Here is a 57,671-nt window from a genome sequence, read left to right as displayed (position 1 = left end):
CACTCCGCACCGCCACGCGAAGAAAAGCGGTAGGAGGTCGAGACAACGGCGATCAGGCGTTTCGCCGCTCGCAGGTCTCGGTCACGGGCCAGGACACTGTTGTCTCCGGGGGTCTCGTGGTCCCAGGCACCCAGCCGGACCGTGTACCCCTCGTTCTCGAGCTGCCAGCCGATCCATTCGGCCCATGTGAGGTCCTCGTCGGCGTAGGAGATGAAGAAGTCGACGGTCATCCGGCACCCGGGAAGGGAGCGGGGGGACGGGGACGGGAGCGGGCGGGCCGCAGGCCGTCAAGGAGCCTGCCGCGGGCGGTGTGCTCATCCAGGCCGACCAGCGAGATCCTCGTCCGGGGGCCGAGGAGTCCCTCGACTTCCGTGGGCTTCACCATCACGGGGACGATCAGGCGGCGGGCGCCGTCTGGGTCCTTGCGGAACACGGTGGTCCATTCGGCTTTCGTCATCCCGGACTCGAAGAAGGCGGGAGTGAGGATCAGGATGATCCGCCCGGCGCTGCGCAAGGCGTCGTCCATGTCCGTGACGAAGTTCCCGCCGGCGGTGAAGTCCAGCATCTGGACGACCGTGCGGTAGCCGGCTTCTTCGAGGACATCGTTCGTCCACGCGGCCCAGCTCGCGTCGGCAGCGGTGTAGCTGATGAAGTAGTCGGCTGTCTCAGAGGTCATGGGGTCGCAATCCTGTACCGGTACGTATCGGTGGTGTCCTGCTGGTCGTCGTCGGTGTACATCAGCACGCCGGGAAGGACCTCCGGGCAATCGGTGTCCTGGGCGTCGAAGCGCACCTGCCGCTTCGTCCTCGCGTCGAGAACGGCCGATTGGTCGTTGACCCGGAGGTAGACACGACCATCCGCGATCCCGCAGAAGTCGTCCGACCCGTCGATCTTCCACCGCAGCTTTCCGGACACCACGTCGACAGCCGCGAGTGCGCCGAGCGATCCTCCGCCGTTGTCGTAGACGATGGCGGTCCCCGTAGGCGCGTCCAGGTCCATGGTGACCCAGTCATCATGTCCGGTGGCCGAATGCCGCAGGGACCAGACGGGCTTCCCCGAGGGGAGGGAGTACCCCCTCATGGCGTTCTCCCCCTGGGCGTCCTCGCTGTCGAGTGCGATCAGGATCCCCCGGTGGGCCGTGGTCCTCCCGAGTTCCTCACTGCCCGCCGTGACCGGCTCGGGGACGCTCCCGAGCTTCCTGCCGGTGGCGGGCGCCTGGATGTCCACGGAGACCGCACCGATACGGGAGGAGTTCCCGCGGGGCAGGCCCAGCCAGCGGTCCAGGACGACCGTCGCCTCCGGCACCTGCCGCGTAGTGCCGTCGTCGAGCCGGACGAGGTAGGTCCGCAGACCCGGAGCGAGAAGGGCATAGGTCCCGTCGGAGGTGGCGGACAGGGCGAGCTCCGTGGTGGTCGCGCCCTCGCAGCTGCTCCCCCACTGGGTACTGTCCTTCTCCACGTCCTTCTTCCACATGAGGGATCCGGTCACCGCGTCGTGGGCGCGCAGGGACAGGGTGCCCCGTGCGGGATGAATTCCCTCGGCCGGCCGTGCCACGACACTCGTGGAGACGATAACCGAATGTCCTCCGTGTTCCTGCGGGACGAGCGCGAGCGCACACGCGTTCTTCCACTGGTCGGACGTCTCAAGATCGAGCGTGTTCGTCTTCCGTCCGCTGCGCAGGTCGAACAGGTCCAGCTGATGTCCCCCTCCCGCCGGGGAGTCGAAGACCGCCAGCGTCCGGCCGTCCGACACGAGGTGGGGTCGGGAGCCGGAGGGGTACGTCGCCAGTTCCTGGCCGGAGGTGGCCGTGGGCTCCGGTGACGCGGGCGCCGTCGATGCCGGGGCGGTGCCACCGGACCGGGGCACCGTTCGGGTCGTGCCTCCGGCCGGGAGATCCCTGCTTCCCCGGTCGTCACCGGCCGGGGCGCCGCACGCCGTCATCGCGCAAGCCGTGCCGATGACACCCGCGAACAGACGCAAACGTAATGGCAAACGACTCACACGCTCTCCCCGGGACGGCGCACGTGCAGTGCAGTCTGCACTCTCCCGGCCTGCCTGTCAGGCGATAGGGCGAGACGGGTACGCGGAGCGGTTCCGCCGGACCGTTGCCGCCGCTCGACGCGGGTGCCGTTCTCACACTGGGACCGCTTGCACCGTACGCCGTGGAAGGCGCGCCCTCGGGAAACGGCGTCCGGCACCGAAGGACTGACGTGAAAGGTGAGGAGCCGTCAGAATCTCAATGTGACGACGACGCAGGAGAATGCGAGCATACGGAAGGTCTGGGACCAGCAGAGCGTCTGGTCCCAGAGCGCGAACCGGCTCAAGACATCGGTGGAGACCGCACGTTCGAGGGCTCTGGTCCTGGCGGTTGCGGCGGCCGGGCTGGGAACGGCGTCCGCGCACGTGATGGACTGGAACGCCCGGCTGGGTGCGGTACTGGCCTTCATAGCCGCCCTCGCGGCCGGCCTGTCCCCTTTGCTGGCCCAACGGGGCGGTCCCGGCCTCATGAGCGACTGGATTCGCACGCGGGCCGTGTCCGAGGCGCTCAAGGGCGAGGTCTACACCTGCCTCGCCGGCGTGGGTCCCTACGCGGAAAGGGCGAGCAGCACGGTACTGCTGGCGGAACGCGCCCGCGGCTTCCACGTGGACGCCACCGACCTCGTGCGGCACACCACCGGGATCTCCGCCGAGGTGCGCCCTCTGCCGCCCGTGGTCGACCTGGACACCTACGTCGATCGACGCCTGCGTCGTCAGATCGACTTGTACTACCGCCCCAGAGCTGCGTGGATGCAGAACAGGGTGGAACTCTTCGCGAAGACGGAACTCGCTTTCGGCGCCGCAGGCGTCCTGGTGGCCGCCGCGGCCGGGGCCTTCACGATCGGCGGTCTCGCGGCCTGGACCGGTGTGATCGCTTCCGTCTCTATCGCGGTGACCGCGCATGCGACAGCGCGGCGGTACGCCTACCAGCACCTGGAGTTCCTGCGCACCGCCGAGGAACTGGAGCGGCTCCTCGACCGCTGGACTGCGGACCCCTCGCCCACCGGCGAAAGCGCAGACGCCTTCGTCTCGAAGTGCGAACACATCATCTCCATCCAGAACGAAGCCTGGATGATCCGCTGGACCGTGGGCTGAACGAAGCACGGCCCGCAGAGGACGGAGCGGCCCCGAAACGCGGGATGCCCTCGTCTCTTGCGCACAGCCAGTTCTTTGGAATTCGATCGATCTCGCATGACGCGCGCGATGACACCGGCGGGGGTCGTCCTCGTGCTGTTCGAGGTCGAACTTTCCGCAACCCTCTCGTCGATCGACCCGATGTCTTGCTGCAAGGGCCGGTCCGAAACTCTGTGAGCTCAGAGCCCTTTGGCAATGCCAGTGGCAGGTGCCGCCATCCCGAACATGAGCAGAGACGACAGCGACGGAGCGTACGTGGTCGGCCTGTGCAACAAGGTCCTTGATGAACCAGCACTCAGGCAGCACAAGTTCGACTGGCTGCTTGGTGACCGGCACGAGTGCCAGGCAGGCCAAACTGCCAGCGATCAGCCGGTTCCGCACTTTGGCAAGCGGACAAACTCACCGTCAGCGGCGTACACCGGAATCTCGGTTCCGGGACAGTCGTCCTCGGCGATCGGCGTCGAGGTCCGCAGGTCGGATCACCACGAGTCGCAGTCCGCGCCCTGGAATCTGAATGTCACGGCGGGCGTCGGACATAGCTTGCTGTTCTCCGCGGCCTGCGCGGTGAAGACATCTGATCTGTGAGGCGAAGGGCCGCACGAGTGAAAAGGGCGTCGACGCCGACATTGCTTATGGCCAGTTCCTGAGGCGAATGAGGGCCGAGCCCACGACGCGCCGGTTCGCCCTCGTCGTGCCGGCGTCCTCCGTGAAGGTAGCCGAGCCCCTGGCAGCGCGGCTCGAACGAGAACACGAACGGTCTGCTGCGGCAGTACTTCCCGAAGGGCACCGGTCTCTCGGTCCGGATCCGCGCGCATGGACATCCTCGGCTTGGTTGTTTAACTACCCTTGGGGATCGATCATCTGAAAGGAATCAGAACCAAGTTGAACGCCGTGATTACGGGCGAGTGGCCAGAGACCGCCGCTACGGACCCGCCAATGGTGACAGTGGGCATCGACCTGGCCGGCTACTCCAGAGTGACCGGAGTCTGCCGCGTCACCTGGGCGGAGCAACCGGTCGTCGAGCTGCTCAGTGCCAGGAACGACGAAGACCTGCTGGAGGCCATGCGGACCGCCGACAAAACCGGCCTGGACTCGCCTGTCGGCTGGCCGGTGGCGTTCACGTCGCTGCTCGCCGCCCACCAGGCCGGGACAAAACTGCCCGTACGGTCCCGTTACATGCCGCACCCGGGCGGTCCTGACGGGCTGGGCACGTTCACCCATCGTCTGACTGACGACCTGGCATGGAAGCGCACGGGGGCCGGGAAACAGCGCCCCTTGTCTGTCGCTGCCGACAAGCTGGGCATCGTCGCCATGCGAGCGGTGGACCTCTTGGAACGTCTGGCGGAGGCGGGCCCCGCTATTCCCCGAGATGGCTCCGGCCCGGTCGTCGAGGTCTACCCGGCGTTCGCGCTGATCCAGTGGGGGCTTGCGAGCAAGGTCAGCTACAAGGGCTCCACGCCTGGCGCTCCTGCTGCGAGGGCCGAGATCGTTGCCGGCCTCGCCGACGGCTTGGGCCTTGACCTCAGCGAATGTGTGCGCGACCGGTGCACGCGCAGCGACCACGACCTAGACGCCCTGATATCGGCGGTCGTCGCCCGTGCCGCAGCATGTGGCATGACCCATTGGCCGACCACGGAGGAGGAGCATGCGATGGCCGCGGTCGAGGGCTGGATACACCTCCCACGCCGAAGCCTTCCGCTCGCTGTTGTGCGGGACGGGGTAGCTCCCTGACCCTGCTCGCCAATCGGGCGGGGGTCTGTCAGCCGCAGACGCATCAGCGGCCGGTGGAGATCGGCACCTCGCAGACTGGCGCGGTTGCAGAGCAGGGAGGTGGCCGCGGTCTTCTCTGTGGACGCGACGCGTCCCGTGAGGCGCCTGCCGGTCGACGTACTACCATGAGATTGAGTTCGCATACCCCGGAACCCAGGCGAAGGCGGAGGGACGGGGCATGAGTAGCGACGTGCGACATCCCGCAAAGACGCGCAAAGTCTTGAGCATTGGCCTATCTCTGGACGAGCCCGACGGCGGCAGCGAGCCGATCCTGTCCGACCTTGATCCCTTGATCGAAGCTCCAGTGCATGCAGCGACGGTATCCAAGAGCCTATCGACGTTCGGCTATCTGCAGGCATGGAAGCCCGGAGATGGGGATCCGGGGGAGGCCATTCGGCTCGCCGTCAAGAGTGCAGAGACAGATCTGTTGGTGGTGCACGTCGTCGCACACGGCAGGCTGGCTCAGACCGGCGGGCAGGGGCTGCACGTGGTGGGTAGCGACGGGCAGGATTTCGATGACCCGTCTCGGCCTGGATCAGTTTGATCGAGTCGCATCCGGACAAGGATCGGCCGCTGACGCTCTTCATTCTCGACCTGTGTCATTCGGGGGCGGCAGCCACTCTGCCGTGGCATCAGGAGATGCGGGTGGACGACCGGCGTGCGTGGGTGATTGCAGCTTGCGGGCGAGGCGACCTGGCCTTCGACTACCGACTGAGCCGGGCGGTAGCTACGGTCCTTCAGGGATACACCGATGGGACCCTGAGCGTAGACGCATCCCTCTCCCACATACCGCTGCCAGCCGTGGCCCGGGAGATCGACCGCGCCGTCGCGGAGCTCAACGCCGCTGCCGACGACTTCTCGCAGCAGATCGAAGGAAGCAGGATCCCGTTCTTCACGGACCTGGACCACCTAGGCTTCTTCCCTAACCCTGATCACCGACGCCAGCCAGGCAGCGTGCTGGAGCACGTCGATCCCGGCATCGCCTCACTACTGGACGAAGCCTTCGACCCACGGCACTTCATGCTGCGTGGGGCCGGCACCGAACCCCTCGGCCGTAAGGCCGCACAGGGGTATTTCCACGGCAGGGACGCGGAGGTGCGATCCCTGACAGCGTGGTTCAACGGTCAAGGGCCGGGCTTCCGCGTCGTGACGGGGAAACCTGGCGTGGGGAAATCCGCGCTACTAGGCGTCCTCGTCTGCGCGGCGCATCCCGCTCTGCGCATCGACACACAGAACCTGTGGTGGCGGTTGCCGGTCAAGCCGGCCCTCAATGACAAGCTCGTCGTGGTCCACGCCCGGCACCGGACCATGGAGCACATCGCCGATTCCCTGGGCCGTCAGCTCGGCGCCGTCGAGCGCGACCGACCTAACGGAGGCTGGGATGCTCAAAGCCTGATCCGGCTCGCGCACGCGACCGTCGGCAGTTCTCCCACATTGGTGATCGACGCTCTGGACGAGGCGGAGCGGCCCCAGGACACCGCCCAGGCCCTCCTCATGCCACTGGCGCGCCATGCGCTCTCCAGCGCCGCGTCTCTACGGCTGCTCCTCGGTACGCGATCCGCCTCGGGACTGGTCGCCCCGATCGAACTCGCTCGGAGCACAGGGGGTCTGCTTGATCTGGATCACGCCGAGCCCCGCGACGTGGAGAGGGCGCTGCGGGATTACGTGAGCGATCTGCTTGCCGTGGACACACCCTATGCGGCGCTCGAAGCGACCGACGCCGCAGCCGCACTTGCCGACGGCATCGCAGCCCGGCTGACCGGCAACGACCCCGGCCGGCCTCCGGCCGATCCCCTGGGCTGGGGGGAATTCCTTGTTGCCGGACTCTATCTGCGGCACGTTCTGACCAAACCCGTCCAGGCTGACCCCGAAACTGCCCGAAGGATCGGGTTGGCTGTCCCTCTGGACCTGCACGAACTCCTCGAACTCGACCTCGCAGCACGCGCCGATCACCGGAATCTGCGCGCAGTCCTGGCTACCTTGGCCCACTCCGAGGGTAAGGGCATGCCCGAGCGGATTGTCGCCCACACCATGCCGACGTTCATGCCGCCCTCCGAGGGGCCGCTCCCGATCGACGAGGTACGAGACGCACTCGACCAGGCCCGCTTCTATCTGCGCCGTGACATCGACGTAGACGGCACCACCCTGTACCGCCTGTTTCACGAAGGGCTCGCTGAGCGCCTGAGAACAGCCGGCTGCGCGCCATCCACGCCGGAGAAGTCATGATCCCGCAGCCCACCCCGTCACCCTATGCCGTGTCCCTGTACGAACGGCTTCTGAGGTCCGTGCCGTCAGCGGTCGACGGCAGACCCACCTGGCGGGTTGCCGCTCCCTACCTGCTGCGGCATGCAGCCCAGCATGCGGCGAATGCCGGCCGCGCGGGCGAACTCCTCGAAGATTCCGAGTTCCTCGTCCACGGCGAACCCTCCGCGGTCAACTCCATCCTCGGCCGAGCGGCGAGCGACAGCGCCCGGCTTGCGGCTGCGGTTTACCGGACCTCCTACGGCATTCACCGTGGGCTGGAGCCCTTTGACCGCCGACAGGTGCTGGCCTTGGACGCCGCTCGCTTCCACGCCGCGCAACTGGCCGAGGTCTTCGCCCGCGAGGGGGACTGGAAACCTCTGTGGGCGACCGGATCGCAGGTCTCGGCGGGAAGCACCGCCATCCTCACCGGCCATATCCGTCCGGTGTTCGCTGCGGCAACCGCCCTGGTCGACGACCGCCCCGTTGCCGTGACAGGCGGCGACGACCACACGGTGCGTATGTGGGACCTGGTCACAGGACGCAACACGGCCGTACTCGCCGGTCATGAAAGCTCGGTCTACGCCGTCGCCACCGCACTGGTCGACAACCGGCCCGTCGCTGTGACAAGCGGTCATGACTACACCGTCCAGGTCTGGGACCTGAACACCGCCAGCAGATACGGAAAGCCCATGACGGGCCACAGCGCCCCGGTGAAGGCGGTGGCGACCACTACCTTCGACGGCCGCCCCGTCGCCGTCACGGCAAGTGAGGACGGCACGGCCAGGGTCTGGGACGTGGCCGAGGGTGAGACGATCGCTGTCATCGCGGGCCACTCCGGCTCCGTGACCGCGGTCGCAGCGATCGAGGTCGACGGCCATCCCATCGTCGTCACCGGCGGAGATGACCACACGCTGCTGGTGTGGAACCTGTCGGCCGGAGGCCGCGGCATCGCACTCAGAGGACGTCGCGGTCCGGTGCTCTCCCTGGCGACGACAACGATCGAGGGCCGTCCTGTGGTGCTCTCGAGCACCCGTGATCCCTTGGCCGAAGTGTGGACGTGGGACCTGACTTCCAACCGCCCCTACAACTACCCCCTGCTGGGCCACGACGCTCCCGTACGCGCGATCGCGACGACGGTCCTGGACGAACGTCCCATCGCTGTAACAGGCGGCGAAGACGACACGGTGCGAGTCTGGGATCTGGTCGCCGGGCAGCAGATCGGCCGTCCCCTCACCGGCCACATCGCTCCCGTCGACGCGATAGCGACCACCGTTGTCGACGGCCACGCTGTAGCCATCACCGCTAGCGATGACAGCACCGTTCGTATGTGGGATCTGACTGTCCGCAGCGGGATCGGGGCGCCAAGACAGGGCCACATCGCACCGGTATTCACGGTGGCGACCACGGTCGTGTCCGACCGCCCCGTCGCCATCTCCGGCGGCGGCGACGCGACCGTGCGGATGTGGGACCTAGACGACGGAGACGAGATCGGTGTCGGTCTCGTCGATCCGACGTTCAACCACACCCTTCTCACCATGTACGGCCCCGTACGCGCGCTGGCAGCGGTGACCCTGGCCGACCGCCCTCTCGCCGTCATCGCTGGTCCCAAGGCCGGCGCGCAGCTCTGGGACCTGGCCGTTGGGGAACAGATCGGCAGCCCTATCGGCAGTGCTCCGGTCACCGCACTGGCCGCCCTGGTCGTGGACAGCCACCTCCTCGTCGTCATCTCCACCATCGAGCGCGCGACCCAGGTGTGGGACCTGAGCGAGGGGCGCCTGCTCGGCAGCCTCGATACCGAGCACACCGTCTACGGGATCGCCGCCACCGTTGTGGAAGGCCGTCCGGTCGCCGCCATAGCTGGCGGCGGCACGGTATCCGTCTGGGACCTGACCGCCGGCCGGTCAGCCCTGACAATCGAGCACGGCAGCGGTGTGCGGGCAATCGCGACGGTCCTGCTCAGGGACCGTGTAGCCGCAGTGACGGCCGGCGAGACAGGCGCAGTACACCTGTGGGACCTTGCAACAGGCAGTCCTATCGGTGCACCACCCACCCAGCACAACGGACCTGTGACCGCACTCGCGGCGGCCGACGTCGATGGCTTCCCTGCCGCAGTGACCACCGGCATCGACTGGACGGCGCGGGTATGGGACCTCGCCACCATGTCGTGTCTGAGCACCATGCGCCTTTTCGACATGCCACGGTCAGCCGCCCTCACAACGGCGGGCACCGTCGTACTCGGCGTAGGGAACGAAGTTGCCGCGCTCAACCCGGCAGCACTCACCAGGAGACGCATATGACCATCTCCGGCTCCTCGCCCCTCAGAATCGTCGGCGTCCACGGTGTGGGCTACTTCAACCCCGGCGCCACTGCCGAAGGTAACTCCGAAGCCCAGAGCGCCCTGTGGACGCTGCATCTTGCAGCCGGGCTGGCCATGCCCAGCGACAGCATCGACCTCGACTTCGCCTACTACGCACACCTGCTCGCGACGGGAGCCGTAACCCAGGGAGCCTCCGAAGATCAGCTGGGAGACCCACTGGCCCGAGAACTGCTGGCCCAGTGGCTGCAGGCCCTCGAAGCCCCCCGGCCCGTCACCCAGGGCTCCTTGACACTTCCCCTGCGTCACGCCGCCTCCTGGGTCGCGAAGAGATACAGCCTGGACGGCCGACTGACCCGGCTGTTCATCCGAGTGTTCTTCCGAGAGGTAGCCGCCTACCTACGAGCAGGCGATGACGAGGCGCGTGCAGCAGCCCGCGACCTCGTCGCCAGCCGCATCGCGGAGCACCGCCCCCGGGTCGTGGTCGCCCATTCGCTCGGCACCGTAGTGGCATACGAGGCGTTGCATTCCCGCCCTGACCTGGACGTCGAGCTGCTGCTCACCATGGGCTCTCCTCTCGCCCTGCCACACGCGGTGTTTGACCGACTCGCCCCCCGCCCCGACGGCACCCCGACGCCGCTCGGTTCACGCCCGTCCAGCGTCGCCCGCTGGGTCAACATCGCTGATCCAGGAGACCCGGTAGCCATCCCTCCCGGCCTCGCCAACGCGTTCAACGGCATCGCGTTAGACCTCACCACCCCCGTCAGTGAGGCGTTCGGTTTCCACCGCGCGGGCAACTACCTGGCGGCCGCGGCGACCTCAGCCACGCTGGGCCCCTACATCGGCGCCTGACAGACCACAAGCCCAGGCCACCTCGGCGATAAGTTCAGCAGTCACATGGGCCGACAGGCCCGTGATCCGGCGGTTGCTGATGTCACTGCACGAGACACGTTCCCCACCTCCCGACCATGATCAACCATTCCGACGTCTCGCTACCTACCGTGCACGAGCTCGTAACCGCTGTGCCCCGCGCCCCAAGGCCGGCCGGTCCCGGCCTGTCGTTCGGCGGCGTACACCCGCTCAGAAGCCCACTTCCTGATCGATGGGTTCAGCATGGCGGAGCCGCCCGGGAAAGGTTCCCTTCCCGGGCGGTCTGTGCTCCGGGTGTCAGGCGCAGTGCACCGTGGCGTCGGCCCAGTCCGCGTGGTCTGCGCTGTTGCTGCCGTCGGCGTTCTCGACGACAAGTTCGAGCAGGTCCGCGCCGGTGGTGTCGGCGTCGATGGTGGCCGCTCCGCCGCTTCCGAGGAGCGTCACCGTCTCGGCCTTCTTGAAGCCGTCGGCGTAGACCTTGAACTTCACCGAGCCGTTGTTGCCGACCTCGTCGTCGACGCCGACGGTCGCGGTGAAGCGGGTGCACCGGCCCCCGAGGTAGACCAGCACGCTTCCGTGGGCATGAGCGCCCAGTCCGGTGGTGTAGGTCATGCCCGCGATTTTGAGGGGCCTGCCGTCACCAGCGGGCTTGCCGCCGTTGCTGCTGTTGCGTTCGAGCGGTCCGTAGCCGTTCTCCTCTTTGAGGAACGCGAGGGTGCTGACGTCGGTGTCCGACGTGGGGCCCTGTAGGACGATCGAGGGGTTCCGGACGATCCTGGAGTCGATGATCTGCTGGTCGGCCTGCTGCTGACGGTAGGTGGCGGTGGTGGAGATCGTGGCGAACGGCGGGAGTGTGCCGCCGGGTGCGGTGACGTTCCAGGTGGCAGTGAGCGAGGCACCCGCGGCGAGGTTCGCCGCGGCGGCGGCGCTGGTGGGCTGCGCGGTCCAGCCGGTCGGCAGGTTCAGGCCGAGGCTGATCCCGGATGCGGCCTGCTGCCCGGTCGGCACGGAGAAGGCGGCCGAGACGGGGAAGGTGCTGGAGGCCTTAGCGGTGTCGGGGGTGTTCAGGGTCAGGGCGGCGTTGCGGGCCGGGGGCATGGCGTAGGTGGCGGCGTTGTGACCGGGGCCGGTGACCGGGGCGGGGTTCAGACTGGAGGCGGTGGTGCCGAGATTCTCCAGGGTCACGGTGCCCAGTCCGCCGGTGGTCTTGTCCTCGTTCCACAGGGCGATGGCGATGGTGTTGTCGCCGTGGGGGTCGAGGATGCCGTTGGGGAGCGGGAAGACTTTCTGCGGTCCCTTGTGGTTGATGTAGTTGCCGAGGAGCCAGCCGTTGACGTAGATCAGGGCCCGGTACTTACGGCTCGGATCGTCAGCGATCTTCAGGCCGATGGAGGTGTCCTGGCCGGCGGGCAGGGCGAGTGTGGCCTGGGTGCGGTACCAGGAAACGCCGGGGGTGGTGTCGCGGGTGGCGAGGCCGGTGGTGCTCCAGCCGCTGTCCGGGAAGCCGGGCAGGGTCCAGCCGGCCCGCTCGCCGTAGAGGCCGCCGGTGTTCATCGGGCCGCGGGCGACGTCGACGAGGTCTTGTCCGCCCCGGGCACCCTGGATGCGCCAGGTGATGGTGCTCGGTGAGCCGCTGATGACGGCTCCGGTCAGTCCGCGCGCTTCCTTGTTGTTGTCGTTCATGCCCGGGTTCTGGTTGTGGCCGTTGTTGGACACCAGCACGGACACCACGTTGTCACCGGTCGGCTTCAGGGCGCCGGCGGGGAAGGCGAACGTGCGGAATTTGCTGTCGCTGCTGCCCAGGAAGGTGCCGTTGAGCCAGACCGAGTACACGCCGCCGCTGCCGGGCTGCGCGAAGAGGGTGATCCCGTCGGTGCCGGCGCCGGCCTTGAAGCGGCCGCGGTACCAGGTGTCGCCGTAGTGGTAGCCGTAGTCGTCGGTGAACAGCACCGGCAGGGTGACGGGCTTGGTGATGCTGTGGGAGGTGGTCTTGTCGGCCACCTCCCAGGAGGAGTCGTCGAAACCGGGCTGCGCCTCGGGTGATTCCGCGGTGTGCTTCCACTGGGAGAGCGCGGGCAGGGTGACCGGGGCCGGGCCCGGCAGGTTGCCGACCGCGGAGCCGCCGAGGCCGGGCTGGACGGCCAGCGGCGCGCCGTTGAAGGTGATCGGGGCCGACCCGTTCGCGAAGACCTCGATGGGCTGGGCCCTGGCGCTGTCGCCGGTCAGGTCGAGGCGCCCGGACTGCGGGGTGGCGGTGCGCAGCAGGTCGCTGCCGTACGCGAGGACCGGACCGTTCGACGCCTGGACCTGCCAGAACTTCTTGGCGTTCTGGTCGTCGCCCAGGAGCAGCAGGAGGGGCTGGGGGCCGCCGGTGATCAGGACGCGGGCGAGGCCGTTGTGGGTGTAGTTGAGGCGCAGGTCGCCGGTGGCGGGGTCCCAGGTGTGCTCGACATTCCCGGCGAGGACCTGGACGGTGGGCCGCTGGGGGTAGTTGAGTACGGTCTCGCCGGCTTGGCCGTTGTGGCCGTGGAGGACGGCGATGTCGCGGCCGCCGATCTCGGCGTGCGTCATGATCTCCGAGGTGGAGTACTGGAGCTGGGCGCCGCCGAGCCGGTAGTCGGCGACGAGGGTCCTGGAGTCACGGCCGGCGAGGGTGATCGCGGTGTCGGCCTTCTGCGGGACGGCGGTGTAGACCCGGCCGTTGGTGACGTCGACGGCGTCGACGGAGACGAAGGTGCCGATCGCGGCGGGGTTCTTCGCTCCGGTGACCACGATCTTCAGTTCGTGCTCACCGGCCTGGAGGCCGTCCCTGCTGAAGAGGACCTTGTCCTTGACCTCCGGCGTGCCGTAGCCGTCGATCGAGGCGACCTTGGCGCCGTCGAGGTAGACGTCGGCGATGCCGTGGTTGGCCGCCAGGGAGCCGATCCAGCGCACGGAGGTGCCGGTGAAGGGCACGGTTATGCTGTCGCCGGTCGTGTGGGAGAAGGACTCGGTACGCAGGTACTCGCCTTGCGTGTACGGGACCTCGGCGCCGACGTGCTTCCAGGCGCCCGTGTACTGGATCCGGTCGTCGGTGTCGTCGTGGGTGTAGCCGACGTGGTTGCCGCTGACGTTCAGCGACATGCGGGTGGACGCGGTGGCGGCGGAGGTGGAGTCGGTGTGGCGCAGGATGTGGAACTGGGTGGCGGTGTCGGGGTTGACGCGGGCGGTGCCGGTGATCGCCGGGTTGGTCAGCTTGGTCGCGGGCGCGGCGTCGGTCTTGTTGATGGGGCTGACGCTCTGCAGGAAGTAGCCGATCAGCTTGTTCTGCTGGTAGCGGTCGGTGAGCTGGCGGGGCTCGGTGATGGCCGCGCCGTAGTCGTACGAGGTGTAGGTGCCCGAGACGGCCTGGCGGCCCCAGTTGGTGCCGCCGTACAGCATGTAGAGGCTCTGCAGGGTGGCGCCGGCGGCGATGTTGTTCTTGTAGAACACCGAGGCGAAGTCGGCGCCCATCTTCTGGCGGCACTGGTCGCCGTCCGCCCCGCCCCAGTAGTTGATCGAGCCGCCCTGGAACTCGGGGATGTACAGCGGCTTGCCCGGTCGGCGGTAGCCGGCCATGTCGCTCTGGACCGGCTTCCAGGCCGGGTCCATGCAGTTGAAGCCAAGGGGGTACTTGTCGACGCCGTCGATGTCGAGGGCTCCGGGCCCCTCGTTGTACGACTTGAAGTTCGTCGGGTCGGCGTTGAAGTGGATGTGGTTTCCCGTGAGAGGCACGGTGATGCCGTCGGCACGGGCCTTGTCGCGGATGTGTGCCACGTAGGAGCGATCGGCCTCCGTGTACTGGTAGAACTCGTTCTCGACCTGGTAGGCGATGACCGATCCGGTGCCGTTCTCCAGCTGGTGGCGGGCGATGATCGGGTTGATGTGGTCGAACCACTGGTCGATGGCAGCCAGGTGGTCGGGGTCGGTGGTCTTCTCCCGTCCCGGTTCGACGTTCAGCCAGGCGGGGTAGCCGCCGCCGTCGACCTCGGCCTGGATGTAGGGGCCGGGCCGGGCGATGACGTAGATGCCGACCTCCTGCGCGATGTCGAGCAGCTTGTCGACGTCGCGCACTCCGGTGAAGTCGTAGACGCCCTTTTTGGGCGAGTGGTATGCCCAGTCGAAGTAGAGGGAGACGGCGTTGAACCCGCCGGCCTTCATCTTCTGCAGGACGTCACGCCACAGGTCGGGGCTGGGGAGGCGGAAGTAGTGGAACTCACCCGCCCAGACGTAGGTGCGCTTGCCGTCGATCTTGAGCGAGTAACCGTCGTAGTCGACATCTTGGGCGGAGGCGGGGCTCGTCGGGATGACGGCCGGAGCGGCCTGGGCGGGCATGGTGCCCGCGAGGCCGCCGAGGGCCATGGCTACGCTGACCAGCAGGGCAGGTATGACCCTGGGACCGGTTCTGGGCATCGGGTTCTCCATGTGTCAGGGGGTGCCGGCCCAATGGGGCCGGGGCTGCTCCGCTGGGACACGACTGTGCCCGGGGTGCGGAGTCCCGGAGGGCATGGTGGGTGAAGCGACGGAGGGTGCGGTTCGTCTCGCTGGCTTTCTGCGCGGGGCCGATTAAGCGGGGTCACCGGGGTGGGGCTGACCCTTTTCAGGGCGCCGACAGAGCAACATAAACCGCCATCCCCGCTCACTATCGAACGGATTGGGCATAGGAAACATCCTGTGCGTGATTCCGTCAAGACGGTGCGTCAAAAAACCACTGAAAGAAAATAGGTGCTGCGCGCCGGGCTGTTCGCGGGCAGGCCAAAGTTCCGCTGATCCGGGATCAGCGGAACTCCAATATGGTTGATTTGTTGATTTTCGCGCGATCTATTTGATCAGCTTGTCGTCCGGTGTTCCGTGGGCGGGTTCATTCCTTGACCGCACCCGCAGTAAGGCCTCGGACGATGTGTCTGCCAGCAAAGGCGAAGAGCGCCATTGTAGGCAGGATCGTCAGGACGGCGGCCGCGGACATAAGACTCCAGTCGATGTCGAAGCTGGAGATAAATCCGCTCAACGCTGTGGGCACCGTCTTGTTCTCGTCGCTGTTCATCAGGGTGACGGAAAGGAAGAGTTCGTTCCAGCAGGTGACGAAGTTGAAGATGAAAGCCGCCGTTATCCCAGGTCTCATCACCGGCAGCAGAACGCGGAACAATGCTCCAGTCCTGGAGCAGCCGTCGATCATTGCCGCTTCCTCGAGGCTGTCCGGTACGTTCTCGAAGAAGCCGCGGAGCATGACCGTGCTGAACGGGACGCACACGGCGATGTAGACCAGCATGAGGCCGAAGCGGTTGTCGACGAGACGCAGGTCGGTCATCAGGACATAGAGGGGCCCAAGGGCGATGAAGGCGGGGATCATCTGGGTCACCAGGGCCGCCATGAGCAGGGCGCCTCTGCCTCTGAACCGGAATCGGGCCAGTACGTATGCCGACAGTGTCGCAACGGCGGTGGCTACGGCGCCCGCGACGGTCGCGACCAGAAGGCTGTTGCCGAGATAGATGCCGAACCGCGACCTGTCGAACAGTTCGGTGTAACTGTCCAGCGAGAAGTGGCGCGGCCAGTAGTCCAGCGGGAAGGTGAGCACCTCGCCCGGGCGCTTGAATGAGGTGATGGTGATCCAGTACAGCGGGAAGATGGTGACGAGGAGCCAGAGGGTGAGGAAGACGGCTTTGAAAGCCCTGCTCAGCGGGGACTCGTAGCCGAGCGGGGACTCGTGCCCGGTCATGTCTTGGCCTCCTTGCCGCGGGTAGCGGTCAGGAAGAAGACGGAGAACACCATGAGCGCCGCGAAGACGAGCAGGGCGAGGGCGGATGCTCTGCCGTAGTCGCCTTGCTGAGTGATGGCGATCATCCAGCTCGACACGATGTGGGTTTCGTTGTTCGGACCGCCGCCTGTCGTTCCGAAGATGATGTCCGGAAAGTTGAAGATCCAGATCACCCGCAGGAGCACGGTCAGCACCAGCGCCGTGCGGATGTAGGGGATGGTGATGTGGAACAGGGTGCGTGTCCTGCCGGCGCCGTCGAGCGCCGCAGCCTCGTAGATCTCTTCGGGGATCGACTGCAGGGCGGCGAGGAGCATGATGGCGAAGAATGTGACGCCGTACCAGACGTTGGCGATGATCACGGCCACCATGGCGGTCTTCGGGTCAGCGAGCCACGGTACCGGTTCGTCAATGACGTGAGCTTTCATCAGCAGGTCGTTGATGACGCCGAACTCGCTGTTGAACATCCAGCGGAACAGGATGCCGATCAGGAAGCCGGAGATGGCCCAGGGGAAGAAAACTAGGGCCTGGTAGAGGCCACGGAATCGGAATTTGCTGCGCATGTACAGCGCCAGGAGGAAGCCGATCACGAGCTGCGGCAGGAGCGAGGCGATCACCCACAGGGCCGTGTTGGCAAGGATGGTCCCCCAGACAGGGTCGCTGAACAGCGCGGCAAAGTTGTCGAAGCCTACGAAGGAGGTATCCGTCAGGTCGTTGAGGTTCCAGCGCCGGAATGCCATGTGCGTGCCGGCCAGGACCGGATAGTAGGTGAAGGCCGCGACGAAGATCACCGCCGGCGCCAGATACAGAGTGATCAGCGTTCCGTGCCGAGCCGTGAACTCGCGCTTGCGCCGTCTCCCGCCTGCGGGCTGTGCGAGGGTCGTGCCGCTCTTGTCTCTGGGAAGTTGCCGATCGTCGTCCGGAGAAGTCTGGCGCCTGCGCATGTCAGCTCTGCTCGCTCTTCCATTTGGCGGTCCAGTACGCGTCCCAGTCAGCGAGCAACAGCTTCGGCGTCGTCTTGCCGAGGAGCAGTTTCTGGACGTCGGCGTCGCCCTTCTGCGTCCACTCGGTGAACCAGGGAACGTCGCGGGGCTGCGCCACGGTGAGGTACGTGCGCGGGTTCTTGTTCATCGTCACGTAGCTCGCCCAGGGGCCGGTCTTGTAGAAGGGGTCGTCTGCCGCCTGCTTCAGGATCGGGATGAGACTGTTCTTCCGCGTGAAGGTGGCCGAGGCCTCTCCTTCCGAAAGGAACTTGACCAGCGCCACGGCCTCCGCCTTGTGCTTGCTTCCTTCGGCGACCCCCCATCCTGCCGTGGCGAGGGGCTGCACCGCTTTCCCGGTCGGGCCGGTGAGGAGCGGGGCGGTCGTCCACTGCTTCGGCGTGATCGAACTGGACTCCCGAAGGGTCGCGATCACTTCCGGGTCCTGGAGCAGGAAGGCCGTGGAGCCGTTGGAGAAGCCTTCGACCATTTCGGGATATCCCCAGGCCACAGAGGACGGCGGTGAGCCCTCCTTGAAGAGCCGGAGGTAAGTCGCGAGGGCGTCTTCGGCCTCGGGAGCGGAGAAGATCGTGCTGCCGTCGGACAGTTTGTATCCGTTGGCCGGGTCGATGCGGTCGGCGACGTACGCCTCGATGATCGCCGCGGCGTTGCTGACGGCACCGGCGCCGCCGCGGAAGGCGTAACCGTAACGGCGTTTGCCGGTGTCCTGGATAGCACTTGCCTGCTCGCGCAGTTCCTCCCACGTCCTTGGCGGCTGGTCGTAGCCGGCCTCGGCAATGAGATCGGTGCGGTAGAAGAGGCTCAGCCCGTAGAAGCCGTACGGTACGAAGTAGGTTTTGCCGCGGGAGTCGGTGGCGGCCTCGGTTGCGGCCGCGGTGAGGTTCCCCCGGCCGGGCCAGCTCTTCAGGTCACCGCTCATGTCGTACAGCCAGCCGTTGTTCGACCACGACCCGACCGTGATGTCCCGGACCTCCAGCGTGTCGACGCTGCTGCCGGACTGCAGCATCTGCTGGATCTTCTGGTCCGCCTGTGCCGTCGGGGGCGACACCAGGTTGACCTTGATCTTGGGGTTCTTCCTCTCGAAGTCCTCAAGGAGGTCCTTCAGCACCTCGGTGCGTGCCGGGTTGGTCAGGCTCTCGACCATCTGCAGGGTGACAGTTCCGTCGGCCTGACCACCGCCTCCGGAGCAGGCGGTGGCCGCCGTGGTGAGTGCGAGAGCCAGGGCGGTTGCCGTGATCTTGTATTTCATGACCGGTCTCCATGGGATGCGGCACGGGCCCACGCCTTCAGGACGGGGACGCAGCGTTCGGCGAAGTAATCGAAGTCGGCTGCCGTGTTGTAGACGTGGGTGGAAAGTCGCAGGTAGCCCTGCCCGTCGAAGCTGGTGAACGCCGCCGCCACGTTCAGCTCGCGTGCCACCCGGTCGCGCAGGGCATCGGCTTCGGCGTGTGTGGCGGCCAGTGGGGCGGGCACCCGCACGAGCCGCAGAGCGCTGACCGGCATGCCGACATCCGTGCGGCAGTCCTCGCCTGTCGCCTCCGACATCGCGGTGGCGACGGTCTGCTCGGCGTAGTCGGCCAGCTGCCGCATGTAGGTGCGGGCCGTCGTCCATCCCCACGTGTCCTCGATGAAGTCGAGAGCGGCCGGCGCCGCCAGGTAGCTGGTGGCGTCGCACGTCCCTTGCGAGTCGAAGCGTTCGGGGAAGGGAAGCTTCGCCCCCCAGGAGTCGATGAGGGGGAACAGCTCATCGCGCAGCCGGGAGCCGGCCACCAGTACTGCCGCGCCGCGGGGCGCGCAGGCGAACTTGTGCAGGTTGCCGAGCCAGAAGTCGCAGTCGACGCCCTTGACCGGTTCTTCGGCCAGGCCGGGCACGTGAGCCCCGTCCACCAGGACCGGGATGCCTCGTCGGCGGCCCTCTGCGGCGATCCGCTCCACCGGCATCCACCGGGCGGTCGCAGAGGTTATGTGGTCGATGACGATGAGACCGGTGGCCTCGTTCACTTCCGAGATCACGGCTTCGTAGGCACTGTCGGCGTCGGCGTCGAGTGGTACGTGGGCCGTGCGCAGCGAGCCCCGCCAGCGGTGGGCGAGGCGCTCGGCCCCCATGGTCACCGCGCCGTACCCGTGATCCGTGACCAGCACCTCACCGCCGGCGCGGACGGGCAGGCTGGTGTAGACCACGCTGGCGCCACCGCTGGCGTTCGGGACGAACGCGAGATCAGTACTGCACACCCGCAGGAACCTGGCCACTTCCTCTCGCGCGGCCGCGATCTTCTCGGGCAGCGCGGGGAACCACTCCCCGGGGGACGCCTCCATCTGACGACGGAGGATGCTCTGCTGCGCCTGGGCCCTGAGAGGAACCGCACCGTACGAGCCGTGGTTCAGGTGCGTGATCTTCGAGGACAGCGACCAGGCCGCCGCGGCCGGCCGGCCATCGGCCATCGCCAACGGGATCGGCGCAGGCACGTGATTCGACGGGCTCACCGGACTCCTCACTTGCCTCGACATCAGATGTGTACCGGAAGACATGTGATGCTATCTGGACAGTGTGGGACAAGATTACTCAGGTCGACAACAATTCAGTCACACTCATCAGATGAATCATGAATGCGTATGATGAATGACGGAGCACGTCAGGAATGCGCCGGTTGGAGGAGACAGAGATGTCCGCAGTCGACAGGGCGTTCCACGGCCTGCGCCACATGATTTCCAGCGGCCGCCTAGGGCCCGGCGATCGCTTCCCCCCCGAGGGCGATCTGTGCGACGAGCTGGAGGTGTCGCGCGGCTCTCTTCGCGAAGCGGTGCGCATGCTGGGGGCTCTGGGCGCGGTCGAGGTGCGGCACGGCTCCGGCACCTACGTCTCGCAGCTGCGGCCGGAAGACCTCCTGGGGCGTCTGTCCCTGACCGTGGAACTCGTCCCCCTCGACGGGCTGCTCGAGCTGTTCGAGATCCGGCGCGTGCTGGAGGCGCATGTGATGGCCCGGGCCGCAGCGCGGATCACGCCCGAGGAACTCCAGGTTCTCTACGGCTTCATCGAGAAGATCGAAGCGTCTGATGATCCGGTGGAGTTCGCCGACGCGGACCACGGTTTCCACGCCGAGATCGCCCGGATCGGGGGCAGCCGTTCCATGGAAGCCCTCCTTACTGTCTTCCGTTCCCGGTCGCGCTACTACCGGGTCTTCGCCCTTCCCGAAGGCCCGGAGTTCAAGCGGGGCGGAGATGAGGACCACCGGGCCATCATCGCCGCTCTGGCCGACCGTGACCCGACCGCCGCTGCCGCCGCTGCGGCCGCCCACATCGCTCGCAGCGAGCGCTGGCTCCGCACCACCCGGCCCCCTGTCGTCGATGACGACGCCCGGGATTAGCGCAGACACGAGCCGGCTGCCTCCGGGCGTGATCATCGCCCGATCCCGTCCGGAGGCACCGACGTCACCGACCTGCGGTCAACACGTCAGCCTGGCGTCGGCCCAGTCGGCGTGGTCGTGAGCCACGCCGTCGCCACCATCGGTGACGACCAGGCGCACACTGTGCGCTCCTGTGACGTCAGCGGTGACCGGCTGCGCGGGCATCGAGTTGTCCACTACGCCCGTAGCGGCGATTTTCCGGTCGTCCGCCCAGACCTCGTAGGCGACGGTGCCCCTCGTCCCCGACTCGTCGTCGAGACCGACCGACGCCCGCAGCGTGGAGCACTTCCCTCCCAGGTAGAGGTGCACGACGCTCGGGGCGTGGACGCCCAGCCCCTTGGTGTAGGTCTGGCCGCCGATCGTCAGTGTCTTGCCGTCACGTGCGCCGGAACCGCCCACGCTGCGATCCCTCTCGACCGGTCCCCAGCCGTTGCTGCTGCTCACCCAAGGCATGTCGCTGACGTAGCTGACGCCGGGCTGCGGCGGTACGACGACGCTGACCCGCACGGGATGTTCGCGCCTGGTCTTTCCCGCCTGGGAGTCGTAGGCGGCGGACAGCACGAGGTCGTAGTCACCGGGCCGGGTGCCGCCGGGCGCCTTCACCTTCCAGCCGGTGGTGAAGGTGATGCCGGAGGACAGCTTGCCGGTCCTGGTCGGTGTCGTCGGGCGGATGTCCCACCCTTCCGGACCCGAAAGCCGCACCGAGACCGCCCGCGCCTTCTCACGGCCGTGGTTGGTCAGCTTGGCACTCACTTCGGCCGGCCGGTCGGTTCGCGCGAACCAGTCACCGGTGGGAGCGAGCTCCACCGCGGGCGGATAGGACTCCCACCGGCGCTCCGGCGAGACGCGGAGCAGCACGGTGCCGTGCGCGGGCACGGTCGCGGCGATGGTGCCGGCGGAGCTGGCGTCGCTGTGTGCCCACAGGTCGCGCACGCGGTAGTCGCGCGCCCGCGGGAGTCCGGCGTCCGTCGCGCTGGTCTCGATGCGCTGGGGCCGGTCCGACTCGTTGAACAGCGCGATGGCGCGGCTTCCGTCCGACAGTTCCTTGACAACGACCCACCGGCCAGCCTCGGAGCTGATGACCTCGCCCTGCCTGCCGAGCGGGTCCTGATCGACGGCGATGACCTCTCGGTTGGAGAGGATCTCGAAGGTCGCGTCGTCCGCCTTACGCAGATCGGTGCCGATGAGCAGAGGGGCCGCCATGATCGACCACATGGAGAACTGGGTGCGGTACTCCGTGTCCGTCATCCCGCCGTTGCCGACCTCGAGCATGTCGGGATCGTTCCAGTTCCCCGGCCCGGCGTAGGCGTGGAGCGGCAGGTTCTTCTTCATGATCGACAGCGTGGATCCCCAGCTGTCATTGATGTCGCCGGTCGTGCGCCACAGGTGGCCGACGTCGGCGGCCCACTCCCAGGGCCTATTCTCTCCCCACTCGCAGATGCTGAAGACGATCGGGCGGCCGGTCGCCTTCAGGGCGTCGCGCATGGTGGTGTAGCGCTTCTTCGCGTCGACGCCCTGGTGGTTGCAGTTGTCGTACTTGAGGTAGTCGACGCCCCAGTCCGCGAACTGCCGGGCGTCGCTGTACTCGTGGTTCAGCCCGCCGGGGAAGCCGACTCTGTCGCACGTCTTCGTGCCGGCGCTGGTGTAGATGCCGAACTTCAGGCCCTTGGCGTGGACGTAGTCGGCGACCGCCTTGATCCCGTTCGGGAAGCGGACCGGATCCGGGACGAGTTTGCCGGCCGCGTCGCGCTTCGACAGGGCCCAGCAGTCGTCGAGGTTGACGTACTCGTACCCCGCGTCCTTGAGCCCCTTCGTGACGAAGAGGTCGGCGACGCCCTTGATCATGGCTTCGTTGAACTCCGGCCGACAGTGAGTGGAGTTCCAGTTGTTGAAACCCATCGGGGGCGTCAGGGCGAGGCCGTCGTCCGGGGCGGCCAGCCGTAAAGGGCTCGCCGGGGCCGGTTCCGTGGCCCCGGCCGGGGCTACCTGGACCGCCCCGACGAGGGCCGCGCAGGCCACGCCGAGCACAAGGCCGTGAAGGCGGAGAGATGGAAGTGCACGCACGGATGTTCCTCCGTTCGTGAGGTTGGGGGATGCGCTTGAGCGCGGCGCCGACAGTACGGCCCCTCCCAGTGCGTGCGCTACACCGCAGACCAAAATCAAACAGATATCTGCGTGCCTTTACGATCGAATCTGTGGGTTTCGAGGCGTCCTGCAAGTCGCTGACCTGCGACAACCACCTCCTTGGCCCGCCTGGACTGCTTGCAGAGATGTATGACGTCTACTGAAGGCGAGGAAGAGTCGTCAGATAACTAGACAGAAACTCTTGCCTGTGAGCCAGCCGAGGCGCAGAATCGGACCAAGTCATCCGAAGTGTTGACTAGACGTCTGACCTCCAGAGAGATCACTGAAGCCGAGGCCAACGGCTCGCAGTGCCCTCCCTGGTCGCGCGCAACGTCGGGCGAGGGCTCCGAGGCGCAGGCGCGGCATACAGGTCGGCGGCACAACGGCTGCCGGGGGTCCTGCATCGAGGAGTCGCCATGTCGAACAAGCTGACCCAGCTCGCCGAACCCACTCACTTCGCGCCGGAGACCCAGGCCTGCCAGCCTCCCTCCTTCTCCCGTCCCGCGGAGGGCGGAGCGCTGCGTCAATTCGCCGTGGAGTACGTGGCGAAGTACGAGGTGACATGGGCATTCACCACTCCGGACGGCCGGGCGGGGTTCCAGACGTTCGTGGTTTCGGCCGCATCGCAGGCGGAGGCGCTCGTCGAGGCACTTCGTGAGGCACGGACGGAGCGCGCAGCAAGGCATCGGCGGTGGGCCAGGATCCAGTTGCATGGCGCAGAGGTCGCCCACCTGGAAGCCCTTCTCTAGTGAACGGCGACCGAGACGGCAGCAGCGCTCCGCTGCACCGGTGACCCCATAGCTGCACGCTGCGGCTGCTGGGAGTCCGAACAGAAGCGCATTCCCGCTGCTGGCGGCCACATCTGGGCGCCGCGTCCTAGGCGCGCCGCATACACGATGTGTCGCCGGCGTGCCATCGCACGCCTGCCGGGGGGGGCAAGCACTGTCTCGCACCCCAACTACCGCACAGCGGACGGACGTCACGGAAGTATCTCGAAGCAGGATGATTCGCTGTAAAGCCTTGACGAACACCCAAGCCGAGCATTTACGTATGCGTCACACGTTTGAAACTGATCGGTTCTGGGCGATCACGTTGATTTAGCCCCGGACCAGCACAGCACAGGAGCCCCCATGCACCTCTCGCGAATCCAGCTGGCTGCCACCGTCGGACTGTGCGTCACACTGGGGCTCACAGCCTGCTCCACCGGCCGCGAACCCACTGCCTCTCCAGCATCTGCCGCACCGGTCTCCGGGAAGCTCTCCCTGACCTATCTGCAGAAGCAGGGTGACCAGGAGTACTTCATCGGCGAAGCCGAAGGCGCCAAGGCGAAGGCCGCCGAACTGGGTGTCGACCTCAAGGTCGTCAACCTCGGAAACGACGCCAACAAGGCCGTCAGCGAGGTCCAGGCAGCGATAGCCCAGAAGTCGAACGGCCTGATCATCGTTGTGCCCGACCCGGCGGTGGGGCCGCAGGTCGTGCAGGCGGCCAAGGACGCGGGTGTTCCCCTGCTGACGTCCGACGACCAGATCTGCGCGACCGGCCCGTCCCCCACGGAGTGCGCCGAAGAGGACCTTGTCCCCCGCATCGGTTTCAGCGGCGCCCAGATGGGCGGCGAGGTCGGCAAGCGCGCCGCCGAGGAATACGTCAAGGCCGGCTGGAAGCCCGCCGACACCCGGATCATCTCCGCCTGGAAGCAGGACGTGACGGTCTGCACCGACAGGGTCAAGGCCGCCGACAGCGCGTTCTCCAAGGCGGCCGGGGCGAAGATCCAGAAGATCGACGTCGCCACCGACAACACGCCGACCGGGGCCCAGGACAGGGTCGCGGCCACCATCACCGCGAACCCCGGGGTGAAGAACTGGATCGTCTGGGGCTGCAACGACGAGAACGTCCAGGGTGGCGTCACCGCCCTGGAGAACGCCGGCGTCAAGGCCGACAACATCATCGGCGTCGGCCTGGGTGCCTACCTTGCCTGCAAGAACTGGAGCTCCGGCAAGCCGTCCGGCATGAAGGCCGCGCTGTTCATCAATGGCAAGAACGTCGGCGCCCTGGCCGTGGAAACCATGTACGACAAGCTCAAGTACCGCAAGACGTTCCCGTTCGAGGCTTTCGCTCCCACCACCATGGTCGACGCCACCAACTGGAAGAGCGCCGGCGTCACCTGCGGCTGACCCCAAGTCACCTTCGGGCCTTCAGTAGCCCATGCCGCCTCCGGCCGGGATCCCGGCCGGAGGCGCCTCACCACCCCCCGCTCAACCCTCGAGGTCACCATCATGAGCAGAGCGCACGGCTCGCAGGACGGTACGTCCGGCACCGCTCGCCTCCCAGCAGCGCCCCCTTCCAGCATTTCCGTACAGTCAGTCACCAAGCGCTTCGGCGCTGTCCACGCTCTCAACGGCGTCACCCTTGACTTCCCCAGCGGCCAGGTCACGGCGCTGATGGGCGAGAACGGCGCGGGCAAGTCCACTCTCCTGAAAATCCTCACCGGCGACCACCAGCCGACCGCGGGGCACGTGGAAAGGGACGGCACCCGCCTGGACCTGCGGTCCCCCGCCGACGCGCGCGCCGCAGGCATCAGGATCATCCCGCAGGAACCCGAGATCATCCCGCACGTGTCCGTCGCCGAGAACGTATACGCGGGTTCTCTCCCCCGGCTGGCCGGCCGGCGTCTGGACCGCCGTGAGCTGAACCGCCGTATCACCGGCGACCTCCGGCGCTTCGGCTTCGCCGACGTCCTCGACCCGTCCCTGCTCGGCTCGCAGCTGACCCCCGCCCAGCGGCAACTCGTCGAGATCCTGCGCGCCCTGACGGGCGAGGCCAAGGTCATCGCCTTCGACGAGCCCACCTCCTCCCTGTCGGAGCACGAGGTCGACGCGCTCTTCGCTCTCATCCGCAACCTGCGCGACCAGGGCATCGCCATCATCTACGTCTCCCACCGCATGAAGGAAATCTTCCAACTCGCCGACCGCATCGCCGTGCTGCGCGACGGCGCACTCGCAGGCGTCCAGGACGCTGCCCACACCAGCGACGGCGAACTCGTACGCCTCATGGTGGGGCGCGACCTGACCGCGATGTTCTCCCGCACCCGCGTCGCCACCGACCGCCTCGTCCTCGACGTACAAGACGTCACCACTGACGACGTCCGCGACATCAACCTGCAGATCCACGCCGGTGAGGTCGTAGGCCTCGCCGGACTCATCGGAGCCGGCAGGTCCGAACTGGCCCTCGCTCTCGCGGGCGACCTGCCTATCCATCGCGGCACCGTCACCCTCGACGGCCAGCTTCTGCGCTCCGGCCGCCCCGGCGAAGCCATCAAGGCCGGACTCGGCCTCGCCCCCGAGGAACGCAAGGCACAGGCACTCTTCCTGCACCGCTCGATCCGGGACAACACTTCCACCGTCGTCCTGGAACGGCTCCGACGATTCCGCTTCGTGCGCCGCGGAGCCGAGCGCGCCTTGGCCCAGGAGTACACCGACCGCCTCCGGGTACGGACGCCGTCGATCGAGCACGAGGTCCGAAAACTCTCCGGTGGCAATCAGCAGAAGGTCGTTCTCGCGCGCTGGCTCGCCCGCAAGCCGAAGGTCCTCATACTCGACGAGCCCACCCGGGGCATCGACGTGGGTGCCAAGGCCGAGATCTACCAGATTATCGCCGACCTCGCAGAGGAAGGTGTCGCCGTCCTGGTGATCTCCTCCGAACTCCCCGAAGTCCTCGGTCTCGCCGACCGCGTCGTCGTCATGCAGAACGGCCGCATTACCGGGGAACTGGACCGCCACGAAGCGTCCGAGGAAACCATCCTCGCGCTCGCCATGGCCGACGACCTCAGCACCACCACACCCCCCGCTGGAGCATCCGCATGAGCACCACCACCACACCTCCCGCCACCGCCGAGAACGGCGTGGCGAAAGGACCCACCACCTCCGTCCTCGCGGCGCTCGGCGGGCAGAACCTCAGCCTCATCGGTGCGCTCGTCCTGGTCCTCGGGCTGTTCGGCTTCCTCAACGAGAACTACCTCAGCCTTTCGAACATCCAGGTCATCGCCGAAGCGGCCACCATCACCGGCCTCCTGGCCATCGTCCAGACCGTCGTCATCATCTGCGGCGGCCTCGACATCTCCGTCGGCTCCCAGGTAGGCGTCGCCTCCGTGGTCAGCGCCATGGTCTTCACCAGCACCGGCTCCAGCGCGGTCCTCGGCATGCTCGCCGCCGTCGGCGTCGGCATCCTGGTGGGCGTCCTCAACGGCCTCGTCATCGTCTACGGCCGCGTCAACCCGACCATCGCCACCCTCGCCGGACTCGCCGCCTACAAGGGCCTCGCCCAACTCCTGTCCGACGGCCGCGCCCAGGGCTACGTCCTCAACAACGACTTCTTCGTCTTCCTCGGACGCGGCAAGATTGCCGGGATCCCCGTCATGGTCTGGATCCTCATCGTCGTCGCCATCACCGTCCACGTGATGCTCAAGTACACGGACATCGGCCGCAACCTGTACGCAATCGGCGGCAACGACACCGCCGCCCGCCTCGCCGGCATCAACATCAACAAGTACCTCGTCGCCGTCTACGCCCTCATCGGCGTCGTCGCCGCCATCGCCGGCATCCTGCTCACCGCCCGCACCGGCTCCGGCCAACCGGTCTCCGGCAGCGAGGGCCTGGAACTCAAGGCCATCACCGCCGCCGCGCTCGGCGGCTGCGCCCTCAAGGGCGGCAAGGGCGGCGTCGGCGGCACCCTCCTCGCCGTCGCCCTCCTCGGCGCCCTGGAGAACGGCCTGACGGTCGAGGGCATCAACACCTTCTGGCAGAACGTCGCCCAGGGCGCCCTGCTCGTCGCCGCCGTCGTCATCCAGCAGCGCCGCAACGGCGAACGAGCCGTCGGACTTCCCCACTGAGTACCTTTCTCCACTCCGGCAACCGCGTGGCCGCAGGCGGCAACCCGGACCGGCGGATCCTCTGCCCACCCCGACCGGCGGTCAGTCGCTGAGGGTCGACCGACCCGCCGAAACGCTGCCGGGCCATCATCCCCCTGGCCCGGCAGCACCCTCTCACTCAGCCCCGGCACCCCCGAGCCGCACAGTTGTTTTACCGGCAGTTGGTGGAGGGGAGTCGCATCTGACGGACAATGCCCTCTCCATCCCGAGCCGGCACTGCTTTACAGGCAATCGTGAATTCGCGGAAGGCAGGTGCGCCCTGTGTTGGGGAAACTGCAGGAGGAGATGAAGGGCAAGTAGCGCTAAATCCTGCTGCCCCTATTCTGGAGGTACCCGTACCATGATCCATGGTTACGGGTGCCTCCACCTGCCTTTTTCTGCCACCCGTCGAGGTCCTTTGACCTCCGGAGCAACTCCCATGATTTCCTGGCGGCTGTATGAACCGCCCAGATCTGACCGCTCCGGCCCCGTCCGACAGATGGGGCCGTTTTCATCTCCTCCTCCGCTCGGGAAAAGCCACGGAATGATCCACTCCAAAAAGAGCGGACCGTGACCGAATCGGTCTCGCTGTATCCCTTGACGGGGGCGGTTAACGCGGATTTCATGTGTTGCACCTCGACTGGAAATGTTTGTTCCTGGGGTTTCGGCATCGCCAAGCCGAGCCGCATTACGACGACGCCGAACCTGGCACCCCCGCCCGTCGACCTTCCAGAGCACTAGAGGCGGCATACCGCCCCACATCCGGTCTGCCGATCACAGCTGTCCCCCGCCCACTCTTCAGGAGCTCCGATGAGCAGCTATATCCCCTCTGGCTTCGCCAGAAGCCGCGTCAGCCTCCCGACCCTCACCGCCGTAGCCGCGCTGGTCTGTTCCATGGCCGGCGTCCAGATCGGCGCCGCCCCCCAGGCGAGGGCCGCCACCCTGGCCGACGAAGTGGCCACCCCCCCGATGGGCTGGAACACCTGGAACTCCTTCCACTGCAACATCAGTGAGCAGCTCATCAAGGCGAGCGCCGACCGCATCGTCTCCTCGGGGATGAAGGCCGCCGGCTACGAGTACGTCGTCGTCGACGACTGCTGGATGGCCAACCAGCGCGACGCGAACGGCAAGCTGCAGGCGGATCCCAACCGGTTCGGCAGCGGGATGAAGGCCCTCGGCGACTACCTGCACGCCAGGGGACTGAAGTTCGGCATCTACCAGTCCCCGACCGACAAGACCTGTGAACAGCGCCTCCACAACCGCCCCGGCACCGGAAGCGAGGGGTTCGAGAGGAAGGACGCCGAGACGTTCGCCGAATGGGGCGTCGACTACCTCAAGTACGACTGGTGCTCCAAGGCCGGCACGCTGGAGATCCAGAAGCAGCGGTTCTCTCTCATGCGCGACGAACTCGCCCGCGCCACCGCCGCCACCGCGGCCGCCAGCGGTCAGTCTGAGCGACCGATCGTCTACAGCATCAACGCCAACTCCTGGTTCGATGAGAACACCGGGTCGACCTTCGACTGGTCCTCCATCGCCAACCTGTGGCGAACTACCGAGGACATCAAGAACGCCTGGCTGAAGACGGAAGACACGCGCTATGGCGAGGGCGTGCTCGACATCACCCGCTTCAGCGGCCCCCTCGGCGCCCAGGCAGGTCCGGGCCACTGGAACGACCCCGACATGCTCGAAGTCGGGGTTACGAAGGACGGCCAGAGCCTGACCCCGGACGAGTCGCGCAGTCACATGTCCCTGTGGGCTCAGATGGCCGCCCCTCTCATGGCCGGCCACAAGCTCGACGAGATGACGCCCGAGACTCTGAGCATCCTCACCAACCAGGACGTGCTCGCCGTCGACCAGGACACCCTCGGCAGCGCCGCCCGGATTGTCACCGACTCCGACGCCCAGCTGCTGACTGTCCGCGAACTCGCTGGTGGTGACTGGTCGGTGTCCCTCACCAACACCAGTGACACCTCGGCCACCGTGACAACAAGCGTCTCCGAGCTCGGCATCGCCGGAGCGCCCTTCTACGCCTTCAAGAACCTGTGGACCGGAGCGACCGGCACCACTTCCGGCACGCTCTCCGCGACACTGGCGCCACACGCCACCGCCCTGCTCCGCCTCACGCCGAGCGGTCCGATCGCCTCCACCCAGGCCGCACCGTCCAACGGTACTTTCGAGATCGCCTCCGCAAGCGCCCCAGCGCAGACGATCGACAACAGCGGCTCCAACGTCACCGGCAAGCAGATGATCACCTGGGAGCGCAAGCGCAACGACAACCAGCGGTGGACCCTCACCGCCAACCCCGACGGCACCTTCGCAGTCAAGAGCGCAATCACCGGCCTGTGCCTCGACATCAAGAACAACAGCTCAGCGACCGGTGCGGCGGTCATCCAGTGGACCTGCGGTACCAACAAGTCCAACCAGAAGTTCTCCCTTACCCCCGCTGGCGGCAACCGCTACAACCTTGTCGCCCAGAACAGCGGCCTTGCCGTCACGCCTTCCGGCACCGGTAGCAACTCCCTCCTGACCCAGCAGCCCGTCTCTTCCGCCAAGGCCTGGACGTTCATCCGGCTCGGCTGACCTTCACTCTCCGCCGCTGCTCCCCACCGAGCAGCGGCGGACCCATGCAATCTCGTACGCGACGTTCCACGAGCCGCCAACCACGACGCCCGCGAGAAGAGCACCCGCTCTCAGCCGCCGGATCCGCGACCTTCTCGACACTGGGTGCCGACGATCTCAGGCAGCCGAACGGGATTGTGAATCGCTTGGTGTATCTCCCGATCACGGAAAATGCATCGATGATCAGTGAGCCGTTTTCATCCTGTCTCTATGGGGTGAAATGGCAGGTCAGCAGGGGTGCGCAACGAGACGAGGCTCCTGGTCGTTGCGGTGGTGCTCTCTACGCACCACGCATCGTCCGAGGAGCCTCGCTTGGTCCCGTACTCGTGCCACGGTCGACGTCCCGCATGAGCTGGTTGAGCATGTTTCCTGGCTCATCTACGCACGAAGGTGTGAACGCCGTTCGCGGTGGCGGAAGCTGGGGTGCTTCCAGCAGGCCCTGCTCGTGCTGGTGCACCTGCGCAAGAACGAGACGCTGCCCGCCCTGGCAGCCGGCTTCGGCATCTCGACGGCCACTGCCTGGCGCTACGTCGACGAGACCCTCGACGTCCTCGCGGCCTGGGCGCCGGGTCTGCACGAGGCCCTGACCGGCCTGGGCGAGGGCGACTTCGTGATCGTTGACGGCACTTTGATCCCCACCGACCGGATCGCGGCCGACGAGCCGTACTACTCGATGAAGCACAGCAAGCACGGGATGAACGTGCAGGTCATTGCCTGTCCCGACGGCACACCGCTGTGGTTCTCCCGCGCAACGCCGGGCCGGACCCACGATCTGACCGCTGCACGAGCCCACGGCATCGTCCAGGCCTGCCTCACCCGGCAGATCCTCGTTCTGGCGGACCGCGCCTACCAGGGCGCCGGCGCCGCCGTCCGCACCCCGTACTACCACCACCGCGAACAGCCCGAGCACTATCAGCAGTTCAACCGCGACCACGCACGGCTGAGAGCTCCCGGTGAACGCGCCTTCGCACAGCTGAAGTCCTGGCGAATCCTCCGACGAGCCAGATGCTCCACCCGCCGCATCAGCACCATCGTCCAAGCCGTCCACACACTACTGACCTGCATCTATGCAGGATGAAGACGGCTCAGTTGGCGGCTGACGGTCGCATGTGTAGTAGAGCTTGTTGGTCAGCGACCGCGGCCCAGGGAAGCGGCGGCGCCCAGCAGCAGAGCCGCGTTCTTCGAGCCCTCCACCCGGACTGTCCCGGCGAGCGGGCGGCCCGGGCGGACGGTCGGTCTCCTCGGCGGAGGACCGTTCAGTGGTCGGTGGTGAGGGGGGCTGGGGCGACGTCCGACGAAGCTACGGCCATTTCCTGGCCGGCGGCTTCGAGGAGCTGGTCGCCCTCGGTACGCAGCGTCCGAGCGGGCCCGACCGGGCCGACGAAGGCGAGGAATGTTAGGGCTATCAGGCCGCTACGGTCCGCCCGCACGCGGTGCGTGCGGCTGGGGAGCGGTGGCAGACCCTGCTCACAAAGGAGTGGCCGAGGGCGTTCTCGTGCTCGTCGTGGAGGCGGCTGGTCGGCGCGTACAACCGTTCCAGCTCGGCAAGGTGAGGACGAGGGCTCCCTCGTGGGTCGAGCCGTCCTCGAAGTGGATCTCACGGGCACCGAGCCCCGCGGGGGGTTTCGCGGGTGCGGTCGCGCAGGACGCGTCCGGCCTTCCCACCCAGGATCCGGCAGTCCACGGCCTCCTCCATCGCCGCGAGGCCGACGGCCTGCCTGGAGCCGCCCTGTCATCACCGCCGGAGGCAGGAAGAGGCGGCCTCGTTCGTAAGCCCGCCCCTTCCGGCTTCGCCGGCTACCACTCGGCCAGCGAGCCGTCGTCCCGGCGCCAGGCCGGGTTGCGCCAGCGGTGCCCGATCTCGGCCGCCCGCTCGACCGCCTTCGCGTCGACCTCGATGCCGAGGCCCGGTCCGGTGGGCAGGGCCACGTGCCCGTCCTCATACCGGAAGACCGAGGGGTCGACCAGGTAGTCGAGCAGGTCGGAGCCGGTGTTGTAGTGGATGCCGAGGCTCTGCTCCTGGATCAGCAGGTTCGGCGAGGCGAAGCCGACCTGGAGGCAGGAGGCCAGCGCGATCGGACCCAGCGGGCAGTGCGGGGCGAGGGAGACGTCGTACGCCTCCGCCATCGCCGCGATCCTGCGCACCTCCGAGATGCCGCCCGCGTGCGAGAGGTCCGGCTGGGCCACCGCGATGCCCTGTTCGAGGACCTTCTTGAAGTCCCAGCGGGAGTAGAGGCGTTCGCCGGTCGCGATCGGGATGGAGGTCGAGCGGACGATGTCGCCGATGTGGTCGCTCATCTCCGGGACGACTGGCTCCTCCACGAAGAAGGGCAGGTACGGCTCCAGGAGCGGCAGGACCCGGCGGGCCATGGGGGCGGTGAGCCGGCCGTGGAAGTCGATGGCGATGTCGAACTCGTCGCCGACGGCCTCGCGGATCGAGGCCACCCGGTCCACGATGGCCTGGGTGGCGGCGGGGGTGTCGATGAGCCGCAGCTGCGCCGAGGCGTTCATCTTGATCGCGGTGAAGCCCTCGTCCTTACGGGCCAGGGCCTCCGACGCGACCTCGTCGGGGCGGTCGCCGCCGATCCAGCTGTACACGCGCGCGCGGTCGCGGACGTTGCCGCCGAGCAGCTGCCACACGGGGACGCCGAGGGCTTTGCCGGTGATGTCCCAGAGTGCCTGGTCGATGCCGGCGATGGCGCTGGAGAGGATAGGGCCGCCCCGGTAGAAGCCGCCCTTGGTGAGGACCTGCCAGTGGTCCTCGATCTTCATCGGGTCCTGGCCGATCAGGTAGTCGGAGAGCTCGTCGACGGCGGCGGCCACGGTGTGGGCGCGGCCCTCGACGACGGGCTCGCCCCAGCCCGTGATGCCCTCGTCGGTGTCGACGCGCAGGAAGCACCAGCGCGGGGCGACGATGTAGGTGCGCAGGGAGGTGATCTTCACTTGGATTCCTTCTTCACGGTCCAGCCGCCGTCGACGACCAGGTTGGTTCCGGTGATGTAGGCGGCGTCGGCGGAGACGAGGAAGGCGACCGCAGAGGCGACCTCCTCGGGGCGGCCGAGCCGGGCGAGGGCCGTGGCGTCGGCGGACAGCCGGCGTCCCTCCTCGTCGACGTCGTTCCAGACCTCGGTGAGGATCGGGCCCGGCAGGACGGAGTTGAAGCGCACCTCGGGCCCGTACTCGACGGCCAGCTGACGGACCAGCGCGCACATGCCGCCCTTCGCTGCGGCGTACGCGGCGTAACCGGGCAGCCCGAAGTCGGCGTGCACGCTGGATGTCGCGACGAGGCTGCCGCGCTCGGCGCGCAGGTCGTCGAGGAAGGTGCGGGTGGCGAAGTACAGCGCCCGCAGGTTGATGGCCATCTCCCGGTCCCAGGTGGCGACGGGGAGCTCGTGGGCGGCGGCGGAGGTATGGGTGAAGGCGTTGCTGTGGAGGATGGCGACCCGGCCGAAGCGCGCGTGGGCCTCGGCGCGCAGGGCGGCCCAGTCCTCCTCGGACGCGACGTCGCAGCGGACGTAGGCGGCCTGACCCCCGTCGGCGCGGATCGCGGCGGCGACGGCCTCGCCAGCCTCGTCGGCGATGTCGGAGACGATCACGGACGCGCCCTCGGCGGCGAGCCGGGCGGCGCTTGCCGCCCCGATGCCCGAGGCCGCGCCGGTGACGACGGCGGTCTGTCCGGAGAAACGGTTCATGGCTGTGGGTTCCTGGTGTTTCCGGGTGCGGATACGAAGGGGAGGTCGCCGCCCGCCGGGGTGCGGGCCCGGCGGGCGGCGCCGTGGCGGTGGTCCGGCCGGGCGGGCGCGGGTCCTACAGCGGTGCGGTCCGGCCGTCGGTGGGTGCCGGGGCGGTCAGCGGGTGATGTCCTGGGCCGTGAGGAGGCCGAGTTCGGCGCGGCGCGGGAGGCCCTCCCAGTCGCCGGGGACCGAGACCGCGAAGGCGCCGCAGAGCGCGGCGAGACGCAGGCACTCCTCCACCGGGGAGCCGTCGAGGACGGCCGCGAGATAGCCCGAGACGAAGGCGTCGCCCGCGCCGACGGGGTCGACGGCGGTGACGGGGACGGCGTGCCGGACGTGGAGCGCGTCGTCGGCGGTGGCCACGAGGGCCCCCTGCGCGCCGAGTTTCAGCACGGCCTGCCCCGGTCCGAGCCGGGTGAGGGCGCGGGCCATCCGCTCCGGTGCCTCCTCGGGCACGAAGAGGGCCGCCTCCTCGGGACCGGCGAAGACGATGTCGGCGTACGGCAGGAGCCCGGCCAGCGCGGCGGCGGCGTCGGCGCGGCTCCAGAGGCGTTCGCGGTGGTTGACGTCGAAGGAGACGGTGACCCCGGCGGCGCGGGCCACCGTGACGGCGCGCTCGACGGCGGCGCGCGCGGTGGTGCTCAACGCCGGTGTGATGCCGGTGACATGGAGCACACGCGCCCCGCTGATCTGCGCCTCGTCGAGGTCCTCGGGGGCGAGGCGGGATCCGGCGAGCCCGGCCCGGTAGTAGCTGACGCGGAGCCGGTCGGCGGTGCGGCGCTCACGGAGCATCAGACCGGTGGGCGCCGCCGGGTCCGTACGGGCGGCGGAGACGTCGACGCCCTCGGCGCGGAGCCCCGAGAGGACCATCGCGCCCGCCGCGTCCTCGCCGACCCGGCCGGTCCAGGCGGCCGGGTGGCCGAGCCGGCTGACGCCGATGGCGACGGTCGCCTCGGCGCCCGCCCAGGCGAGCCGGAGGGGGGTGCCCGTGGCGAGCGGACCGGGCACGATCGCGGCGGCCACCGCCATGGCCTCGCCGAGCGTGACGAGGGCGGGCGGCCTCCCGGCCGTCATCGGCCGATCCCGTCGAGGAAGGCGGCGGCGCGGTCGGCGAGGGCGGCGAGCGAGCCGCCCTCGCACGCGTCGCCGACGAGGGGGCTGCCGACGCCGAGCGCGGCGGCGCCGGCGGCGAGGTAGGCGGGGGCGTCGGCCGCGCCGATGCCGCCGGTCGGGACGAGGGGGATGCCGGGCAGCGGGGCGCGGACGGCGCGGAGGTACTCCGGTCCGCCGGCGGCTGCCGGGAAGAGCTTCACCATGGTGGCCCCCGCCCGCCACGCGGTGAGGATCTCGGTGGGGGTGTACGCGCCGGGGAGCACCGGGACGCCCAGGCGGACGCCCTCCGCGATGACCTCGGTGGAGGTGGTCGGGGTGATGAGATAGGTGGCTCCGGCCTCGACGGCCGCCCGCGCCTCGGCGGGCGTGGTGACCGTGCCGGCGCCGAGCGCGAGTCCGGGCGGGGCGTCGGCGGCGTACTCGCGCAGGGCGTCGAGCACACCGGGCGTGGTGAGGGTGAACTCGGCGGCGCGGACGCCGGACGCCACCAGGGTGTCGGTGACCTCGGCGAAGCGGGCGGCGGAGGCGGAGCGGAGGATCGCGACGACGGGGGCGGCGGCGAGGGCGGCCCTGAGTGCGTCGTGCGGGGCGGATCCCTCGTACCGGGGGGCTGTCGGGGTGGTCATGGTGGTGCTTCTTCCTGGGGCTGGTGCGGTGCGGGCTGCGGGGCAGGGGTAGAACTCAGCGCCCCGGGAATGCGGGAGAAGACAGCTCACTGACTCCGGGGATTGCGGGGTCGCAGGGCAGGCGTACGCCTCACTTGTCCTCAGCGGTCGGCGTACGGCGGGGTGGGCAGGCCCCGGGCGCCGGGGCGGCAGGCGAAGAGGCGGCCGGCGTCGGGTTCCGCGCGGTGGCGGTCCTCGTCGAGGCCTTCGGTCGCGGTGGTGATGACGAGGACGTCGAGGTCGGGTCCGGCGAAAGCACAGCTCGTCACGTGAGAGGCGGGCAGTTCCACGCGCGCGTGGGGGGCGCCGTCGGGGGTGAAGGCGAGGACTTCGCCGCCTCCCCACACGGCGACCCAGACGCGTCCCTCGCTGTCGACGGTGAGGCCGTCGGGGACGCCCCGGTCGAGGACGACGAAGGTGCGGCGGTCGCTCAGGGAGCCGGTCACGGTGTCATAGGCGAAGACGTCGACCCGGCCGGTGGGGCTGTCGGCGTAGTAGAGACGGGTGCCGTCGGGGCTCCAGCCGAGTCCGTTGGAGATGGTGACGGAGTCGACGAGGGTGGCGAGGACCTCGCCGTCGAGGCGGTAGAGGGCGCCCGCGCCGGGGGTCTCGTCGTACGCCATGGTCCCGGCGAGGAGCCGGCCGGCGGGGTCGACGGCGGCGTCGTTCATCCGGCGCGCCACGCCATCCCCGGGGAGCACGGCCGCGGCTATCTCGACGGCCTCGGTGACCGGCCGGTCCTGCTCCAGGCGCAGGAAGGAGGTGCCCGCGGCGGCGAGCAGGGCCCCCGAGGCGCAGGGCAGGGCGGCGCCGACAGGACGGTCGAACCGGAGTGTGACGACAGGGACGAGTTCAGGGTGTCCCCGCTCCTCGGTGAGCGCGGCCCGGTGGACGAGGCCCTCGGGGATGTCCACCCAGAGCAGTTCCTGGCGCCGGGTGTCCCAGACGGGCCCTTCGGTCAGGCGTCCGGGCAGGGGGGAGCAGGGTACGGCCCTGAGGTGCTGCATCTGGCCTCCTCGGTCGGCGGGTGTGCGCGATCGAAAAACTACGGGTTCGTATAACGGTTGTAAATAGCCTCCTTGCTGCTTCTTCCAACCCTTTGAATAAGATCGCGGGACGGGGGCCCGCCCCGGGCCGTACCAGCGGAGGACAGCAGCCATGATCAAGCGGACGTCGCAGGACATTCGCCGCCTCAACCGCTTCGAGGTCCTGCGGCGCTTCTACGCGGGATCCGACGCCGTCAGCCGTCAGGACCTCGCGGCCGCGACCGGTCTCTCCTTCGCCACCGTCGCCAACCTGACCTCCGAACTCCTGGAGGCCGAAGTCCTCGTCGAAGCGGGTCGCGAGGACTCCAGCGGCGGCCGGCCCCGCGCGCTGCTCGCGGTCAACGCCGACCGGGGCGCGCTGATCGGTGTCGACATCGCCGAGACCGCCGTCCACGCCGAACTCTTCGACCTGGCCCTGGAGGTCAGGCACTCCGTCGAACGCCCGCTTCCCCCGGGCGACGTCAGGCCCGCCGACGTCGTAGAGCGGCTCGCCGATTGCGTCGAGGAACTGCTGCGCGTCTCCGGGGTACCCCGCGCGCGCGTGCTCGGCGTGGGCGTCAGCGTGCCAGGCGTGGTGGAGCACGAGGGCGGGGTCTCCTCCTTCTCCCCGTACTGGTCCTGGCACGAGGTCCCTCTGCGCGCCCTCCTCGACGAACGCCTCCGGCTCCCCCTCAGGCTCGACAACCCGCTGCGGGCCAGTACCGTCGCCGAGCTGTGGTTCGGCGCAGGGCGGGAGGCGGACGACCTGGTGGTGCTCACCCTGCGGGCCGGTGTCGGCGCCGGGATCGCGATCGGCGGCCAGCTCTACCGGGGGTTCACCAACAGCGCGGGCGAATGGGGCCACACCTGCCTCGCGATCGACGGCCGGCTCTGCACCTGCGGCAACCGGGGCTGCGTGGAGGCGTACGTCAGCACCCGGGGCATCGCCCAGACCTGGCGCGAACTGGCACCGGACGACACGCGGGCATCGGGCCCCGACGATGCGGCCACGGTCGCCGCCCTGGCACGGGCCGCGGACGAGCGGGATCCCACGGCGATCGAGGTCATCAACCGGACCGGACGCCATCTGGGCGCGGCGATGGCGAATCTGGTCAACCTGCTCAACCCCCGGGTCGTCGTCCTCGGCAACCAGGTCGTCGACCTGCTCGGCGAGCGCCTGCTGAGCGCCACATACGAGGCGGTCACCCGGCATGCGCTGCCGCTGCCGCGCCGGGCGGCGTCCCTGCGGCGCAGCGCGGTGCCGCACAACGCGGTCACCCGGGGCGCTGCCGCGTTCGCCCTGGAGGGCTTCCTCGACGACCGCGAGGTCTTCGGACCGGTCAGCCGGATGCGTCAGCCACGCGAGCGGCGGGACGCCAAGCGGACCGGACCCGCTGTCGCTGAGGGTGGACTGTGGCTAGAGGGCTGAGGCCAGGGGCCAGGGGACGACCGTACAGGCCTGTGACTCCGGCCGAACCTTCCCGCGTTCTCGCCAGCTCGACCCTGAACACGTCAACCCGCCGCGTTACGGTCTCGCTGGGCTGCCGACGAGCGGGACCTGGACAACCTTGATCCTCGCCCGGACTATCCCCGATCGGCTATGTGCGGTACGCGTTCGTCGGCCATCAAGGGCGGCCTCGAGATGGTCCTCCTCCTCCAGGCGCAGGGAAAAGGCCTCGACCCCGACGCCGCCCGAGTCCTGGGGACCACCACCGCCGCTGACCGCACCTGCCCGTGCCCTGGTTTCCGCGCGTCCACCGCGGTAGCCGGGGCACGGCAGATAATCGTGGTGAGACGGTCTCTCCGGACGCGCCTGTGGCCTCCCCTCGGGAGGTGGGGGCGCAGCCCGGCCCCGGCGGGCGACGCGGGGCCAGGGCGGCGGCCCGCACCACAGGGGGTGGGCTGCGGGGGCTGCTTGCGTCGCGCCCGATGAGTGCGCCACCCAGCACCGACGCATAACCCGGCTGACGATCCGTACCTCGGAACAGCAAGTGCGCTGGGAGACGCCGAGCAGCGCTGCGACGTCACGGGTGTTGCACGTGCACGGGGAGTTCGTGCGCATGTGCACGCGGTACCGCGCGAGAGGTGCTCCGGCTGTAACGAGCGGTGTGACGGGTCCTGGGACCGGCGGGGTGTGACGGCCGGTCCCAGGACCGCCCGTACGCCTGCGCGCCTCTACGTGCGGAAGGGCCGGGCGGGTCAGGCGAAGTGGTCGGCGGCGCCGCGCAGGGCGTAGGAGGCCTCTATGGCCGCCGTCGCGGCCGGGGCGAGGGCCGCGGTGAGGACCGCGACCAGGACGCGGGGCGCCTCGAGCGCGGACCGGGCGGCGTGCAGCGGCTCGGCCTTGGCCGGGCGCCCCGGCGTCCGTAGGGGCTGGCGCGAGCGCAAGCAACACGCTGCCCAGGAAGCCGGCCGCATCCGCATCCCCGGCCAGACACACGCGGAGATGGTCGCCGCCCTGCCCACGCTCCACGGCGGCGCCGAGAGCAGCACCCCCATCACCGCAGAGCGCTTCGAAGGCGCGGTCCTCGCCCCCGGGATCGTCCACCTCACCTACGAGACCCGCATCGAGGACCGGCACGCCCGCCGTTCGTCGATCTGGCGCCGCGACGCCGCCGGGGAGTTCCGGCTCTACTACCACCAGGCCACACCGGTGCCGGACGGGACGGGCCAGCCGTAGGGAGCCGTCCTGGGGCCTGTCTACCCCTTCCCCTCGGGTCCGGCCCGCCCGGCCTGATCCGGTGCGAATTGTCAGACAGGCCCAGCAGTAGGGTCGTAGCGCGGGCGGGCCCACGTGAGCTGCCGGGGCGTATCGGTGCGTCGTCGCCATGGTCATCTTTGATCCTCTCGATCGTGTCCAGGGCTGATCGACTGGACAACCGTCATACGGCACCAGGACCCTCTGACCTACCTCAAATCAGTACGGCCGACCGCTGTGGTCTCTCAAAGTGGGCCCATGACAACGGCCAGCACCATGCGCGCCCACTGGAAGCTCGTTCTGCTGCCCCTCGGGTTCGCAGTCATCATGTACGGCGACCTGCTCTTCCGGGATGGCCAGCAGGGGCTGGGCAAGTTCCTCTTCATCGGCGGATGGGTGGTGGCGTTTTCAGGGATGCCGGCCATGAACCGCTATCTGAAGGCGAACCATCTCCGTGAGGGCATTCTCAAAATCTTCGTGATCCTTTTCATCGTCGGGAGTTTCGCGGTCCCCGGTCCGATCGTCAGTCTGGTCAAGGTTTTCGATGGCACGGCGCAGCCGGTCAACTACCGGCAGGCCGCGCTCTCACTGGCGCTGATCTACATCGCACTGACGATCCTGTCGCGGATCGCCGAACCGAAGGACCACGTCCTGGAGCGGCTCGCGAGCCGTATCCAGCGAGCGGCTGTCTTCCGGGCGCTGGCGAACGTGACCGGCATCTTCGCCGTGGTGGCCTTCCTGGGGGCGCGGTTCGTCGCCACGCACCCGGTGCCGCTGATTTCCACCGGCCTGTCGCTCGTGGTGGCCGCTGCGGTGGTCACCCACAAGACGTTCGCTCGGGCGCGGAAGCTGTGCACTCAGATCCACACCGACACACAGACCCTGTTGAGAGATCTCGACGAGCTTGACCAGGCACGCAGCAGCACCACGATGAGCACGGTGAAGCCCTGGATCTGGCGGCTGCGCGGCGAGCGGCAGGCAGGCGGTGGCCACACTGCCGAGCAGAAGGCGGCTTTGCGGGCCTGGGACGCCGTCAAGCTCGGCCTGTCCACGCCCGTGGACACCGGCTACCGCCGCATCGGCCTGCCGTTCCTCACTAACGAGGTGGTGGCCGAGCTGGAGGCGAAGGTGCGGGCCGCCGTCCACGGCGGAAGCGCCAGCCCTGCGCGGGCGGACCTGCAGGCCATTCAGCGGGCGTGCTCGGGTCGCGTCGACGTCCTGGCCTAGGAGCTGGTCCGTGCCGTCCCGGCGCGCCGTGGTGGGAAGGGTTGCAGGCGCAATACAGGGCAGCCGAGTACCGGGAGTACGAAGGGCTGCACAATCTGCCCCGAACCGCGGAGGAGCGCCTGCTGCGCGAGGTAACGGCGTTGGGGCTGTCCCGCTGACGGGTCGCCGGAGAGCTGCACCGCAGCACCGCAGCACCGCAGCACCGCAGCACCGCAGCACCGCAGCACCGCAGCACCGCAGCACCGCAGCACCGCAGCACCGCAGCACCGCAGCACCGGCTTATGCTCGTTGATCTACCGGAGCCCTCTGACAACCTGGGTGGCCCGGCGTCGGAGGATCACGCCCTACGAGCGATGTGCGCTTCCCTTATTGATCAGGTGACTGACCGCGGATACCCTCGCGCCAGTACGGTGTGTGACGCACAGGAGACATCCTGTGTGCAGTCCACCGGCGCAGGGGGGTGGGCTGTGCCTGATTCAATAGCCGTGCCGACGGGTGTCCAGCCGATCAGCTTCGACGTGCACGCAGTTCGCGGGGGAAGCCCCGGCGGAGCCCGCGACGACTTCGAAACGATGATCGCTCAGCTTGCCGCCGCGACAACCCCAGGTGTACGGTCCGTCGCTGCCAACCCGGGCGACTGGGGTATCGACGCCTTCGCCGGAAACCTCGGTGGGGCGATTACGGTGTGGCAGTCGAAGTACTTCATACCGGTCACCACGAAGAAGCACGTGCAGCAGGTCAAAGACTCGCTCGACAACGTGCTGAAGGCAGCCGTCAAGAACGGCCACACCATCGCCTGCTGGATTCTGTGCATCCCCTCCAGCATGGACGGACCCATGACGGCGTGGTGGGACACGTGGACGAGGGCGAAGGAGAAGGAGCACAGCCTCGTCATCCAGCTCTGGGACGAGACCGCTCTCCGGAAGAAGTTGCTCAGCCCCGAGGGCGACGACGTGCGTCGCGGCTTCTACGAGACCTACGCTCAGGCCGCCCCCGCCCCCATCGAGCAGCTTCGGCTGGTGCTCGAAGTCGAGGACGACAAGGCAGCCGCTCTCGGCTCCGCCTTGTTCATCCGGCAGATGACTGAGGCCGGCCATGTGGAGCTGGACTCTGCCAAGAGGCAGTTCTTCAATGCCGATCTGGTGGCCCGTGAGATCGCGCATAAGGATGTTCCGGCGGAGGTGGCGGCGCTCAGTTCCGCCGATGCGACGCTGCATGGTCTGTGGGAGATGCAGTTCAACGAATGCGCGGCCGAGGATGCGCTTCGGCTTCTCCACCCCCGTGTCTGGCGGGATGTACGCAACGAGCACGACAAACTGCCGAAGTCGCTGCGCCTGGAGCTGGTGCACAGCTGGGGGCTGGTGCACCGGCTGGTGGACAACCGCAAGGCGGGCTGGGTCAAACACTGGCGGCAGATCGCCGCCGAGCACTCCGCCGGCTGACCGCTGCCGGTGCCTGTCCTGTCAGACCTACGAGGAGTTCGCCGTGGAAGCACACCGGCCGGTGATGATGCCGGAGGACGAGGTGACCTTCCGGCTGGCGCAGCTGCTGCTACTTCTCGACGCCGTCGCCGGGCAGGACGCGAAGGGGGCGAGCCTGGAGCGCATCGGCTACTACGACTTCCTGTCGGCGAACCCCTTCCTCGTCGTCGATTCGGACGGCCGGGAGGGCAACCTGCTCAGGCTGGCCGGGTTCGATCCGCAGGTGCTCTCCTACGCCTCCTCCTCCCAGCGCTTCACCAGTCGACGCGAACGCATCCAGCACGACCTCGCACTGCTCGTCGCCTACGGATGCTGCGAGGTCCACAACCGCGACGGCGCCTTCGCCTACTCGATCAGCAACCGCGGCCGGGAACTCGGGGCGCGCTTCACCGCCACCTACGCTGCGTCGTTCACCACTGCGGCGTCCATCGTCGTACGTCACCTGCGCAAGCTCAGCGACAAGGCGCTGCGGGAACAGACCGCACGGTCGTTGCGACCGGACGGAGAGGGCGCGCCCGGTGCCGCGCTCCTCAGCGTCCTGGGCCCGGGACCGCAGGCACCTGACATGCCCTGGGAGGGGTGACTGCTATGCAGCCTCTGCCTGGCATCCGAATCCGGCGCCTGCGCCTTGCAGGCGTCAGCCGGAACTACGACGTCGACTTCACCCAGGACCATCAGGTGCGGAACCTGTCCGTGGTGGCCGGAGCGTTCAGCTCGGGCAAGACGGCGGTGCTGGAGTTCATCGCCTACGGCCTCGGCGGAAAGCGCCATCCTCGGCATCCAGAGGTGCTGCGGAAGGTCCGCTCCTGCCTTCTGGAAGTCGAACTGTCCGGCGAACCGCACGTCATCGAGCGGCCCGTCGGGGAACCGTCGAAGGTCGCTTACGTACGCCGGGGAACGCTGGACAGTCCGCCGCTGTCCAGGCCTGAGAGCAGGCCTATCGAGCCGGCGGGAGCGCCCGAGAGCCTCTCCGCTCTGCTGCTGGGGCACTGCAAGCTCGAAGGCGTCCAGCTTCGGGAGAGCCCTTCCAGCCGTGAGTCCCGCACCGACCCCCTGAGCATCAGGGACCTCATGGGCCTCGCGTTCCTGCCCAACGAGCGCATCGCCTCCAAGAACTTCCTGTTCGAGAACGAGTTCATGAAGAAGCACAAGCTGAAGCAGGTGGTCGACGTCGTCTTCGGCGTCCACGACGACCGCGCCGTCGAGCTTGGGCAGCGTATCCGGGACCTGGGCACCCGACTCACCCAGGCACGCTCCGAACTCGCCGCAGCACGGGCTTTCGTCGACGAACAGGACGTTCCCACAGTCGGCCCTCTGGTCGCCCAGCAGTACGAGGGCGAACTGCTGGAGCTGACCCAGCAGCTACAAGCCCTTGATGAGGCTGCGCAAGCCGGTACCACCTTCGCCGGGCGTCTACGACGCGAGCACCAGCAAGCTGCCCAACGCGCCCGGCGAGCCGCCGGCGTGGTACGTGACTGCGAGACGCAACTCGCCCGCATGATGCCGCTGCGAGCTCAGTACGCGGATGACCTCGTCAAGCTCAACATGCTGGCCGAAGCGCAGCGCCTGTTCGACCCCCTGAGCGTCACGACCTGTCCCGCGTGCCTGAACCGGCTGCCCGTTGCCCCGTCGGTGGAGAACGGCTCGTGCAGTCTGTGCAGCCACGAGCTGCCCAGCGGCGACGGCCACCTGACGCTCGGCACCGCCAATGCCGAGCACTCTTCGGATGAAGGCCGACTGGATGTCGCAGCCGAGGTCAGGGCCACCAAGGCCCGCCTGAAGGAGATCACCTCCTACGTGGAGGGCCTGGACGCGTCGCTCACCGCGTTGAAACTCCAGGCGGAAGACGCCGCCATTGCCGAAGAACGGGCCGCGGCCGCAGTCGACGAGGCCACTTCGCCCACCGTCACCCCGTTCCTCGCCGCTCGCGACAACCTCCAACGTCGGCGTGAGGAAGTCCTCCGTCATCTCCAGCAGGCCGAGAACGCGACGAAGCTTCAGGCCGGCCTGGAGAAGCGCGCCGCCCTGGTGGAACGGCAGGAGGCGCAGATCGAGCGTCTGCGGGAGGAACTCGATCGGCTGGGGGATGCCGCGCAGGACCGGGACCTGGTCGTCGGTCGTATCAGCGGCCGGTACAGCGAGCTGCTGCGGCAGTGGCGGTACCCGAAACTCAGCCAGCCGATGATCGACACGAACCTGGTTCCGCACGTACGCGGCGATTCCTACCGTGAGGCATCGTCTGGTGCCCGGACGCTCCTTACTTTGGCCTGGCAGCTGGCCGTCTTCGAGGTGGCCGTCGAAACGTCGGCCGCCCACCCCGGATTCCTCATGATTGACAGCCCGCAGAAGAACCTCGGCCACGGCGGAACCCGGGACGCGGTGATCGCAGACGCGATTGCCATCGACGACTTCTACCGCCACCTCACCGGCTGGCTGGCTGACCAGGGGGCCGGTGCCCAGGTGATCATCGTCGACAACAGCCCGCCCACGCTCGTGGAAGACAACGTCGTGGTGCGGTACAGCCGCAACGAGGACCAGCCTCCCTACGGGCTGATCGACGACGAGACGACGACCGACGAAGCCAGCCCCCAACAACCGCCCACCTCCGACGAAAGCTGACGGTCACCGCCACGGCGCCAGCAGCCCCCACTCACGCGTCTCCCGCATCAGCCCCGCAGTTCCGCAGCGACGCCAGGGGCTCAGGCATGGGTGGAAGAGCCTCGACCCCCACAGAGGGCTGGGCCACCCCGTCCGGCTGCAACACGTCGAAAGCCACGAAGTAGGCCGGCCACCTGGCGGCGAGGCCGGGGGCGCTGCGGCCCCGGGCTGCTGCCCGGCGCTGCAACCCCTCCCTCGAACGACAGTCGCTCCGCCTCGGCGTCCCAGACGAGGAGTTCGCCATCGAGGACCAGGCCGCCCGGCAACTGCTGCTCCGCTGCGCCAACCAGGTCCGGGAACCGGTCCTGCACCAGCGACCCGCGGCGGGTCTGCAACACCACCCGTCCGCCCGGTGCCCTGGGGTCAGCAGGACTGCTGAACTTTAGTCGCTGGAATCCTTCCCGGGCGTTCTGGACTTCTTGCGAGGCCGAGGCTGTGCTACTCCGCGAAGCTTGTACGTGGCGCTGCTCGGAGCCTGCATCCCACCCTCAGACTCCGACAGGCCAATTTTGTTGTGAGGATCATCTTCACCCAGGGTAGCGACGGCAACGGTGGGAAACTCAGCACGCAGCTCGTCGATCTGCTGTTCTGTAGGCCGGCCATGCGAGGCAATCTCAGCAATAGCAACGGACAGCCGTGAGGGACGCTGACGCTTACGGCCCGGAGTCAGAGAAGGATCATCGATCCCCGCAGTGATGGTGCCCGAACGGCGCAGCTCATCTACGGACCGTGCCGCGGCCCTAACTCTCTGCTTACTCACTTGCAGATCCACCATGCACTCCACTCTAAAACTTGATCGGCTTTCGTGGAGCGCTGCAAACGCCATCCTTAGCATCAAACCACAGTTGCGTTTGGGCCAGATACTCAGCGTAACGATCCTTCTCCTCGTCGCTGCGCCCCTCCATCGTCTTCACCTTGTGCATGTGGAACAGAACCGTGCTGCGCCAGTGCTCCTGGGCTTCCTCCCAGGTCCTATGGAGGTCGGCGAATGTCTGAGCAAAAGACCGGTCACTGACACTGCCATGGTGATACAGATCGTAGAGAGTGATCATGGTGAGCCCTGATGGGGGGGTGCACCCGGTTGCCTGGCAGCGTCACTCAATTCCCCCGCAGCTTCTGAGGGTGAGGCACTACGGCGCGAGTCGATCTGGGCTGTGACCACGTAGCCAGCCACACCGCCAATGAAGGCCGGAATGAGCATCCAGCCAAAGATCGACAACGGCCAGGTAACCCAAGGCCAGGCAGCGTCCCTGGGTGATTCTCGACCGACGAGGATCTCCCAGGCCTTGATGTAACCCAACTTGCGCGCCGCGAGCATGTAGGCGACGAATACAGCTAGGACCCATTTCCACGATTTGAAGTAAAGCCACGAGCGAAACTTGTCCGTCCTGGCCGCTTTTTCCTGTTTCCAGTGCCGGAGCCGCACCCACCAGCGAGTCTGGCCAGCCAGGGGAGGTGGCTGCGAAGGAGCGGTCATGTACGCGAACCTATGGGGCTCCTGCCTGGCCTGCACATTGGCGTCCGCCACCCGGGCGAGGTGAGCCGGACCGCGGTCAGCCGGTCCGCCGCCTGCCCTGCGCCCATCGGCCCGCGCAGCGCCGCGCGGACGCCTTCCGCGTCCACCCCGTCGACCGCGGACCGCGACCACTGCCCCGGCCCCGCGTCCGTCGGCGGGACCAGTCCGGACCTTGCCGCCCACCGCCAGGCGGCCAACGGGACTCCGAGCCTCCGGCCGCCGCCTGCTCGTCGTAGAACTCCCGCTGCTTGCCCATCACGAACTCCTCTCCGGGCCCCCCCGTCTGGAGCCACGCCGGAAAGGTTGCGAAAGATCCCATTTATTGTCAACGGCCCATATCTGTGCGACAGTTGGGGACGCACCGCAAGATCCCCACCCCGCGTACGCGAGGGGGAAATTCACTCCTGCGGGTGAACCGGAGCCGGTCGGGCAGTCCGGTGAACGACGGTGCGACACGTGCCGGGTCGGCGCCGCCTCGGCGACGCGCGCGCCCGAGGCCTGGTCGGCCCGTACGGCGGACTGCATCGACGGAAGCGGGCCAGCTGTCGCGGGCCCGGGTGCAGTCCCTGCCGGCCGAGGGCCGGTGGTGCGGGCTGGAAACGAGTCCCGGCCCGGGGCGGGGTGCGCGCCGAGGCGCCCGCTCCCCAGGGCGGGCGCCGGACCGTGGCCGGGCCGAGACAAGTCCTTCCCACGGGCAAGGGCACGGGGCCGCGTCGGGTGGGGCGCGGTCAGGGCTGGGGCGTCGTCCCGTCGGTCTCGGGCCAGGTGTCCCAGGGCCAGAGTCCGCCGATAGCGTAGCGGCCCTGGGCGTCCGGGGTGACGCGCTCGGCGCCGGGCTCGTCTCGGTAGGTCGCGTCCCACGTGAACGTGAGCGCGCCGTCGTACTCGAATGCTGCGGTGAGGCCGCAGTTGTCCCGGTGCAGGTCTTCAACGATGCGCTGCGCGGTCTCGCCGGCGAACAGGTACGTGTCGTAGGGAGATCGCGTCGCCGTCGTGGGTTGCCCGGGGTATGGCCCGTAGTCCGTTCCGTCGACCGTCAAGAGCTCAAGGGGCGCGGCCGGGGCGGGAGTCAAGGGCGCTGGGCTCGATGCGGCGTCGCCTCGGCCGTCTGCGACACGGCGGCCGGCTGGACCGGGCACGACCGTCGCGCTGTGGGCCGGGACCGCGTAGCGGGCGCGGCCGGTGCCGCCGGACTCTCGCGGGCGGGATCGAAGTACGTCGACGGTGATCCGGCCGGTGGAGCTGAAGCGCTTGACGATGCCTTCCGCCATCTCCGTCGAGTGGGCGCTGTGTCCCCACTTCCGGGGGAAGAGGACGTGGGCGCCGTGAGTGATCGGGGTTCCTCGCCAGTCGAGCATCCATGCCATGGGGTACCTCCTGTGGGTGTGTCTTCGGGGCCGGCGGGGTGCCACTCCCCGCCGGGGGCGGGGGTGGGGCCGATGGACCACACCCCCGCGTACCGCCGGTTGGTCAGGCCAGGCGGACGTGCATCACCAGGTGCTTGTAGCCTTCACCCGTCATCTCGGGCCCCTCGGTGAAGAGCCCGGGCTTGCTGATCTGCCCCTCCTTCATCTCGCCGAGGTGCAGCGTCACGGTGTCGCCGGTGAAGGTGCCGAGCGCGTCCAGCAGGAATCCCGGGTTGAACGCGGCGATGCCTCCGCGCAGTCCTTCGCCGGTGCCGTGGGTGATGGCCATCGGGACGGGCATGCCCTTGGTACGGGCCGTGCCTTCGGCCGTGTCCAGCCGGGGGGCGAGCGTGAGGTTGCCGTCGGCGTCCCAGACGAACATCACGGGCACGTCCCTGAGGCCCTTGGCCGTCAGTACGGCCTGGCACTTCTTCACCGCCCGGACGGTCGTGGCGCGGTCGAGCTGGACCGACGTGTCACACGTCTCGGGGAACAGCGACTGGTACTTGGGGAGGCTGCCGTCCAGCGAGCGCATGGTGACGGTGACGGCTCCCAGCGACAGCGTGGCGCGGGCGACGGGCCAGTTGGCCACGGGCTCCCCTTCGGCGTGGTCGTCTTCGAGGATGCCGATGCCCACGGGGCCGTCGTGAGCCTTCAGACGCTTGGCCAGAGCGGAGAGGGTGTCGGCCGGGATGAGCGCAACCAGCGGCTTCTTGGACGGCATTGCGGTGGAGGTGACGGGGACTTCCGCGACGGCGAATCGGTAGCGGTCGGTGGCCGCCATGGTGAGCTTCTCCCCGTCCAGCGTGATCTGGATGCCGGTGAGCACGGGCAGCGTGTCGTCGCGGCCTGCCACAGGCAGCACGCGGTTGAGCTGGCGGAGGAAGGCCTGCGTGTCCATGTTTGCCATGGCGGGCACGGCGTCCAGCGGCTTGGTGTACTCGTGGATGTCGTGCGCGGTGACGGGCACCGTGAGGTGCTCGGTGGCCAGCAGGTCTCCGTCGAGCGAGACGCGGGTCCGGGCGGCGACGGTCTTGGTCTCCCCGGCGATCATGGCCGCGAGGCTCTTCTTCAGCTCGGGGAAGTCGAGGAGCGAGGAGCCCCTCGCAAGCGGCGTCGCAGCGGAGATCGTGACCGACACGGAAGTCTCGAAGTCGTGGGCGCTGAACACGATCCGATTCCGGCGGGTCTCGATCAGCACACCGCGCTGCGCGGGCGGCTGCGCCTTCGGAGCAATTCCGAATTCGGCGAAATTCAGAGCGTCGATGATCTCCGCGTTAATTCCGGCGAAGCTGGCGGTTGGCTTTACGGGCTGCTTTTCCTCCTTCTTCGCGGTGTCGGAGGTAGCGACCTGCGTCTCGAGCTTGGTCATAGCTCTCCCTGGGGAGTGAGATACGGATTCGGTTTGTTGGCCGACTGCCACCACCGACCAACAAGACAACTATACCATTTTTAACTCACACTCGGGGCTGATCAGACCCGGTTTTCGCCCCAGTCCGCCCCGAAAACCGGCGCGCGAATGGCCGGGGTCGGCTGTGCGACCCACGGGTGTGCACTCGTTGCCTCGGACGGGCCGTGATGTCCTAAGACAGCGCAGTGAGCCCGCGGCGAGGAGAGCCAACGTTCGCGGCATGCGGCTGATCGACGCCCTTCTGGGCTGTCCTCAAGGGCACTTGGCGGCACCCGTGGGCCTTTCGGCCTCGGATCACCCGGAGCCAAGTTCACGGTCGATCTGGGCGTCCAGCGCCGCTGCGGCCTCATCCCGACGCCGGTCCACGAGGTCCGCGAGACGGGCGACAGCTGTCCGCTCAGTCGGAGTGAGTTCGTCCATGGTCGCCTCGATGGCCTCCCGGACATGCTCGGCCACAGCCCGTGCCGTAACGGCCTCGACCTCGGCCGGCCCGACCATGTGGAGGTAACCAAATTCGACCAGCCGCCGGACCGAAGCCCGAGTCTCCTCCGGCGGCATCTGCAGTTCGGCGATCAGCCAGTCGAGATCGCCGTATGGAGCGCAAATGTCCCCCAGCCACCGGCACCGCATGTAGACACCGACGTCGGCCGACGACAGGCAGCGGTCGGTGATCGGCAAGTGGGGCACGGCGAGCATGTATGGCTCGCCAGTTTCGCTGCGCAGCTTCAGCGGCTCCTCCGACATCGCTACCACAGCCCCGCCGCAGTTCCGGCGCCGCGCGGATCGGTGGCGGCCAGGACTTTCCCGGCGGGAGCGCTGGAGGCCAAGTCATAAGGGGTGAGGTGCGTCGTGCGGCCGGGGTGCATGGGGTCCACGCTGCCGGAACGGGAGCAGTGTCCGGGGGCAGTGCGGTGAGTATCCACCGTAACGGGTGATCGACGAAACGATGGGACGACGGCTGGGCAGGACGGCGGCCTGGCGGGTGGTGAGTTCGTGTCCCGTTCGGGATCACCGGCCGTGTCCACGAGAGTGCTCCTACATGGCTTCATGCTCCAGGCAGCAATGGTCATCCTCCACCACCTCGGTGCGCCGCCCGGCGTGAGGTTGTGGAGCCGCAGCCTGCGACGCAGAGGTGACGATGTCGAGTGGCCCACCAGGCGGAGAAGCGAGTCCCACGTCACCTTCCGAGTGCCTAGCACTGGGCACCGGCCGCGCGCGACTGCGGCGATGATCAGCCGCAGACTTGCTGCCAGAGAAGGGGCCGAACGTGCCGGTGCTCCGCCGGATCACCACATGCACGACGCCGTCCACCCTCATTGTCGAGCGCGCGACGCGGCACCTGGACCGTCCGTACGATTACCGGCTGCAGGTGTGTCGCCGGCACCGGTGGCTCACCGAGCAGTGGACCGGCCGCCGTACCGTTGCCGGGCCAGCGGCCGGAGTCTGCGGCGAGGTGCTGGACTACCGCGGCTACCTCAAGGTGGTGGAGTCCCACGCGGACCTGTGGCTGCGGCCGCTGACCGCTCACGGTCCGGAGGACCACGGCGGGGACCTCCCACGTGCGCTGACCGCCGCGTACGAGACCTTGACCCTCCACCGGGAGCCGACCGAGGTCGCGGTCGCGATCGGGCACGCCGCCCGGATCGCCACTGCCCTCGCCACTGGCGACCTCGACATGGAGGACGGCCAAAGTCAGGTACTGGCCGCGCTCAGCATCGCCGAGACCCTCGACGCCGCCTCCCGGGGTGTGTAGCTCGTGTCAGGTCGCCCGCTGGAAACCGGCGCCACAGCCCACCGGCCTGCTCGCGAGGTCGGCACCAGCACGGCGCCGTTGTCCTGGTGCGTGTCCAGCCCTATCGCGGCCGACTCGGGCAGTTCATCCCTGCTGGCCGTGCGCGCGGGGGCCGCACCCCATCTGTCCGGCCGCGCCCCCGCCCGCACGGCTTGCCATGGCCGGGGCAGCCACCCAGCTCCACCTGGGCCGGCGGCTCGTCGCCGACTAGGCAGAGCTGCGCAGAACCTCCGCTGTGTCCACCCATAGGTATCCGTGGCCATCGGCAATCCCGCGCTGCCCCGATGGCGGGATTGTGCACCCCAGAGGTCGCATGTTCGATTTACGTTCGACTACTGTGAGGGTGTGGTCAGGGTTCTTTGATCTGTTTCGTGGGGGTTTACCCGGAGGTTGTCATGGGTGGTGGAGTGCCGCATTTGCATGTGTCGAGTGGGTTTTCGGCCCGCTTCGGCGCTTCCCACCCGAGCGCTCTGGTGGCCCGGGCGGCGGAGCGTGGGATCGCGACGCTGGCGCTGACCGACCGGGACAACGTCACCGGAGCGGTGCGTTTCGCGAAGGCCGCCGCGGCCGCCGGGGTCCGGCCCGTCTTCGGCGTCGACCTCGCCGTCGCCCCGCACCAGCCCGCCGCCCGGGAGACGGCGCAGCGGCGGCGGACCCCGGTCCGCGGTGGCACGCACGTCGTCGAGGCGGCCTGGCGGGTGACGCTCCTGGCGAAGAACGTCGCCGGGTGGGGCCGGTTGTGCCGGATCGTGTCCGCCGCCCACCTGGCCGACGGGGTGCCGATCGCTTCGTGGGGCACCCTGGAGGCGTTTGCGGGCGAGGGCCTGGTGGTGCTGCTCGGGCCGGCCTCGGAGCCGGTGCGTGCCCTGGCCGGGGGCAGGCCGGATGTGGCCGAGCGGCTTCTGGAGCCGTGGCGGGAGCTGGCCGGTGGGAATCTGCGGCTGGAAGCGGTGTCGTGGGGGCTGGCGGGCATGGGGCCGGGGTCGGGCCGGCTCGCCGCGCACACGGTTGGCCTGGCGGACCGGCTCGGGATCCCTGTCGTGCTCGCGAACGCCGTCCGCTACGCCGACCCTGCTCAGCACCGGCTGGCGGATGTGCTGGACGCGGCCCGGTTGCTGCGGCCGGTCGACCGGCGGCGCCTGGACTGCGGCGAGCGGTGGCTCAAGGGCCCCGGCGAGATGGCGGCGGTCGCGGAGCGTATCGCCGGGGACTGTGGCGCCGGCCCGGGCCGGGCGGCCGCGCTGCTCGCCGAGACCGTCCGTACGTCGGAGGCGTGCGTGGTCGATCCGGTCGCCGACCTGGGGCTGGGCACCCCGCACTTCCCTGAGCCGACGGTCGTCGGGGCGGAGCCGGGTGCGGGTGGGGCGATGCGGCTGCTGAGGCAGCGGTGCGAGGCCGGGATGACCGCCCGCGGGCTCGATGGCGACCGGCGGTCGGTGGAGCAGCTGGAGTATGAGCTGGGGATCATCGGCCGGCTCGGCTATGAGCCGTACTTCCTCGCGGTTGCGCAGGTTGTCGCCGATACCAGGGGCATGGGGATTAGGGTCGCGGCCCGTGGTTCGGGGGCCGGTTCGATGGTCAACCACGCGCTGTTCATCGCCACTGCGAACCCGCTGGAGCACCGTCTGCTCTTCGAGCGGTTCTTGTCGGAGCGGCGGGCCTCGCTGCCGGACATCGACATTGATGTGGAGTCCGCCTGCCGCCTGGAGGTGTACGACCGGATCTTCGAGCGGTTCGGTGCGGAGCGGGTCGCGGTGACCGGGATGCCGGAGACCTACCGGGCTCGGCACGCGCTGCGCGACACCGGTCTCGCGCTCGGCCTGCCCCCGCAGGTCGTCGACCGCGTCGCGAAGTCCTTCCCGCACATCCGGGCCTGTGACATCCGCTCCGCGCTCGCCGAGCTGCCCGAGCTGCGCCGTCTGAATGCCGACGCGGGCTCGTATGGGCGGCTGTGGGAACTGGCCGAGGGGCTGGACAAGCTGCCGCGGGGGATGGCGATGCACCCGTGCGGAGTGATCCTGTCGAACTCCTCGCTGCTGGACCGTCTGCCGGTGCAACCCACCGCGCAGGGCGCATATCCGATGGTCCAGGCCGACAAGGACGACGTCGAGGACCTCGGCCTGCTCAAGCTCGACGTCCTGGGGGTGCGGATGCAGTCCGCGATGGCCCACGCCCTCGCCGAGATCCGCCGCACCACCGGCCGCCAGATCGACCTCGACAACGCCGACCACGTTCCCCTCGACGACGTCTTCGCGTTCAAGATGATCCAGGACTCCGACACGGTGGGGATGTTCCAGCTGGAGTCACCGGGTCAGCAGGACCTCGTCGGCCGGCTCCAGCCGCGCGATCCGCAGGACGTCATCGCCGACATCTCGCTGTTCCGGCCCGGGCCGGTGCAGGGCGGGATGCCGGCGATGTACATCGCGGCCCGCCACGGCGCCGCACCCGTCTATCCCCACCCCGACCTCGAGCCCGTCCTCGCCGACACCTACGGGGTGACGATCTGGCACGAGCAGATCATCGACATCTTCGCCGTCATGACCGGCTGCGACCGCGCGCTCGCCGAGGTCGCCCGCCGCACCCTCGCCGACGAGAAGCGGCTCCCGAAACTGGAGAAGTGGTTCCGGGCGAAGGCCGGCGCCCGCGGCTACACCCCGAAGGTCCTCGACGAGGTCTGGGACATCGTGTCGTCGTTCGGGGCCTACGGGTTCTGTCGCGCGCACGCCGTCGCTTTCGCCGTCCCCGCTCTGCAGTCCGCGTGGCTCAAGGCCCATCACCCCGCCGCTCTGTATGCCGGGCTCCTGGAGCACGACCCAGGCATGTGGCCGCTGCGCGTGATCGTCTCCGACGCCCGCCGCCACAACGTGCCCGTCCTCCCCGTCGACATCAACGCCTCCAAGCCCGCCTACACCGTCGAGGCCACCGGCACCGGCTTCGGAGTCCGGCTCTCCCTCTCCTCGGTCAAGGGCATCAGCGCTGAGCAGGTCACCCGGATCGCCGCCGGCCAGCCCTACAACTCCCTCCAGGACTTCCTCCAACGCGCGCACCCCGCGCTGCCGATCGCCGAACGCCTCATCCAGATCGGCGCCCTCGACACCCTCAAGGGCGAGCAGACCCGGCGGGACCTGCTGCTGCAGGCCACCGAACTCCACCGCCACACCCGCAGCCGGCCCGGCCCGGGACAGCTCCCCATCGACGACTCCCTCCTGACAGCCGGGCCCTCGGGGCTGCGGGAGATGACCAGCCGGGAGCGTCTGGACGCCGAGCTCGGCGTACTGAAGATCGACGTGAGCCAGCACCTGATGGAACACCACCACCGCCTGCTGCGGGAGATCGGAGCCGTCGACGCCAAGCACCTGCGCGCCCTGCACCCCGGGCAGCCCGTCCTCGTCGCCGGCGTCCGCGCCTCCACCCAGACCCCGCCCATCCCCTCAGGCAAGCGGGTCATCTTCGTCACCCTCGAAGACGGCTTCGGCCTCGTCGACATCGCCTTCTTCGAGGACTCCCACGAGGATTGCGCCCACACGGTCTTCCACTCCGGCCTCCTCCTCGTCCAGGGAACGGTCGAAGCCCGCGGCCCGCGCCGCACGGTCGTCGGGCAGAGGGTGTGGGACCTGGAAAAGCTCGCCGCCGCCCGCCGCGATCACGGCCCCCAGGCCGTCCTCGACCTCCTCGACCACGCCTCCCCCGCGCCGACCCCCACCCAGCCGGCCACACCGCCCAGGACCCTCATCGACGGAACCACAGGCGCGCGCCTTCACCCCTACGCGGACCTCCAGCCCGCGGGCACCCGCTCGGCCGATCTCACCCGCCTCGGTCACTCCAGCCCCGGGAGCGCCGGATGAGCACCAGTCCCCGCACGCTGATGCGGATCCACTTCCATCTGTCCGAGCCGGACCCTGGCCTGTACGAGCAGCTCCTGGATGTCCTTGCCGACGTCACCCCGCAGGTGGAGGCGCACCCCGTCGACTTCTCCGCCGACGCCGACCTCACCGGCGCCCTGAGGTATTGGGGTCAGGACGCCGCCGGTCTCGTCGGCGTGATCCGGCTCCGCGCGCTCGCGCTGCACGGCGTCTTCACCAGCGCGGGCGCCGGCCCCAGCCGGATGATCGCCGCCATGGCCGCCGCCCTCACCCCCGCGGGCGGCGCCACGATCGTCGCCAACACCCCCTACGACATCGCGGCGTTCCTCCGGCCCCAGCCAGCCGCCGCGCTCCCCGGCATCGGCCCCGCCGCCGCACGCACGCTCGGCCGGCTCGGCATCCACACCGTCGGCGACATCGCCGACACCCCGCTCGCCACCCTCCAGCGGATCCTCGGCATCGCCGCCGGCCGCCAGGCCCACGACCGAGCCCTCGGCATCGACGACCGCCCCATCGTCCCCGCCGCCGCACCCAGATCCCTCAGTCTCAGCCACCGGTTCGACCACGACGAACTCGACCCCGACCACCACCACCGGGCCGTCCTCAGCCTCACCGAACACATCGGGGCGGCGCTGCGGGACGATCGCCAGGTCGCCCAGGGGCTCACCCTGACCGTCACCTACGTCGACCGCAGCCAAACCACTCGGACGCGTTCCCTGGCCGAAGCCACCGCCCATACTCCCGCCCTCGCCGCGACAGCCCGCGAACTGCTCACCACGCTCGGCCTCCAGCGCGCCCGCGTCCGATCGCTGTCGCTGCGCGCGGAGCGTCTCCAGCCCGCCGAGACAGCCGTCCACCAGCTCCCCCTTGGGACCCACGACGACCGGGCACGGGACCTAGAGGCGGCCCTTGACCGCGCTCGCGCGCGATACAGACCCGGGATCGTCGGCAGCACCGCCGCGTACCGACACGCCAGCTGACCACACGCCTCACGTCGCCCGGGCGCCGAGCGGCCAGCAGCACGGCCGGCGGCCTTCACGATCGGGTCCGTCAACGGGGCCGCGGCCCCAGCCGCGGCCTCCGCCGCCACCCAGGCCAGATCCGGCAGGCCGGTCTGACGCAAACGCTGACAGGGCTCACTGTCCCGAAGCCGAAAGATCGCAGTCGCCTGTGTAGCCGTTGGCGATGAGGTCGCCGGCCGCCTGGCGGCGCTGTCCTGCGACGGTGTGAGAGACGTGAAGCGCGTCCTGGACAGCCTCCAGGGAGACGGCGTACATGTCCGGCGCCTGGGGCTTCCGGCTCGCCGGGATCGCGTGGTGGGCGGCGAGGATGAGGCGGGCCACCTTGCGAACGGCACGCTCGACAGGAGTGAGGCGGGCAGTGTCCTCGGCCTCCAGGACGGCGACCTCGGCCCGGGCGGCCTCAGCTCGGGCATGGACGGCGGCGGCCTGGCTCTCGGCGGCGGCGCTCTCGGCGGCGGCCCTGCGGGCGGCAGCCTCGGCGCGGTCGGCGTCGGCCTGGTCGGCGTCGGCTCGTGCTCGTAGGGCGAGGGCACGCTGCTGCTCGACGGCGGCCTCGGCAGCGACGCGGACGACTTCCTGGGCACGGGCGTCGGCTACCGCAAGGCAGATGTGGGCGTCTGCGAGATCGAGCAGTGCTCGGGCCGTGTCACGGTCGCCTCGGCTCAGGACGCTTCGGGCGCGCTGGACGAACGTGTGCGACATTTCGTGGCTGATGTGGCCGGAGTTGGAAAGCATGACCCCACAACGAGTCCGAAGGGGTATGGGACACCAAAGCGGGCCGGGCCGGGGGCGATCCTCGCACGTGGCGGCGAGGTCGGCGGCGGTGTGGGCCTACCAGTACGTCCAGGAAGGGTCCGCCCTGAAAGCGGCCAGGGCACCGCCCTGTACTGCGCCTCACGCCAGACCTGCGGGGTGCCCAACTCAGCGGGAGAAGAGGGAACGGTTCCCCTGGTGAACCTGTTCACCCACCCGGCTGATCCACCACCGGCCACCGGCATGTCACCGGCCCACGGCCGCTATCCCTACGGGCGTGATCAAGAACATGCTGCGCGGTCTGGCCGCGCTTTCCCTGTCCCTCATCCCCCTCATCGCACCGGCGCCCGCGCAGGCCGATGAAGTCCTCCAGCTCGCCGCCGCGCTCGACCAGGTCCGTGTCGCCGACGAGTCCCGCGCCGGCTACACCCGCCACAAGTTCAAGCACTGGAACTCGGGTCTCGACGTCGGGGACGGCTGCAACACCCGCGCCGAAGTCCTCCTGGCCGAAGCCGTCGAAGCACCGACCGTCGCCGCCAGCTGCAAGCTGAGCGGCGGGGAATGGACCAGCTACTACGACGGCGTCGAGGTCAACGACCCCGGCAAACTCGACATCGACCACATGGTGCCCCTCGCCGAGGCCTGGGATTCGGGAGCGTCTGCCTGGACGCCGGCCCGGCGCGAGGCATACGCGAACGACCAGGACGCCAGCACGTCCCTCGTCGCGGTGACCGCACGCTCCAACCGCCAGAAAGCCGACCAGGACCCCCGCGACTGGATGCCGCCGCTCCCCAGCGCGCACTGCCGCTACATCTCCGAATGGGTCGGCACCAAGCTCCGCTGGAATCTGGCCGCCGACAACGCCGAGATGGACGCCCTCGCCGTCTTCGCCCACGGCGACTGCGCGAAGACCGCCGTCATCTTCACCCCCGCCCCGTAAACCCCGGTCCGCCTACGAGTCCTGACTCGACGCCCCCTCCCCCGCGCCGCACTTTCCGACGGCGGGAGTGGGTCCGGCAGGCCCTAGGTCCTGTCTGACAAAGGATCTTGGATGGGTTCGCGGAGCCAGAGGATGAGTGAGGCGAGGTGGACTCCGGCCTTGTAACGGGCGGCGAGT

Annotated in this window: 44 protein-coding genes and 1 pseudogene (1 of these 45 running past the window's edge); 24 read left to right on the top strand and 21 right to left on the bottom strand. The window is 68.6% G+C overall.

Annotated features, from left to right (window positions below; genetic code table 11):
• The 3 genes in view from ACFWV2_RS28935 to ACFWV2_RS28925 are tightly spaced (each overlapping or abutting the next) and all read right to left on the bottom strand, a layout consistent with a single transcriptional unit that may run on beyond the window.
• Positions 1-230 carry the 5' end (the start) of a toll/interleukin-1 receptor domain-containing protein gene (locus tag ACFWV2_RS28935; protein WP_384409330.1) on the bottom strand. The gene continues 430 nt to the left of window position 1, outside the view, so 230 of the gene's 660 nt are visible here — the first part of the coding sequence; the start codon lies at positions 228-230; the stop codon falls past the left edge of the window.
• Positions 227-676, bottom strand: coding sequence for a toll/interleukin-1 receptor domain-containing protein (locus tag ACFWV2_RS28930; protein ID WP_384409328.1), 450 nt, complete (start codon positions 674-676; stop codon positions 227-229). The genes ACFWV2_RS28935 and ACFWV2_RS28930 overlap by 4 nt, the downstream gene beginning before the upstream one ends.
• Positions 673-1,866, bottom strand: coding sequence for a hypothetical protein (locus ACFWV2_RS28925; RefSeq protein ID WP_384409326.1), 1,194 nt, complete (start codon positions 1,864-1,866; stop codon positions 673-675). Before ACFWV2_RS28925 ends, ACFWV2_RS28930 begins: the two co-directional genes overlap by 4 nt.
• Before the next feature lie 375 nt (positions 1,867-2,241).
• Between ACFWV2_RS28925 and ACFWV2_RS28920 the strand changes: the two genes are divergently transcribed.
• The 7 genes from ACFWV2_RS28920 (at position 2,242) to ACFWV2_RS28890 (ending at position 10,351) form a co-directional block, all read left to right on the top strand.
• A complete protein-coding gene (locus tag ACFWV2_RS28920; RefSeq protein ID WP_384409324.1) occupies positions 2,242-3,132 on the top strand; it encodes a DUF4231 domain-containing protein in 891 nt (296 codons plus the stop codon).
• A 264-nt stretch (positions 3,133-3,396) separates the two neighbouring features.
• The gene (locus ACFWV2_RS28915; protein WP_384409323.1) at positions 3,397-3,756 is read left to right on the top strand and encodes a hypothetical protein; all 360 of its coding nucleotides are present in this window, start codon (positions 3,397-3,399) and stop codon (positions 3,754-3,756) included.
• Between the two features lie 306 nt (positions 3,757-4,062).
• Positions 4,063-4,902, top strand: coding sequence for a DUF429 domain-containing protein (locus ACFWV2_RS28910; protein ID WP_384409391.1), 840 nt, complete (start codon positions 4,063-4,065; stop codon positions 4,900-4,902).
• Between the two features lie 217 nt (positions 4,903-5,119).
• On the top strand, positions 5,120-5,485 hold the full coding sequence (locus ACFWV2_RS28905; RefSeq protein ID WP_384409322.1) for a hypothetical protein: 366 nt from the start codon (positions 5,120-5,122) through the stop codon (positions 5,483-5,485).
• On the top strand, positions 5,482-7,167 hold the full coding sequence (locus tag ACFWV2_RS28900) for an AAA family ATPase (RefSeq protein WP_384409320.1): 1,686 nt from the start codon (positions 5,482-5,484) through the stop codon (positions 7,165-7,167). Before ACFWV2_RS28905 ends, ACFWV2_RS28900 begins: the two co-directional genes overlap by 4 nt.
• Positions 7,164-9,482, top strand: coding sequence for a WD40 repeat domain-containing protein (locus ACFWV2_RS28895; protein ID WP_384409318.1), 2,319 nt, complete (start codon positions 7,164-7,166; stop codon positions 9,480-9,482). The genes ACFWV2_RS28900 and ACFWV2_RS28895 overlap by 4 nt, the downstream gene beginning before the upstream one ends.
• Complete coding sequence (locus ACFWV2_RS28890) at positions 9,479-10,351, top strand: hypothetical protein (protein WP_384409316.1); 873 nt, start codon at positions 9,479-9,481, stop codon at positions 10,349-10,351. The genes ACFWV2_RS28895 and ACFWV2_RS28890 overlap by 4 nt, the downstream gene beginning before the upstream one ends.
• A 315-nt stretch (positions 10,352-10,666) precedes the next feature.
• Here ACFWV2_RS28890 and ACFWV2_RS28885 read toward each other — a convergent pair whose 3' ends face one another.
• From ACFWV2_RS28885 to ACFWV2_RS28865, 5 genes are all read right to left on the bottom strand, one after another.
• Entirely contained in the window at positions 10,667-14,800 is a 4,134-nt protein-coding gene (locus ACFWV2_RS28885; protein WP_384409314.1) for a beta-galactosidase, read from the bottom strand.
• Between the two features lie 448 nt (positions 14,801-15,248).
• A complete protein-coding gene (locus ACFWV2_RS28880) occupies positions 15,249-16,103 on the bottom strand; it encodes a carbohydrate ABC transporter permease (RefSeq protein WP_384409312.1) in 855 nt (284 codons plus the stop codon).
• Positions 16,100-17,083: a carbohydrate ABC transporter permease gene (locus ACFWV2_RS28875; RefSeq protein WP_384409310.1), complete on the bottom strand. Its 984-nt coding sequence runs from the start codon at positions 17,081-17,083 to the stop codon at positions 16,100-16,102. Before ACFWV2_RS28875 ends, ACFWV2_RS28880 begins: the two co-directional genes overlap by 4 nt.
• Before the next feature lies 1 nt (position 17,084).
• Complete coding sequence (locus tag ACFWV2_RS28870; protein WP_384409308.1) at positions 17,085-18,389, bottom strand: ABC transporter substrate-binding protein; 1,305 nt, start codon at positions 18,387-18,389, stop codon at positions 17,085-17,087.
• Complete coding sequence (locus tag ACFWV2_RS28865; RefSeq protein ID WP_384409306.1) at positions 18,386-19,582, bottom strand: aminotransferase class V-fold PLP-dependent enzyme; 1,197 nt, start codon at positions 19,580-19,582, stop codon at positions 18,386-18,388. The genes ACFWV2_RS28870 and ACFWV2_RS28865 overlap by 4 nt, the downstream gene beginning before the upstream one ends.
• A 221-nt stretch (positions 19,583-19,803) precedes the next feature.
• Here ACFWV2_RS28865 and ACFWV2_RS28860 point away from each other — a divergent pair, with 221 nt between their 5' ends.
• Complete coding sequence (locus ACFWV2_RS28860; protein WP_384409304.1) at positions 19,804-20,505, top strand: FadR/GntR family transcriptional regulator; 702 nt, start codon at positions 19,804-19,806, stop codon at positions 20,503-20,505.
• Between the two features lie 78 nt (positions 20,506-20,583).
• On the opposite strand, the gene ACFWV2_RS28855 is transcribed toward ACFWV2_RS28860, so the two are convergent.
• Positions 20,584-22,443 carry an NPCBM/NEW2 domain-containing protein gene (locus ACFWV2_RS28855; RefSeq protein ID WP_384409302.1) on the bottom strand — a complete coding sequence of 620 codons (1,860 nt, stop codon included), beginning with the start codon at positions 22,441-22,443 and terminating at the stop codon, positions 20,584-20,586.
• 641 nt (positions 22,444-23,084) lie between these two features.
• Between ACFWV2_RS28855 and ACFWV2_RS28850 the strand changes: the two genes are divergently transcribed.
• The 6 genes and pseudogenes from ACFWV2_RS28850 (at position 23,085) to ACFWV2_RS28825 (ending at position 31,268) form a co-directional block, all read left to right on the top strand.
• Positions 23,085-23,417 carry a hypothetical protein gene (locus ACFWV2_RS28850; RefSeq protein ID WP_384409300.1) on the top strand — a complete coding sequence of 111 codons (333 nt, stop codon included), beginning with the start codon at positions 23,085-23,087 and terminating at the stop codon, positions 23,415-23,417.
• A 381-nt stretch (positions 23,418-23,798) separates the two neighbouring features.
• The gene (locus ACFWV2_RS28845) at positions 23,799-24,839 is read left to right on the top strand and encodes a substrate-binding domain-containing protein (protein WP_384409298.1); all 1,041 of its coding nucleotides are present in this window, start codon (positions 23,799-23,801) and stop codon (positions 24,837-24,839) included.
• Positions 24,840-24,941: 102 nt separating this feature from the next.
• Complete coding sequence (locus tag ACFWV2_RS28840) at positions 24,942-26,528, top strand: sugar ABC transporter ATP-binding protein (protein ID WP_384409296.1); 1,587 nt, start codon at positions 24,942-24,944, stop codon at positions 26,526-26,528.
• Complete coding sequence (locus tag ACFWV2_RS28835; RefSeq protein ID WP_384409294.1) at positions 26,525-27,553, top strand: ABC transporter permease; 1,029 nt, start codon at positions 26,525-26,527, stop codon at positions 27,551-27,553. The genes ACFWV2_RS28840 and ACFWV2_RS28835 overlap by 4 nt, the downstream gene beginning before the upstream one ends.
• Before the next feature lie 828 nt (positions 27,554-28,381).
• Positions 28,382-30,151, top strand: a complete 1,770-nt coding sequence (locus tag ACFWV2_RS28830; protein ID WP_384409292.1) for an alpha-galactosidase — start codon at positions 28,382-28,384, stop codon at positions 30,149-30,151.
• 351 nt (positions 30,152-30,502) lie between these two features.
• A pseudogene (locus ACFWV2_RS28825) lies at positions 30,503-31,268 on the top strand (IS5 family transposase).
• Positions 31,269-31,987: 719 nt separating this feature from the next.
• Here the strand turns inward: ACFWV2_RS28825 and dgoD are convergent.
• The 5 genes from dgoD to ACFWV2_RS28800 form a co-directional block, all read right to left on the bottom strand.
• On the bottom strand, positions 31,988-33,133 hold the full coding sequence (gene dgoD / locus ACFWV2_RS28820; RefSeq protein WP_384409290.1) for a galactonate dehydratase: 1,146 nt from the start codon (positions 33,131-33,133) through the stop codon (positions 31,988-31,990).
• Positions 33,130-33,882: an SDR family NAD(P)-dependent oxidoreductase gene (locus ACFWV2_RS28815; protein WP_384409288.1), complete on the bottom strand. Its 753-nt coding sequence runs from the start codon at positions 33,880-33,882 to the stop codon at positions 33,130-33,132. The genes dgoD and ACFWV2_RS28815 overlap by 4 nt, the downstream gene beginning before the upstream one ends.
• Before the next feature lie 156 nt (positions 33,883-34,038).
• Positions 34,039-34,998 (bottom strand): sugar kinase, encoded by a 960-nt coding sequence (locus tag ACFWV2_RS28810; protein ID WP_384409286.1) that lies wholly within the window; start codon positions 34,996-34,998, stop codon positions 34,039-34,041.
• Positions 34,995-35,663, bottom strand: a complete 669-nt coding sequence (locus ACFWV2_RS28805; protein WP_384409284.1) for a bifunctional 4-hydroxy-2-oxoglutarate aldolase/2-dehydro-3-deoxy-phosphogluconate aldolase — start codon at positions 35,661-35,663, stop codon at positions 34,995-34,997. The genes ACFWV2_RS28810 and ACFWV2_RS28805 overlap by 4 nt, the downstream gene beginning before the upstream one ends.
• A gap of 140 nt (positions 35,664-35,803) precedes the next feature.
• Positions 35,804-36,709 (bottom strand): SMP-30/gluconolactonase/LRE family protein, encoded by a 906-nt coding sequence (locus ACFWV2_RS28800; RefSeq protein WP_384409282.1) that lies wholly within the window; start codon positions 36,707-36,709, stop codon positions 35,804-35,806.
• Positions 36,710-36,860: 151 nt separating this feature from the next.
• Here ACFWV2_RS28800 and ACFWV2_RS28795 point away from each other — a divergent pair, with 151 nt between their 5' ends.
• Positions 36,861-38,156 carry an ROK family protein gene (locus tag ACFWV2_RS28795; protein ID WP_384409280.1) on the top strand — a complete coding sequence of 432 codons (1,296 nt, stop codon included), beginning with the start codon at positions 36,861-36,863 and terminating at the stop codon, positions 38,154-38,156.
• 770 nt (positions 38,157-38,926) lie between these two features.
• Here the strand turns inward: ACFWV2_RS28795 and ACFWV2_RS28790 are convergent.
• Positions 38,927-39,115, bottom strand: coding sequence for a hypothetical protein (locus tag ACFWV2_RS28790; protein ID WP_384409278.1), 189 nt, complete (start codon positions 39,113-39,115; stop codon positions 38,927-38,929).
• A gap of 58 nt (positions 39,116-39,173) precedes the next feature.
• Between ACFWV2_RS28790 and ACFWV2_RS28785 the strand changes: the two genes are divergently transcribed.
• The 5 genes from ACFWV2_RS28785 to ACFWV2_RS28765 all read left to right on the top strand — a co-directional run bounded on the left by ACFWV2_RS28785 (position 39,174) and on the right by ACFWV2_RS28765 (position 44,752).
• Positions 39,174-39,407, top strand: a complete 234-nt coding sequence (locus ACFWV2_RS28785) for a hypothetical protein (protein ID WP_384409276.1) — start codon at positions 39,174-39,176, stop codon at positions 39,405-39,407.
• A gap of 276 nt (positions 39,408-39,683) precedes the next feature.
• Entirely contained in the window at positions 39,684-40,652 is a 969-nt protein-coding gene (locus ACFWV2_RS28780; RefSeq protein WP_384409274.1) for a hypothetical protein, read from the top strand.
• 485 nt (positions 40,653-41,137) lie between these two features.
• The gene (locus tag ACFWV2_RS28775; RefSeq protein ID WP_384409272.1) at positions 41,138-42,094 is read left to right on the top strand and encodes a serine/threonine protein kinase; all 957 of its coding nucleotides are present in this window, start codon (positions 41,138-41,140) and stop codon (positions 42,092-42,094) included.
• 43 nt (positions 42,095-42,137) lie between these two features.
• Entirely contained in the window at positions 42,138-42,716 is a 579-nt protein-coding gene (locus ACFWV2_RS28770) for an ABC-three component system middle component 2 (RefSeq protein WP_384409270.1), read from the top strand.
• Between the two features lie 5 nt (positions 42,717-42,721).
• Positions 42,722-44,752 carry a DNA recombination protein RecN gene (locus tag ACFWV2_RS28765; RefSeq protein WP_384409389.1) on the top strand — a complete coding sequence of 677 codons (2,031 nt, stop codon included), beginning with the start codon at positions 42,722-42,724 and terminating at the stop codon, positions 44,750-44,752.
• Positions 44,753-45,576: 824 nt separating this feature from the next.
• On the opposite strand, the gene ACFWV2_RS28760 is transcribed toward ACFWV2_RS28765, so the two are convergent.
• From ACFWV2_RS28760 to ACFWV2_RS28740, 5 genes are all read right to left on the bottom strand, one after another.
• The gene (locus ACFWV2_RS28760) at positions 45,577-45,843 is read right to left on the bottom strand and encodes a hypothetical protein (protein WP_384409268.1); all 267 of its coding nucleotides are present in this window, start codon (positions 45,841-45,843) and stop codon (positions 45,577-45,579) included.
• A complete protein-coding gene (locus ACFWV2_RS28755) occupies positions 45,840-46,268 on the bottom strand; it encodes a DUF6313 family protein (RefSeq protein WP_384409266.1) in 429 nt (142 codons plus the stop codon). The genes ACFWV2_RS28760 and ACFWV2_RS28755 overlap by 4 nt, the downstream gene beginning before the upstream one ends.
• A 767-nt stretch (positions 46,269-47,035) precedes the next feature.
• Positions 47,036-47,674, bottom strand: coding sequence for a hypothetical protein (locus ACFWV2_RS28750; protein ID WP_384409265.1), 639 nt, complete (start codon positions 47,672-47,674; stop codon positions 47,036-47,038).
• Positions 47,675-47,777: 103 nt separating this feature from the next.
• A complete protein-coding gene (locus tag ACFWV2_RS28745) occupies positions 47,778-49,085 on the bottom strand; it encodes a hypothetical protein (RefSeq protein WP_384409263.1) in 1,308 nt (435 codons plus the stop codon).
• Positions 49,086-49,418: 333 nt separating this feature from the next.
• Positions 49,419-49,868 (bottom strand): hypothetical protein, encoded by a 450-nt coding sequence (locus ACFWV2_RS28740; protein WP_384409261.1) that lies wholly within the window; start codon positions 49,866-49,868, stop codon positions 49,419-49,421.
• A 523-nt stretch (positions 49,869-50,391) separates the two neighbouring features.
• On the opposite strand from ACFWV2_RS28740, the gene ACFWV2_RS28735 reads away from it, so the two are divergent.
• The 3 genes from ACFWV2_RS28735 (at position 50,392) to ACFWV2_RS28725 (ending at position 55,759) form a co-directional block, all read left to right on the top strand.
• Positions 50,392-50,877, top strand: coding sequence for a hypothetical protein (locus ACFWV2_RS28735; RefSeq protein WP_384409259.1), 486 nt, complete (start codon positions 50,392-50,394; stop codon positions 50,875-50,877).
• Between the two features lie 512 nt (positions 50,878-51,389).
• Positions 51,390-54,761: a DNA polymerase III subunit alpha gene (locus ACFWV2_RS28730; RefSeq protein WP_384409257.1), complete on the top strand. Its 3,372-nt coding sequence runs from the start codon at positions 51,390-51,392 to the stop codon at positions 54,759-54,761.
• Complete coding sequence (locus ACFWV2_RS28725; RefSeq protein WP_384409255.1) at positions 54,758-55,759, top strand: hypothetical protein; 1,002 nt, start codon at positions 54,758-54,760, stop codon at positions 55,757-55,759. The genes ACFWV2_RS28730 and ACFWV2_RS28725 overlap by 4 nt, the downstream gene beginning before the upstream one ends.
• A gap of 156 nt (positions 55,760-55,915) precedes the next feature.
• On the opposite strand, the gene ACFWV2_RS28720 is transcribed toward ACFWV2_RS28725, so the two are convergent.
• Positions 55,916-56,536, bottom strand: coding sequence for a hypothetical protein (locus ACFWV2_RS28720; protein WP_384409253.1), 621 nt, complete (start codon positions 56,534-56,536; stop codon positions 55,916-55,918).
• A gap of 295 nt (positions 56,537-56,831) precedes the next feature.
• Here ACFWV2_RS28720 and ACFWV2_RS28715 point away from each other — a divergent pair, with 295 nt between their 5' ends.
• Positions 56,832-57,494 (top strand): HNH endonuclease family protein, encoded by a 663-nt coding sequence (locus ACFWV2_RS28715; RefSeq protein WP_384409251.1) that lies wholly within the window; start codon positions 56,832-56,834, stop codon positions 57,492-57,494.
• Positions 57,495-57,671 lie beyond the last annotated feature (177 nt).

It is taken from the genome of Streptomyces sp. NPDC058671 (genome assembly GCF_042716475.1).
Taxonomy (GTDB): Bacteria; Actinomycetota; Actinomycetes; order Streptomycetales; family Streptomycetaceae; genus Streptomyces.
Note: the sequence above shows the minus strand (reverse complement) of the source record. Positions and strands in the feature narration are given on the sequence as shown.

Bases quoted from the DNA above. Each gene is read 5' to 3' on its own strand.
- ACFWV2_RS28930 (WP_384409328.1), bottom strand. From the start codon at position 676: ATGACCTCTGAGACAGCCGACTACTTCATCAGCTACACCGCTGCCGAC.
- ACFWV2_RS28915 (WP_384409323.1), top strand. From the start codon at position 3,397: ATGAGCAGAGACGACAGCGACGGAGCGTACGTGGTCGGCCTGTGCAAC.
- ACFWV2_RS28905 (WP_384409322.1), top strand. From the start codon at position 5,120: ATGAGTAGCGACGTGCGACATCCCGCAAAGACGCGCAAAGTCTTGAGC.
- ACFWV2_RS28895 (WP_384409318.1), top strand. From the start codon at position 7,164: ATGATCCCGCAGCCCACCCCGTCACCCTATGCCGTGTCCCTGTACGAA.
- ACFWV2_RS28890 (WP_384409316.1), top strand. From the start codon at position 9,479: ATGACCATCTCCGGCTCCTCGCCCCTCAGAATCGTCGGCGTCCACGGT.
- ACFWV2_RS28885 (WP_384409314.1), bottom strand. From the start codon at position 14,800: ATGCCCAGAACCGGTCCCAGGGTCATACCTGCCCTGCTGGTCAGCGTA.
- ACFWV2_RS28880 (WP_384409312.1), bottom strand. From the start codon at position 16,103: ATGACCGGGCACGAGTCCCCGCTCGGCTACGAGTCCCCGCTGAGCAGG.
- ACFWV2_RS28875 (WP_384409310.1), bottom strand. From the start codon at position 17,083: ATGCGCAGGCGCCAGACTTCTCCGGACGACGATCGGCAACTTCCCAGA.
- ACFWV2_RS28870 (WP_384409308.1), bottom strand. From the start codon at position 18,389: ATGAAATACAAGATCACGGCAACCGCCCTGGCTCTCGCACTCACCACG.
- ACFWV2_RS28865 (WP_384409306.1), bottom strand. From the start codon at position 19,582: ATGGCCGATGGCCGGCCGGCCGCGGCGGCCTGGTCGCTGTCCTCGAAG.
- ACFWV2_RS28860 (WP_384409304.1), top strand. From the start codon at position 19,804: ATGTCCGCAGTCGACAGGGCGTTCCACGGCCTGCGCCACATGATTTCC.
- ACFWV2_RS28855 (WP_384409302.1), bottom strand. From the start codon at position 22,443: ATGGGTTTCAACAACTGGAACTCCACTCACTGTCGGCCGGAGTTCAAC.
- ACFWV2_RS28850 (WP_384409300.1), top strand. From the start codon at position 23,085: ATGTCGAACAAGCTGACCCAGCTCGCCGAACCCACTCACTTCGCGCCG.
- ACFWV2_RS28845 (WP_384409298.1), top strand. From the start codon at position 23,799: ATGCACCTCTCGCGAATCCAGCTGGCTGCCACCGTCGGACTGTGCGTC.
- ACFWV2_RS28840 (WP_384409296.1), top strand. From the start codon at position 24,942: ATGAGCAGAGCGCACGGCTCGCAGGACGGTACGTCCGGCACCGCTCGC.
- ACFWV2_RS28835 (WP_384409294.1), top strand. From the start codon at position 26,525: ATGAGCACCACCACCACACCTCCCGCCACCGCCGAGAACGGCGTGGCG.
- ACFWV2_RS28830 (WP_384409292.1), top strand. From the start codon at position 28,382: ATGAGCAGCTATATCCCCTCTGGCTTCGCCAGAAGCCGCGTCAGCCTC.
- ACFWV2_RS28815 (WP_384409288.1), bottom strand. From the start codon at position 33,882: ATGAACCGTTTCTCCGGACAGACCGCCGTCGTCACCGGCGCGGCCTCG.
- ACFWV2_RS28810 (WP_384409286.1), bottom strand. From the start codon at position 34,998: ATGACGGCCGGGAGGCCGCCCGCCCTCGTCACGCTCGGCGAGGCCATG.
- ACFWV2_RS28805 (WP_384409284.1), bottom strand. From the start codon at position 35,663: ATGACCACCCCGACAGCCCCCCGGTACGAGGGATCCGCCCCGCACGAC.
- ACFWV2_RS28800 (WP_384409282.1), bottom strand. From the start codon at position 36,709: ATGCAGCACCTCAGGGCCGTACCCTGCTCCCCCCTGCCCGGACGCCTG.
- ACFWV2_RS28795 (WP_384409280.1), top strand. From the start codon at position 36,861: ATGATCAAGCGGACGTCGCAGGACATTCGCCGCCTCAACCGCTTCGAG.
- ACFWV2_RS28785 (WP_384409276.1), top strand. From the start codon at position 39,174: ATGGTCGCCGCCCTGCCCACGCTCCACGGCGGCGCCGAGAGCAGCACC.
- ACFWV2_RS28780 (WP_384409274.1), top strand. From the start codon at position 39,684: ATGACAACGGCCAGCACCATGCGCGCCCACTGGAAGCTCGTTCTGCTG.
- ACFWV2_RS28765 (WP_384409389.1), top strand. From the start codon at position 42,722: ATGCAGCCTCTGCCTGGCATCCGAATCCGGCGCCTGCGCCTTGCAGGC.
- ACFWV2_RS28760 (WP_384409268.1), bottom strand. From the start codon at position 45,843: ATGATCACTCTCTACGATCTGTATCACCATGGCAGTGTCAGTGACCGG.
- ACFWV2_RS28755 (WP_384409266.1), bottom strand. From the start codon at position 46,268: ATGACCGCTCCTTCGCAGCCACCTCCCCTGGCTGGCCAGACTCGCTGG.
- ACFWV2_RS28750 (WP_384409265.1), bottom strand. From the start codon at position 47,674: ATGGCATGGATGCTCGACTGGCGAGGAACCCCGATCACTCACGGCGCC.
- ACFWV2_RS28745 (WP_384409263.1), bottom strand. From the start codon at position 49,085: ATGACCAAGCTCGAGACGCAGGTCGCTACCTCCGACACCGCGAAGAAG.
- ACFWV2_RS28740 (WP_384409261.1), bottom strand. From the start codon at position 49,868: ATGTCGGAGGAGCCGCTGAAGCTGCGCAGCGAAACTGGCGAGCCATAC.
- ACFWV2_RS28725 (WP_384409255.1), top strand. From the start codon at position 54,758: ATGAGCACCAGTCCCCGCACGCTGATGCGGATCCACTTCCATCTGTCC.
- ACFWV2_RS28720 (WP_384409253.1), bottom strand. From the start codon at position 56,536: ATGCTTTCCAACTCCGGCCACATCAGCCACGAAATGTCGCACACGTTC.